The following is a 46,570-nucleotide window of genomic DNA, read 5'->3' as shown; positions in this document are numbered from 1 at the left end:
TTTTTTTGGTATCCATAAAGGAATTATTTTGCTTGTGTAAATTCTAAGTTTACTGATACTTTAACGTCTTTTGCAATTGCTTGTCCTGATGGATCGTAATTTACGTCAAAATCAAAACGATTAATTGTAGTTGTAGCTTGGAATCCTAACTTACTGTTTCCTTGTCCATCATCTTTTAGTAAACCTCCATAAGTTAAATCAAATGTTACTGGTTTAGTAATATCTCTAATTGTTAAGTTACCTGTAAGTTTATATTGATCTTTTCCAGTTTTCTTAATTGATGTACTTTCAAATTTCATAGAAGGATATTTCTCTGCATTAAAGAAATCATCTGTTTTTAAATGATTATCTCTCATTTCTACTCCTGTATTGATACTATTGATATCTACAGTGAAATTAAAAGTTCCTTTTGTTATATCATCTGCTGTTCCATCGAAAGTGCCTTCATATTTGTCAAAACGACCATCTACAAAAGAAATTCCTAAATGTTTTACAGAGAAGTTAACAAAAGAGTGCATATTATCAACATTCCATTTTGTCTGACCAAATGTAGCTACAGAGATTAAAGTTGCTACAAATAATAAAGCTATTTTTTTCATGATATAAAAATTTTATTGTTTTGTTATTTGATTACAAACCTAATATTAAACTAAGAGATAAGCACTTAATCTACATTAAGAAAGTAAATTACAAAAAAATATTTAATTTTTAAAGGATTGAATATGACTTGATTATTTGTTTGAAAACAAAAGGGTTGCCTCATAGACAACCCTTTTACATATTTATATTTTCAATTAATGACTATAACATTTTCTTTAGCCAATTTTTCATTGAAACTTCATTTTCAATGATTGATTTAAGATCTGCAATCGCAACGCGGTCTTGTTTCATTGTATCACGATGACGAATAGTTACAGTTTTATCTTCTAATGATTGGTGATCAACTGTAATACAGAATGGAGTACCTAATGCATCTGCACGACGATAACGACGACCTACAGCATCTTTTTCATCATATGCTACATTAAAGTCCCATTTAAGATCTTCTATAATCTCTTGTGCTAATTCTGGAAGACCATCTTTTTTAACTAATGGTAATACGGCTGCCTTAGTCGGAGCTAGTACTGATGGTAATCTTAATACTGTACGTGTAGATCCATCTTCTAAAGTCTCTTCTACTAAAGATTTCGAGAATACAGATAAAAACATACGGTCTAGACCTACAGAGGTCTCTACTACGTATGGTACGTAAGAAGAGTTTGTCTCATTATCAAAAAATTGTAGCTTTTTGCCTGAGAATTTCTCATGTGCTTTAAGGTCAAAATCTGTACGAGAGTGAATACCTTCTAATTCTTTAAATCCGAATGGGAAGTTAAACTCAATATCAGTAGCTGCATTAGCGTAATGTGCTAATTTCTCATGGTCATGGAAACGATAATTTTCAGCTCCCATTCCTAAAGATAAGTGCCATTTATAACGAGTGTCTTTCCAGTACTCGTAATATTTCATTTCTTCTCCTGGCTTAACAAAGAATTGCATTTCCATTTGTTCAAATTCGCGCATACGGAAGATAAATTGGCGAGCAACAATCTCGTTACGGAAAGCTTTACCAGTCTGAGCAATTCCAAAAGGAATTTTCATGCGACCTGTTTTTTGAACGTTAAGGAAGTTTACAAAAATACCTTGTGCAGTTTCAGGACGTAAATATAAATCCATTGCTGAATCAGCAGAAGCACCTAGCTTAGTACCAAACATCAAATTAAATTGACGTACTTCAGTCCAATTTTTAGAGCCAGTATCTGGATCAGCAATTTCTAATTCTTCAATTAATGCTTTCACGTCAGCTAAATCGCCAGTATCAAGACCTTTAGCCATGCGCTCAAGAATTGCTTTTTTCTTTGCAAGATATTCTACCACACGAGGGTTGGTAGTTATAAATTCTTGCTCATCAAAAGCTTCTCCAAAGCGTTTTTTTGCTTTTTCGATTTCTTTTTGAGCTTTTTGGTATAATTTTTCACAGTAATCTTCTATAAGAACATCTGCTCTATATCTCTTTTTACTGTCTTTATTATCTATTAATGGGTCATTAAACGCATCTACGTGACCAGAAGCTTTCCAAGTAGTAGGATGCATAAAAATTGAGGCATCTATTCCTACAATATTTTCGTGCATTTGTACCATAGATTTCCACCAGTACTCGCGAATGTTTCTCTTTAACTCAACACCATTCTGAGCGTAGTCATATACTGCGCTTAGACCATCGTATATTTCGCTAGATGGAAAGATATAACCATACTCTTTAGCGTGCGAAATAACGTTCTTAAAAATATCATCTTGTTTTGCCATACTGCAAAAGTAATAAAAGACTTTAATAATAGAAACTTCAAAAACAGCATTTTGATGTTATTAGTACTAAGATTATTGTCTTTTTTGTATTAAATAAATAGTTACTGTTAGTATTCTAATCAAAGTTAGAAAATATTCACGTTTTTCCTATTTCTAACTAGGAATAAGTAGGTTGGTTTTTTTATTAAGAAGATGTGTTTCTTGAATGTTTTGGAGCTAGATGACTTGCAAATTTTGAGATGAGTGATATCGATTGTATTGACAACAATTCAAAACCTCTAAAAGACCACTTCAATAAAGAGAACATTTTTCAGGGTAGTGTTGGAAAACTATAGTTTTATTTAAAGGCCTGGTTATAGTAGTTGCAATACAAAAAATTCCTCTCATCCCTTTTTGTAAAATTAAGTATTCACAAAAGAAAAGAGGAGAGGAATTTAGTTGTAATAAAGTGCTGTCTGAACTATCTAGTAATTGATTGTATTAGATCCAATCTTTTGATCTGAAGTTTTTTAATGTCTCTATGTATTGGGTCATCTCTTGGGGCGTACCTAGTGTAATACGCGTCCATTCTGTTAATGGTGGGAATGGGCGGCCTACTATAATACCCGCATCTTTCATACGATCTATATACTCTTGTGGATCTCCTTTTATGCGATGAAAAATGAAGTTCCCATGACTAGGTAAGTATTCAAGCCCTAAACCATCTAGTGCATCTGTGGTGATCTTCATAGAGTCCTGATTCATTTTTAAACTTTTAGATATAAAGTCTGTATCTTGAATAGAAGCTATACCAGCTACTGCTGTAAGCGTATTTACATTTAAAATTGACATATAAGGGACTAATTCTTTTGCCAATTTAGGAGTAGATATACCATATCCTAAGCGTAGTCCTGCCATTGCAAATATTTTAGAAAATGTTCGTAACACGATGACATTATCTCTTTCTTCTTTCACAAAAGACAGTCCACTAACAAAGTTTTTGTCAGTAATATATTCAGCGTATGCCTCATCAATCATAAAAAACTGCTTAGCCATATTGGCTTGTTTTACCCAGTCCTCAATAGTCACAGAGGAGGTCAATGTACCAGTTGGATTATTAGGATTGCATAAATAACAGATTGATATTCCATTAAAGTTATCAGCAATGGCTTTCATTTTTTTGATATCCATCTGGTAGTTTTCATTAAGTGGTACATAGACTACGTTAATGCCAATAGCTTTTGCGTGTTCAGCAGCTAAAAAAAAGGAAGGGTCTGGAGTTATTAACTGTATCTTTTTTCTTTGTTGCAGTGCATCTATTCCTAATTTATTGATGACAGCACGTATAATGTCTGATGAGCCAACACCTAATGTTATTTCATCTGCTGTTACATGATAGGTAGATGCGATCGTTTCTTTTAATTCAATGATATAGTCATCAGGATATCTATTGACTTTTTGAATATGATCTGCAATCTCTTTCTGTGCTTTAGGAGATAAACCTAGACTATTTTCATTGTAATGTAAATACAATGGTTCATCATTTGTAGAAAATGAAGTAGGCACTTCACTTATTTCTTTTAGAACATTTCTTGCTGCAAGTCCCTGAGTAATAATTGTTCCAGCAAATAAAGTTCCTGATAGTTTTAGAATGTCTCTTCTATTCATAGTAGTATTTTTAACGGTTAACAGTTTTTGATTATTAAGGTAATCATAAAAATAACACAATATCACCTAATAATAGTTGATAGAACAAAAGTTTTTACTCTTATTTATGCGAAAAATATAATTATTACTTTTTTATAGGAGTTGTTTTTTTACATTTATCTCTTAAAATAGAAACTCTTATTTTAAGAGATAAATGAATAGTTATCTATAAGATAACTATTCATTTTCTTTTATTTATTCATCTTCTTCTGTATTCTTTAATTTCATTAAAAGTGTATAAGCACCTTTATCAACAATTTTTTTACCATCTAATTCTGGACTATTTTTTATTTGAATAAACCCATCTTCTTTTGCTCCTATTTTTACGGGAATCATTTGATATGTTTGTTTTTCTACTTCTACAAAGACAAAGTTTTTACCCTCGTAATACACCACACTTTCTTCTGGCAATGCTTTTGTTAATACGGAGTGCGTATCAATATCAGCATTCATGTACATTCCAGGAAGCAGTTTTTTATCGAATTGATGGAAATGGCAATGAACTTCTGTTATTCCTTCATTGTTAACATCCATGCTGATAATAATTATCTCTCCTTCATATTTTTTAGAAGGGTCATTGTTTGTATAGCTTACCACGCGTTGACCTATTTCTAGTTTGTCAACATCTTTCTCATATACTTTTAGATTTAGATGAATATCAGATGGATTAATAAGGTCAAACATAATATCTGAAGGGGTAACATATTTACCTATGTTTACATAGGTATTGCTTACAAAACCAGTTATAGGACTATAGATCGATATTGATTTACTTATATTATCGTGTGTAAGTTTTTCAGGATTAATATTGATTAAACTTAGCTGTTGGGCAAGTGCATTCATAGTGATATGCTGTGTGTTCATTTCATTAAGTGCTTGTTGTAACACTTTGTCGCTACTAGCTTTATTGACATTAAGCTCTTTTTGGCGATCATAATCTAGTTTAGCTATTTCATATTTACCTTTAGCAATTAGGTAATTTTGTTGCAATAAGATATATTGTGGATCTTCCATTGTGGCAATAAGTTGCCCTTTGGTTACCTGCATACCAGGCAATAGTTTAGTGTGCTTTAGATACCCACCAAGTGGGTTTGTAATAGAAACTAAGTTTTGTGGTGGTACATCTATTTTACCATTTAGTTTTAATGTTGTGGCTATTTGACGTTCTGTTAGTGTAGTCGTTACTATTTCTACATTTTTAAATTGAGCATCTGTTAATTGAACTATAGAATTTTCTTCTTTTATATTTTCGATTTGCTCAGTTTCTGTTTCCCCTTTTTTGCATTGGGAGAAAAAGAAAATACTGCATATTGAAGTAATAAGATAGAAGATTTTAATATTGATATATTTTGATTGCATGGCTCTAATTATTAGGTGTTAAGTAGTTGATTTTAATTATATTGTCATTGTACATTTTTAAGGCTTCCAAATAGTTATTTAAAAACGTTAGCGCTTGATTTGTTAACATGACATATTCGAGATAATTAATTTCTCCATTTATATATTGCAATTCAGCTGTTGTAAGGAATGCCGCAGTGTTTTTCAGAGTGATTATTTCATAGTTTTCTAAAATGACTTGGTTGTTATTATGAGAAGTTAATAGTTGTTGATAGTAATTAGCCATATTGTCTTTAGTAACTTCTAATTCGGCTTCGGCAACTGATACCGCTTTTTTTGCTGCTTTAATTTTTGAATGCTGTCCAATAGAAAATAGAGGTAATGATATACCAACTTGGAAAGAATTAAATCGATCGCTTCTGTCGTAATAAACATCATTAGAAGCTAATCCCATAAAGCTACTGTTGGAATAATTTAGTTGTAAATTAGGAAGCTGTTTTGCTTTCTCCACTTTTGTTTGTTCCTCTGCAATCTCATGATTTTGTTTTAAAAGTTGAAGATTTGGATTTTGTTCTAAATCTTCTGGTACTAATGTGAGTATTGCTTTTTTGTCAGTTATTTCAGGAATGATATTATCCTCTGTATTGACTAAATATTTTAGTTGAAGTAATAGTAATTCAATTGATTTATTCACTTCTGCTAACTGCGTTTGGATATTGATTAATTGATTTTGTGCAGTTAGTTTTTCCATAATATTACTTTCTCCTTTTTCTAATCTTAGAGCTGCTTTTTCATAGAAATTAGTATACATGCTATCCGCTCTTAATAGTAGTTGCTTTTTCTCTAGCCAATAAGAGTAGTCATAATAAGTTTGAGTAATTTCTTTTTTGAGTTCGTATACTTTTAAATCTAGATTATATATACTTTTTTGCCATTCCGCTTTATGTACATTTTTTTGTTTTTTGTAAATAGTAGGAAAGGCTAGTTCTTGTGAAATAGAAAATTTGTTGTCTGTATATGGACCATTTATTTGACCAAACTCAGTAGAAAGAACAGTTTGATTAATATCTATTGCAGAGTTTACAAATGCCTCAGCGTATTCTGTTTTTAATTTTTCTGTTCGTATTGTTTTATTATTATCTATTGCCTTTGTAATTGCCTGCTCTAAAGTAACAGAGGTTTGTGCCTGAGTACTCAGTCCTATTAAGAGGAAGCTTGCTATTATTACTGCTTTCTTCTTTCTCAGGAAGTTGAATTTTAGACGTTGTTCAAAAGTGATATACAATAAAGGGAGTACAAATAAAGTTAGAAAAGTAGCAAGTAATAATCCTCCTATAACAACGGTAGCTAATGGGCGCTGTACTTCAGCTCCTGCACCTTTACTTAATGCCATAGGTAAGAAACCAAAAGAAGCTACACAAGCAGTCATTAATACTGGTCGAAGTCTTGTTTTTGCTCCTCGAATGACTACAAAGACTATATTGTTAATACCGGATTTATGTAATCTATTAAATTCCGCAATTAATACAATTCCATTCAATACTGCTACACCAAATAATGCAATAAAACCTACGCCAGCACTAATACTAAATGGCATTCCTCTAAGGGCGAGTAAGAATACCCCACCAATAATTGACAATGGAATAGCTGTAAAGATCATTAAACATTCTCTTACATCTCTAAAGGCAAAAAATAGTAAAACAAATATTAAAACTAAGGCAAGTGGAACCGCAATAGCCAAGCGAGACTTCGCTTCGTTGAGGTTTTCGAATTGTCCTCCATACGTGATTTGATATCCTGATGGTAATGTGATTTGTGATTCCACTTTATTCTGCAATTCTTCTACAATGCTTTGTACATCACGTCCTTTAATATTAAATCCTACAAATATTCGTCGTTGCGCATTTTCTCTTTGAATTTGATTAGGACCTTCTTTTATATCTACTGAAGCGAGTTGATTTAGTGGGATTTGCCCTCCAGAAGGGATAGGAATTAGTATGTTTCTAATGTCTTCAATACTTTTTCTGTTTTTTTCATCCATGCGCACCACCATATCGAAACATTTTTCTCCTTCGTAGACCATACCTGTACTTTGTCCTGCTAATGAAGCGTTAACTACTTTGTTAATTTCATTGATTGACAATCGATATCTAGCTATAGCTTGTCTATTATAATCTATTAGTAATTGAGGCATTCCTGTTATAGGTTCTACATATAAATTAGTTGCACCTTGAACAGTATTAATTATTGAAGCAAGTTTATTTGCTGTAGAAGCTAATGTGTCTAAGTTTTCACCAAATACTTTTACTACTACATCTTGTCGTGCTCCTGTCATTAATTCATTAAAACGCATTTGAACAGGAAATTGAAAGCCTACCGTTATACCCGGTACTTCCTCTAATGCTTTCCCCATCTTCTCTGCTAATTCAGGAAAAGAAGAGGCTGAAGTCCATTCGCTTTTATCTTTTAAAATGACCATCATATCGCTAGCATCCATAGGCATTGGGTCAGTTGGGATTTCAGAGTTACCGATTTTTGTAACTACTTTTTCTACTTCTGGGAAGCGAGTTGTTAATATATGGACTGCCTTTTGTGTACTCTCTATAGTTGTAGTCAGATTACTGCCATTTAATACTTTTGTGTCAACGGCAAAGTCTCCTTCTTCTAAAGAAGGAATAAACTCTCCTCCTAAATTAGTTAATATATAGATTGCACTAATAAATAGTATAGTTACAATAGCATACACTACTTTGGATAACTCCATTACCTTTACTAATGCACGTTCATATATTTTCTCTAGTTTGTTTAATAGACGTTCAGAAAGATTAGGTTTATGTGCTACTTTTCTGCTCATTATAAGTGAACTCATCATTGGGATATAAGTAAGCGAAAGGATAAAAGCTCCTAATAATGCAAATGCTACAGTCTGAGCCATTGGCTTAAACATTTTACCTTCAATACCTTGTAAAGTTAGAATAGGAATATAGACAATTAGAATAATGATTTGCCCAAATACAGCACTATTCATCATTTTTGAAGCTGAATGAACAACTGTCTTATTCATATCTTCTTTTGTTAGATTGACCATTTTCTTGAACCTAGCATTATGAGAGAACTGATGTAATACTGCCTCAACGATAATAACTGCTCCATCGATAATTAGCCCAAAATCTAATGCTCCTAAACTCATTAAGTTTCCACTTACTCCAAATAAGTTCATCATACATATAGCAAACAACATTGCTAAAGGTATTACTGAAGCAACAAGTAGACCTGCTCTAAAATTTCCTAGAAAAAGAACTAAAACTAAGACAACAATTAATGCTCCTTCTGCTAGATTTTTTTCTACTGTTCCGATAGCATTATTTACCATTTTAGTACGATCTAAAAAAGGCTCAATGACAACTCCTTCAGGTAATGTTTTTTGTATTTCAGCAACTTTTGCTTTTACATCTTTGATGACATCGTTGCTATTAGATCCCTTTAACATCATGACTATTGCACCTGATACTTCACCTTGATCATTATAAGTCATCGCTCCATATCGAGTAGCATGACCTATATTTACTGTAGCGACATCTCTTATTAGTAGAGGTAATTCATTTTGGTTTGAAGTAATTGCAATATTCTCAATATCTTCAATTGTAGAAACTAATCCTTCAGTTCTTATATAAAGTACAGTAGGTCCTTTCTCTATATAAGCACCCCCAGTATTTTCATTATTATTCTCTAGAGCTTCGAAAACATCATTAATTGTTATTCCATAAGCATCTAATTTATTAGGGTTTATAGCAATTTCATATTGTTTTAGTTTTCCTCCAAAGCTACTGACTTCAGCTACCCCTTTTACGGATAACAATTGTCGACGCACTACCCAATCCTGGATTGTACGAAGTTCTGTTAAGTCAAATTTATCTTCATATCCTTTTTCAGGACGAACTACATATTGATAGATTTCACCCAGTCCAGTAGATATTGGTCCCAATTCAGGTTGTCCAATTCCTTGTGGTATATCATCTTTGACCTGTTGAAGTCTTTCGGTAACTTGCTGTCTAGCCCAATATACATCAACGTCTTCTTCAAATACAATAGTAACTAGTGAAAGCCCAAAACGTGAAAAGCTACGAATACTCTTCATGCCTGGAATATTACTATTTGCTTGTTCTATTGGGAAAGTCACAAGCCTTTCTATATCTGTAGCACCATAGGAAGGGGCAACAGTAATAATTTGTACTTGATTATCTGTAATATCTGGGACTGCGTCTATAGGAAGTTTTGTGGTCTGGTAAATACCAATACCAACTAGGGCCAATACAAATAGGCCAATGATGAGTTTATTCTTTACAGAAAACTCAATTATTTTATGTAACATAATTAATGTTTGTTAATACATTATAGAAATACACTACGCATATACAAGTGTTTGTGAAACATCTTGTTATGAATAGTTGTTTGTAAAAAAAATGATATGTATTAACAAGTTTTAGGCGGTTGCCAAATGGAAGATAGATAAGTACTCTCTACTTCATCTTCATTGAAAGCATGAATCTTTGTATGGGTTGTATTTATCTTTATACGGTTTATTTTGATTGTGGGAGCAGGGGTTACAATACCAACAAAAGTAATAATGTGTGCATGAGATACAAAAGGTAGCTTTTCATCAATTGGATCTCCTTCTTCTTTGTGACTTTCGCTATAATGTATTTGTAAAAATCCCCAGATACTCAACTCAGGATTATGTGATTTGTGTTCAACATAGTGCTCCACCAATAATGGAAATTTCAACAACTGACCGAACTCAGTAGTTGAAACTAAAAAAATCAGCATAAATAATATGGCTATTTTTCTTCTCACTTTGATGGGTTAAACTTATATAATAGTTATTATGTTCTTTGAACGCTGCAAGTTAATAAATTGATGTTAGTTATAAGGCTAATTATTATTTTTTAATATTATTCTAATATTTTCTAAAGGACAGAATTTATTAATCATTGCTTATATAAAAAGTAATAGGCTATTTATATAAGCAATGTCGTTTTAGGAATTCTTACTATTAAAAGGTTCGAAATTTCGCTCAGTAAAAGCCTCGGTTAGAATATTTGAAGAGCATAACCATTTAATCGCTTCGTTTAAATTATTGCCAATGGAGTATATCATTTCTTCATATCGAGGAAGGATATAATATTTGTTTTTATAATAAATCAACTCATCACCATCAAATGTATCACCTATGCATATTGAATTTAAAACTTCTTCTTTTGTAAGTATATCTTTACCTTCTTCCCAAAAGTAGTATTCATTAATACGGTCTAACCATTGCTGCTGATTAGATTGAATAATATGTGGTAGATAAATTCGAATATATGTACCTCCTAATATCCCACTGCCATAAGTAGTGACATATTCTTTGTAGTCTTCTTCAAAATTACAATGAAGTATATTCTCACAATTTAAAATATCTTCTTTTTCTGCAAGTATTAGTGAAGTACTATTGGTTTGATAATTTGGTATTATTGTAAAACAATCTAATGGCATAAGTTTTTTAGATATAATTATTTTCTATGTTATTTAGCCCTTGTCTTAATTCTAGATTTAGTAAAAACTGTTCATCTGCAGGGATTAAGCGTATGGTACTTTCATCTAAGTTTTTTCCTTCAGCTGTCCATAGAGGAGGGGCAAAATTAAAAACTTCATCTGCACTTATCTCTCTTAAATCTTGTTCTTCGTTTTTCCAATGAAAGCCTTCATAAAACTGCTCAATATTTCCAGAAAAGAAAAAATTGATTAATTGCGAATAATTGACGTCTAAGGGTTCAAAGTCTAATGTATCTGGTGCAAAATAGTAGATATTTCCGACATCCTTACCTAGTATTCCACCATTAATACAGAAATACCCACCTAGTACATCATCAGCAACTAAAAGAAAGCCTGCTTGATCAACAAGTTCATGAGTTGATTTGTTTTTATTCCATTCAGGTAGTGAGCGTTTTAACTTTGTAGATCCACTGCCAAGAATACGTATCCAGCCATTGTTGACAAGTATACCTCCTGTTTCATAAATAATTGCTCCCATTGGAGAATGAGTGGTAACCTGAGTGTTATATAAAGCTAATTCTGCCTGTTCTTTTGAAATTACAGGTAATACTTCTATTGGTCTCGTAGCTTCATTTATCCACTGTTGAACAAGTTCCCAACTGGATTCTTCGCTGTTAATTAATTCGCTAATTGGTCGCATAAATATCTTTTGTGTGTTGTTAAAAGATAAAGATAATAATTATTATATAGCGAGGTAAAACATACAGGAAAAATATAGATTACAAATATTTGTAGTAATAAGGCTAGCCTTATAGTTAATAAATATCGGCTATTATATTAGTCGGTTCTATAAAGTATATAGATAGAATAGATTTTAATGATAAAATAACTAAAACACTTAAAATTGCAATGCTAGCAATAGCTATCTTTCTTGATGACAATGTAAGAGATACGATGCTTAAGGTTAAAGCAATCAAAAATGTTATTCCAATAATAGCCGTTGCATATTGTGTTACTGACGGATATAAGAATAATAATAAACAACAAGAAGAAATTATAAAACTCCCTATACTTAGAAAAGGTCTGTTTTTTGTTTCACGATAAAATGAATTATTCATAGCAAAAATATTTTGAGTGGCTATGTTTGTTTTTTTATAGTGTTTTGTTCAATTGCTTTGCAAAGTTATAATTTATAATTAAATAAAATCAAATAATTTAACTAATGTTTTATTGTAGTGTTGTTTGTTTTGGTAAAAATATAAGTTTAGTATTCTCTTTAGTTGAATTTTTTAAATAAGAAATACGACACAAAGCGAATATTTGTGTCGTATTTCTTATTTACATGCACATTATAAAGGAATATTTCCATGCTTACGTTTGGGTGCTTTTGTTTTTTTATTTTCTAACATAGCAAAAGATTTTAATAATTTTCGTCTCGTCTCATTTGGTAAAATGATTTCATCAATAAAACCTCTTTGAGCAGCTTGATAAGGAGTTGCAAACTTACTTGCATATTCTGCTTCTTTTTCTGCAAGTTTTTCTTTAGGATTATCTGCCTCGCTAATTTCCTTTTTAAATATAATTTCACTAGCTCCTTTTGCTCCCATCACGGCTATTTCAGCATTTGGCCATGCAAAGTTCATATCGGCTCCTATGTGTTTTGAATTCATCACGTCATATGCACCACCATAAGCTTTTCTTGTAATTACAGTCACTTTAGGGACAGTAGCTTCACTTAAAGCATATAGTAATTTTGCACCATGCACAATAATACCATTCCATTCTTGATCCGTTCCTGGTAAAAAGCCAGGGACATCTACAAGGACTAATAATGGAATATTAAAAGCATCACAGAAACGCGTAAATCTCGCTGCTTTAATAGAACTATTAACATCTAAACAACCAGCTAAAAACATCGGGTTATTTGCAACTATGCCAATACTTTTTCCTCCGAGTCTTCCAAAGCCAACTACAATATTTTCTGCGAAATTTTTATGTATTTCAAAGAAAGAGTCTTCATCTATTATATTTAGAATTACTTCTTTCATATCATACGGTTTATTCGAACTTTCAGGAATAATATTATCTAAAGTATATCTTAGTTCATCAGTAATAGTATAAGTTGTACTTGGTGTTTTCGACTTATTGTTTTGAGGTAGGTAAGACAGCAGAGTCTTTATATCCTCTAAACACGCCACATCATTTGATGAGGTGGTATGGGCTACTCCTGATTTTGTAGAATGGGTAATAGCTCCTCCTAATTCTTCTGAGGTTACTTCTTCGTTAGTTACTGTTTTTACAACGCTAGGCCCAGTTACAAACATATAACTTGATCCCTCTACCATCATTGTAAAATCGGTCATAGCTGGTGAATAAACCGCTCCTCCTGCGCAAGGTCCCATAATGGCAGATATTTGTGGAATAACACCTGATGACATTACATTTCTATGAAAGATATCAGCATAGCCAGCTAATGAACGGACTCCCTCTTGAATGCGGGCGCCTCCAGAATCATTTAATCCAATCATAGGTGCCCCATTTTTTAATGCCATATCCATTATTTTGCAGATTTTTTCAGCATGTGTTTCTGATAATGCTCCTCCAAACACTGTAAAGTCTTGTGCAAAAATATAGACTAAACGCCCATTTATAGTTCCATAGCCTGTTATTACACCATCTCCATAAAACACTTCATTTTGCATATTAAAATCTGTTGTACGATGTGTAACGAACATTCCTATTTCTTCAAAGGAGCCTCCATCCATAAGATATTCTATACGTTCACGAGCAGTTAACTTACCTTTTTTATGTTGTGTATCTATTCTGTGCTTTCCACCACCTAATCGCGCTTCAGCTTGCAGTTCTTGTAATTTTTTATTATTTGCATTCATAATTTTTTGTGTGGTTAGTTTGGTAATTTTAGTTGTTTTTGATCTTCAAGATATTTCTGAAGTGCGATATAAGCAGCTATTTCTGCTTCTTCTTGATGTTGTTTTTTCAAGAGTTCACTATTGTAATACTTTTTCACAAAGTTGGTATCATATCGTCCTTCTTTAAAGGCATTATGTTCCATTACAAACTTACCAAAGGAGAGGGTTGTGCTTATTCCTTTTACTTTGTAGTTATGAATTGCATTAATCATTAATTGTATTGCTTCTTCACGAGTATTGGCATAAGTTATTAATTTAGCTAACATAGGGTCATAGTAAATAGGGACGTCCATTCCTTCATCTATTCCATTGTCAACTCTAATGCCTTTTCCATTAGGAAGCTTATATTCTTCTAGAAATCCTATACTAGGAAGAAAATCATTTAGCGGATCTTCCGCATATATACGCAATTCAATGGCGTGCCCTTTAATTTTTAAATCACTTTGTTGAAAGGGAAGCTTTTCACCACGTGCAATACATATTTGCATTTCTACTAAGTCTAATCCTGTAATGGATTCTGTAACAGGATGTTCTACTTGTAGTCTTGTGTTCATTTCAAGAAAGTAATAGTTGAGGTTTTCATCTAAAAGAAATTCAACAGTACCAGCGCCAACATAATTACAGGAAGCAGCTACTTTTATTGCAGCTTCTCCCATTTGTTTTCTAATAGTATCACTTAAAACAGAGGAAGGGGCTTCTTCTATTACTTTTTGATGGCGTCTTTGTATGCTACATTCTCTTTCAAATAGATGGACTATATTACCAAATTGATCTGCTAGTATCTGTATTTCAATGTGACGAGGAGAAGCAATATATTTTTCTATAAAGACAGAACCATCACCAAAAGCATTAGTCGCTTCTGAAATAGCTCTATTCATTTGTGATTCGAATTCACTTTCATCTTCTACTATACGCATTCCTTTTCCCCCTCCTCCAGCAGATGCTTTGATCAAAACAGGAAAGCCTATTGTATTAGCTACTTTTTTGGCTTTTGCAATATCAGTAATTGCTTCGTCTAATCCTGGAACCATTGGAATATTATAAGCTTTCACGGTTTCTTTGGCAGCAAGCTTTGATCCCATAATTTCAATAGCATGTGAATTAGGACCAATAAAAGTAATTGAGTTTGCTTCGCAAGCTATCGCGAAGTCAACATTTTCACTTAAGAAACCATATCCCGGATGTATTGCATCAACTTGAAGTTTTTTGGCAATTTCAATAATCTTATCTGCTAATAAATAAGATTGATTGGATGGGCCTTCACCTATACAAACTGCTTCATCAGCCATTTTTACGTGTGGGGAATTGCGATCAATAGTTGAGTAGATAGCGACAGTTTTAAGTCCCATCTTTTTTGCTGTAGACATAATGCGTACAGCAATTTCGCCACGATTGGCAACTAATATTTTTTTCATAATTACTCGAATTCAATTAAAACTAATCCTTTATCGACGGCATCTCCTTTAGAAATATTGATAGATTTAATCTTCCCTGCTCTAGGCGATACAAGGTTGTTTTCCATCTTCATTGCTTCTAAAATTAGGAGGTTGTCATTTTCTAAAACCTCTTGTCCTTCTACCACATTTATGTCTAATATTAGCCCGGGCATAGGAGCTTTTATAGAGTTTACTTGTTTAGAAGAATTTACTGAGAAGCCTAATTGATTGATTAGTTTATCAAGCTCTGTTTGAATTGCAACGGAGTATAAGTTGCCATTTACAGAAATCAAGTAATTTTTTTGATTGAATTGTTGAGATAGGATTTCCGCCTCATACGATTTGCAATTTTTAAGCACATGGTATGAGGAGGAGCCTACGTTAGCTGTATTAATGTCAGTACGTAATAAATCATCACTCTGAAAAACAGCATCTCCATTTACTTTTAGTAGATACTTTTTATTCATTTTATTTAATAGTTTTTGGTATTAGTAAATATAAATAAATGTGTGAGATATAAAAAGGATATGGTTTTTTTGATAACTTTTTTACGTTTTTATAAATAATTTTATAGTGAAGGCGTCTTGACTTTTGCAAAATAAAGAAGGGTAATAGAAATTTATGCCGCTAACCAGACAAAACTTATAATCCTGGATACCATATACTCCTCGCAGATAGTATAGAATTAGTTATAGTTTCACACTATCCTCCTCCAAAAAGGGATTTAAATCATAAGTCTACTTCATGAGGTAATTAAGGCTATATGCTATAAATTAAAAAGGCATGATAACTTCATCTTTCTATCGGTTCTCCAATTTATTACAGCTGTTTTCTTTTTAAAAATTAATTATTGAAGTACTAAAATGATTCGTGGAATTAAATATTCCACATATGCCTTTATGACTATAGAGGGTATGATTTTTTCAACAATGCTTCAACGCTTCTTCAAGATTCCTTCAACAAATAGTCTTCTATATGGAGCAATCATGGGGAAGTGTTGAAGAAGTGTTAAAGGAATTAGCTCTAATGCTTATGAACACTGGCTTTAGCAAGCATTGAAAATTTTACCCAATATATTACTTTTTAGGTAATGTATTGTAATTTAGGCAGATATGTTTTTTTGGGTTAAAAAAAAGTGAGGTGTTTTTTTGTTCGGTAAGCGATAGATCAGATGGCACATGATCGAGTTGGACGGTATGAAATTTTATGGATTTTATCTTTATAGAACTAAAGGAATTTCAGATAACTAAAAAGTCAAGATAAGTTCAGTACAATGATAGGATTGTTAGTAAATAAGTAGGAGGTAAGGTTTCGTCTATATTCTAATAATAGAGAAGCTTTTTTAAAATCGGAATATTTGAAAATAAAAAATCCAGAGAGAAATCCCTCTGGATAATTATATATATTTTTTAATGAAGTGGTTATTCTGGAATTACTCGTTTTCAGTATCTCCTTCTAGTGGATTCCAGCCTCTTGCTTTTAATGGTATTTTGGTATTTGCTCTTGTAATTAGATGCGTTCCTTCACTTTCTTGAGTAGTATGACCAATTATAGTTAAGTTTGGATTTCCTTTTATTTTTTCAAAGTCATCCATTTTAATAGTAAACAATAATTCATAATCTTCTCCTCCATTAATAGCCATGGTTGTAGAATCAATATTGAATTCTTCACATGTGTTGATAAATTGAGGATCTAAAGGAAGTTTGTCTTCATAAATATTGCACCCCACTTTAGATTGTTTACATAAATGCATTACTTCAGAAGATAAACCATCTGAAATATCTATCATAGAGGTTGGTTTTATATCTAAATCCTTTAGCAATTGTTTAATATCAGTTCTTGCTTCTGGTTTTAGTTGTCTTTCTATAATGTAGTCATATTGTGTAAGGTCTGGTTGATTATTAGGGTTCACAAGAAATACTTGTTTTTCTCTTTCTAATATTTGTAAGCCCATGTAAGCAGATCCTATATCTCCAGAAACTACTATCAAGTCATTATCATTAGCACCACTTCTATAAATAATATCTTCTTCTTTTGCTTTCCCAATAGCTGTTACACTAATGATTAAACCTTTTTGAGATGAAGTTGTATCACCACCGATTAAGTCAACTTTGTAATGTTTACAAGCAAGTGCAATTCCAGCATATAATTCATCCAATGCTTCTAGTGGAAAGCGATTAGAAACAGCAATTGATACAGTCACTTGTGTAGGGACTGCATTCATGGCAGCAATATCCGATAAGTTTACAACTATAGATTTATAGCCAAGGTGTTTTAGTGGAGTGTATGATAAATCAAAATGAACACCTTCAATTAGTAAGTCAGTAGAAACAATAATTTTTTCATCATCAGGTGAAAGTACTGCTCCGTCATCACCAATACCTTTAATTGTTGTTGGTTGTTCAATTGTAAAGTCTTTAGTCAAATGGTCAATAAGTCCAAATTCCCCAAGCTGCTCTAAGCTTGTTCTAGATTGGTTTTTATTTTCGATCATTATTATTTCTTTTTATGTTACAAAGGTAAAAAGAAAAGGTGATAGTTTTGGCTATCACCTTTTCTAACTTAATCTAACTTAGGTCTATTAAACTTCGGAAAGTAACCGTTTACAGTATTAAAATCATCTTTTAAAGAAGCATAAAGAGTTGGGTCATTTTCTTGAGTAATCTCTATTAACTGTCTCCAGATTTCTATTTGCTCTACGATGTCATTCATATAATAAACTTGGTCTTCAAGATTTAATCCAGCGTAATACATAAGTTGTTGCTTATGTTTATTACCTACTTGTTTTGCCAAATCGCGTGCTTTTTCTTTATCACCAACTACATAATATCCTTCTACGAATGGTTGTAATAGCTGGTAATATCCATAATATTCTAAAGGCATATTCTCCATCGCTATATTGATCACATCTTTAGCCTTTTCATATTTTTCTTCCACCAAAAGCTGCTCCATTAAGCGAGCTAGATTTATTCTATAGCTTAGAGCGTTTCTTCTTGTTTGAGGATCGTGATAAATATTATCGCTTCCCATATTACCCCAATACCAAGACTTAACAGTATTATACATTCTGTCACTATCTATACTTCCAAGATCTATTGGGTGCCCAGATTGTGATGATTGTTTTAAAGGTACTAATTTGTAGATTAATCCATTTAATTGTAGATAATCTTTCATCCAAATGAAGTCATCATTGTTAAAGCTACCTCCAGAGAAGTAGATAGGTCTTTCCCAATTATTATTAGCAATGATATCTAACATTATTAAACGATGTTTATAAATCGCTTGGTCAGTAATGTCTACATTTAGAGTATCTAATACTTGGTCTCTTAAATAAGGAGAAACAATATTGTATTTTGCTATATTCTCTTTATTAACAGGAATACTTATTTTATTAGTTGGTGCTATATACAATGTTGTTCCTGCTTCTGTCTTAGTTTTTAAACGTGGGTCTTCAGAGCGAATAAAGTCCATAAATAATTTAATATCTATTCGCTCTTCAATCATTGTATTGATGAATACAGCATCACGTTTATTTCCAACATACTGATCATGTGTAAAACTAATAGGTAGAGGTTCAGATTTATAAGCTTTCGCTTTCATCTGATCGATATACCAATCTAAAGGCAATAGACTAGTACAAACGACTCTAACATCTGTTCTATAACCTTCTATTTCTTGTAGATACCATAATGGGAAAGTGTCATTATCTCCGATGGTAAATAAAATAGCATTTTCATCACATGAATCTAGATATGCTTTAGCATTAGCTAATGCAGTGTATCTATTAGAGCGATTGTGATCATCCCAGTTCTGTTGTGCCATTAATATTGGCGCAGCAAGTAATGAAATACCTACTACAGCTGGACCTACAATTTTTGGAGAAGCAAATCTGCGCAATCCATCATATATTGCAAATACACCAAATCCAATCCACATTGCAAAAACATAAAATGCTGGAACTACTGCGTAATCACGTTCACGTGGTTCAAAAGGACGCTCATTCAAGAATATTTTTAATGCAAAACTTGTAAATAAAAATAGAACCAAGAGTACCCAAAACATTTTTGGGTCTTTTCTATAATGAAATACAATACCAATTACTCCCAGTATAAAAGGTAAGAAAAAGTACATATTTCTACCTTTGTTGTTTAATGCATCATCTGGGAGATTTTGTTGTGATCCTAAGCGTATTTCATCTAAAAATGTAATTCCACTTATCCAGTTACCATGTGATAAATCACCTTGACCTTGAATGTCATCTTGGCGACCAACGAAGTTCCACATCAAATAACGCCAAAACATATATCCAAATTGGTAGTCAAACATAAATGACATATTACTAGAGAATGAAGGAACTTCAATATCTAAGTATTGTCCATATTGATCAAAGAATTTATCTAGTCCTTCAAGTCCAATTTCTCCTTTTGCAAAACCTTCTTTTACCCCTTTTGTTAGTTCAACGATTTGAGCTAATTGAGGATATTCTTTTGCTTTTAATTTATATTCATATTTAACATCAAAATCTAGAGGCTTAGTATATCGCATATAATTTATACGATGACTTTTATCCGTACTCCAAAGTCTAGGTAAGAATCCTTTGTGTACTTGACTATAATTCTGACCAGCATTTTCCCATTCATTAACGATTACATATTTACCTGTTTTGTAATCTCTTTCATAATTGGGTTTTTCGTCTTTCCAAGGATTGTTCTCGTCTAAACCAACATATTTTTTTGTAAAGTAAGAATCGTAATAAATACTTTCCTCACCATATTGTTCACGTTGATAGTAAGCTAATAATTCTGCAGCATCAGAGGGAGTGTTCTCATTTATTGTTACATTAGCATTAGCACGTATTGGCAACATCACCCAAGAAGTTAATCCTACACATACAAATAGTAATGCTAATATTACTGTATTTGCAGTTTTGTAATTTTTTTTCTTAGTAACCTTTAAAGTTATAACGAAAAAAGCTACAATTAGTAAAAATGCAAATATAGTTCCACTGTTAAATGGTAAACCTATAGTGTTAACCATAAAAATCTCTGATTTACCGAATAAAGCTAGAAGCTTAGGAAATAAGAAGGCAAATAAGAAAAATAGAACAGCTACAGCTGCTATATTGGCAATTATAAAGTTCTTAATGGTTACTTTTTCATATTTTTTAAAGAAGTATAACAATACTATTGAAGGTATAGTTAGTAATGCCATTAAGTGTACGCCAAAAGAACATCCTGCAACTAATGCAATTAATAATAACCATTTGTCTCCTCTAGGTTGATCTAAATCGTCTACCCATCGTAAACCTAAATAAAGCAAAAGGGAAATAAGAAACATAGCTGAAGCATATACTTCGGCCTCAACTGCATTAAACCAGAAGCTGTCTGAAAAAGTAAAAGCTAGTGAACCTACAGCAGCACTTCCTAATACTACAAATGCATTTGCGTTGTCAAATTGTGATGCTTTGGTAACTATCTTTTTTAATAAATTAGTAATACTCCAGTACATAAATAAAATAGTAAATGCACTTGAGAGAACAGCTACCATATTTACCATTAAAGCTATTTTTTCAGGTGAGGAAGCAAACATTGAAAAGAATGCACCTAACATCTGATAAAAAGGTGCCCCAGGTGGGTGCCCTACTTGTAATTTAGCAGAGGTCGCAATATATTCTCCTGGATCCCAAAAACTAACAGTTGGTTCGACAGTTAAAGTATAAGTGATTAAAGCGATAAGGAAGCATATCCAACCTCCTATAATGTTCCACTTTTTGTAATTGAATGTTAACATAAGTGTAATTGCTTGATTTTTTTAGATTTTACAAATACAAAGAAAAGGTTTTTTTTTGAGTTGGAATAGAAAATTAGAAATATTTAATTTTTTTGACCGCTAAAATTTGGAGAATATAAAAATAGTATTACTTTTGCATCCGCAATACAGAAACAATTACGTTTAATATTGTTAAGGTATTGGCCTATGGTGTAATGGTAACACAGCTGATTTTGGTTCAGTCGTTCTAGGTTCGAGTCCTAGTAGGCCAACAAAGCTTTCTTTAAAAAAGGGAGCTTTTTTTATGAGGACTCTGTTAAAGTTGAAATATTGAAGATTGATAATGAATTAATTAAGAAATAGTGATGCAAAATTGCATTTTTATTTTTGGTTTATTCGTAAAATATACTAGCTTTGCAACCGCAATACAGAAGTATTCTTGCTTAGTGATTGCTTAGGTAATGGCCTATGGTGTAATGGTAACACAGCTGATTTTGGTTCAGTCGTTCTAGGTTCGAGTCCTAGTAGGCCAACAAGAAACCTCTTTTAACGAAGGGGTTTTTTTATTACAAAAAATATCCATTTTTATTTAATAAATAAAAAGGTCGAAGCTTGTAAGCTTTCGACCTTTTTATGTTTATGACCTTTCTTAATTGTGATCTTTAAAATTAGGTTTTCTCTTTTCTAAGAAGGCTGTAGTACCTTCTTTGAAATCTTCTGTTTCGAAGCATTCTCCAAAGAATTTAATTTCTTCGTGGTAACCATTAACGTTTTCTTTGAAGTTTGCATTAATGGCTTTAATTGCTCTCATAATTGCACTTGCAGAGTTGTTTGCTATCTTAGACGCTAGTTTTTTTGTAAAAGGTAGTAATTCTGCTTGTTCAACTACATGATTAACTAAACCGTAAGCTAATGCAGTTTCAGCCGTAATCATTTCAGCACTCATAATCATTTCCATCGCTCTACCTTTTCCTACAAGCTGAGTAAGACGTTGTGTACCTCCATACCCGGGTATTAATCCTAGAGTAACTTCTGGTAAACCCATTTTTGCATTAGTAGAGGCTGTTCTAAAATGTGAAGCCATTGCTAGTTCCAATCCTCCACCAAGAGCAAATCCATTTACTGCAGCAATAACAGGTTTGTTATAATTTTGTATGTAGTCAAATAGTAATTCTTGACCTTTAGCTGCTAATGTAGCTCCTTCTTTTAGGTTAAAATCTGAAAATTCTTTTATATCAGCTCCAGCTACAAAGGCTTTTTCCCCACTACCAGTGATGATTACTACACGGATGTCGTGATCTTCTTCTAGTTCAACTAATGCTTTGTGAAGTTCTTTAATAGTTGGTTTGTTTAATGCATTAAGCTTTGTTGGTCTATTAATCGTAATGACGGCAAGCTTTTCTTCTTTTTCAATTAAAATATTTTCAAATTCCATAATATATTGATGTTTTTTATGTGTTTATTATTGGTAATGTTACAATAAACGTTGTTCCTACGTTTTGTTCTGTTATAAACGTAATTGTACCATTATAATTTTCTACTATATTTTTTATAATACCTAAACCAAGTCCCATACCACTAGTTTTAGTTGTGAATTTTGGCTCAAATATTTTTTCTTTATCGGCATCAGTTATTCCAGAGCCATTATCAGAAACCTCTATGATTACTTTATCTCCTTTTTTCAGGATAGTAACATCTACTTGTGGAGATTCTTGTGTTTCTGGAATAGCTTGTATGGCATTTTTGACTAAGTTAGTAATTATCCTTATTAGTTGGGTACGATCTATCTTAGATGTGATTTCTTTATGAGGACAATTAAATTGAATAAAAGGCTCATTAAAGATATCTACAGCCAGTCTTACAGTCTGAACCACATCTATTGTTTCGTCTTTTTGTGCAGGCATTGAAGCAAAGCTTGAGAAAGCTGTAGCTACTGCCGTCATTGTGTCTATTTGTTGAATAAGTACTAATGAAAATTCTTTTAGTTTTTCTCTTATATTGGGATCACTAGGGTCAAAACGTCTTTCAAAACTCTGAACAGTTAGTCGCATTGGAGTTAAAGGGTTTTTAATTTCATGTGCAACCTGTTTTGCCATCTCTCTCCAGGCTCTCTCTCTTTCTGTCTGTGCTAGTTTTTCATAACTTTCATGAAGTTTATCGACCATGCTATTATAAGCTTCTATTAGCGCAGTAATTTCCTTACTCGTAGATGTGTTTTCTATTTTCTCATTTTTTTGTCCAAATTGAGTACTTGTTATTTTTATACTAATATCTCTTAGATTTTGAATGATATAGTTAGAAAGAAAGTAAGAAATAGCAATAGACATAATTAGCATTATGATATACACTTGCCCAAATTTAATCATGAAGTTTTGAATTTCACTCTCGTAGAATTCTGTATTTTCTTCATAAGGAATCTTTATAATACCTAAAGGCTTAAAGCGAGCACCTCTTAAATACATATAAGATACTCTTACTTTTTTATTGCCTATTTGTTGTATATCTACAAAACGTTTGTTTTGAGAGGACTGTATTGTTTTTAATATTATTGGGGAAATACTAGTGGGAAGACTATCTATTGAAAAAGTTCCTTTTGATGAAATAAGGAGATGACCTTTTAAGTCGTGAATATTAATCTCAGTATCATGTATTGCTGCTAATTCGTGTATTTTATCTTTAAAGATTAAAGGGATATTGGCAGTAGAGAGGGGATAGGTAGTAGTTTTTAATATATAATTTATATTTTCATTAATTGCTGTTTCTTTTCGTTCCAGCCTATATTGATGATAGATGCGAGCTTCTTCCCTGAATTGATATACTGACACAGCAGATATCAATACAGAGGAAATGATGCTCAAGAATATTAGTGAGAAGAATATTCTATTTCGCAAGGAGAAATTCTTCAATAAAAATTCATCTTTCATTATTATCTGTTGCGTTCTCTTACTTTTTTATAGTATTTGATACCTATCATTAGTAATATAGACAAGCCAACTAAGCCGACTACACCATAAATCCAATTTAAAGCACTCTTTAAAATTACTAAAAATACGACAGAAAATAAAATAAGTGTAGCTCCTTCATTCCATAATCTGAAATAAGAGGAACTTTTAGTCATTGTATTAGCATTGATTTGATTGACATATTGCTGACATTTTAAATGATAAGCAATCAGTAATACAACAAAAAGTAATTTGACATGCATCCAAGGAATACTTAGTAAGGCTGGATTATAGATAAGCATACCAACTCCAAATCCTGTTGCTAAAATGGCAGCAGGCCATGTAATAATATTCCATAGCCTGTTTGTCATTATAGTGTATTGTTTTGTCAATATATCTTTTTCTAATTTACTTTTATTTGCTGCTTCTGCATAGTAAACAAATAGCCTAACAATATAAAATAGCCCTGCAAACCAGCAGACTATAAAAATAATATGTAATGCTTTTAGATATAGGTATAACATATGTTATTTATTTTGCCATTCTTTAATCCAAGTAACTAATGCGTCTATCCACATTTCATCTTCATTTAAGCATGGAATTGTTCTGAATTCTTGTCCACCTCTTTGTAGGAATTCATCATGAGCTTGCATCCCTATTTCCTCTAATGTTTCGAGACAGTCAGCTACGAAAGCAGGGGTTGCAACTGCTATTTTTTTCATTCCTTTTTCTGCTAATGAATTTACTGTAGCATCTGTAGGTGGCTGAAGCCATTTGTCCATTCCAAGTCTTGATTGAAAGGAGATAGTATATTTATCCTTAGGGATATTTAGTTTTTCTACTACCTGGCGTGTTGTTTCAAAACATTGATGTCTGTAGCAGAAATCGTGAGCTTTAGAGGGAGTTGAACAACATGAACCGTCAATCGTACAATGACTTTTTGTTACATCTGATTTTCTGATATGACGTTCAGGAACTCCGTGATATGAGAATACAAGTTGGTCGTAATCAAATCCTTCCAAGTGTGTTTTGATGGAATGAGCTAAAGCATCGACGTATTCTTTTCTATTGTAGAAAGCTGGGAAACTAGTAACTTTCATTGATGGAAAGTTTTTTTGTCTTACCTGTTCAGCTAGTACATCGATAGTTTCAGTAGTAGCCATTGCAAATTGTGGATATAGAGGTATCATTAAGACATCGTCTACTCCTTTTGCATGTAATTCTGCTAATCCTGTTTTTATAGATGGTTCTCCATAGCGCATTGCTAGGGCTACTGGGATATCTAATTTTTCTTGTACTTTTTTATGTTGCCTTTGAGAGATTACGATTAATGGCGAACCTTCTGGCCACCATACTTTTTCGTAAGCCTCTGCTGATTTTTTAGGTCTAGTATTTAAAATTATTCCTTTTACAAGTAAAGCTCTTAAGATATAAGGCATATCGATTACTCTACTGTCCATTAAGAATTCACCTAGATAAGGTTTTACGTCTTTTGCTGTAGGTGATTTAGGAGACCCTAAGTTTACTAATAAAATACCTTGCATTGTTTTTAACTATTTGAGTTGATAGACATTAAATATTTTTTTGGTGTTGTTCCAAATTTCTTTTTGAAAGCTGAGATAAAGTGGCTGGCAGAACTATATCCTATTTTTAGTCCTACTTCATTTACGTTATAGCTTCCGTTATCAAGTAATTTGCGTGCGTATTCCATTTTATAGTCAAATAAGAAACTGAAAACGGAATCACCATAAATTTGTTTAAAGCCTAGTTTTAATTTTTTAATATTAATTCCCACCATATCTGCTAATTCTTGCAATGTTGGTGGTTCTGTCATTCTGCTAATAATAATGTCTTTAGCCTTCTTGATTTTTACAACTTCTTCTTCATCTGATAAGAAAGGGCAATTTTCAATATTCTGCTCATCATTTTGATTGAATAAAAGACTAAGTAGTTCATACGTCTTACCAGTGTAGTATAAATTCTTAATCGATTGGTTCATGTAAAAATTGAACATTTGATTAAGGACAATAGCCATTGAAGGAGTTATTGATTCTTCTTGGTAATACTTTTTATCAATATTCTCTCCTGCTAAGAAACCGATAAACTCAGCCTCTGATGAAAAAAGAGAGTGAAACTTCTTAATTGAAATTAAGATGCAGATAATCCATGTATTTGGTGTTACCTCTAGGTGTACGGGTAATTGTTTTTGTGGATTATATAGTAATAACGATTTCTCTTCATTTAAGGGAAGGGCATATGCACCTTGGTTAAATATAAATTTACCAGTTCCTTTTAAACAAAAGTAAAATTGTATTATGTCGGTACCCATTTCTCTTTCAAAGCGAATAGGTTCTATAGAATTATTTTCTATTCGAAGAACTGAAAAATGAGAGTCAATTATTATTTCCTCGATTGGACTCATAGCGATATTTTTTAGATAACCAAAAAAACTTATTGTTGTATTTTTTATTTAGAATGATTCTATATAGAGTCTTTCTAAACCCTTGCTATTGCTACAAATGTACTGTATTATAATTAAATATGATGTTTTTTTTAACTTTTCCTTTGGCGATATAAATAGTCCCTCTAGCGTTATTTTTGTCGATTCTTTAGAGTTAAATTTGTATACTTTTTTGAAATAATAGTGTAATATGGAAAAAATGGATACGGTTAAGTCTTCTACATTTTATGCAGTAGGTTTAAGTTATAAGAAAGCGGATGCTGAGATGCGTGGTAAATTTAGCTTAACAGACGAGGCCAAAGAGAATCTATTAGATCAAGCAAAACGCGATGGGATTGCTAGCTTAATCGTTATATCTACTTGTAATCGTACTGAGATATATGGTTTTGCACAACATCCATTTGAATTAATACAATTATTATGTGACAATAGTAATGGTACTGTTGATGATTTTCGCAATGTAGCTTATGTTTATAAAAATAATGAGGCTATTAATCATCTTTTCCGAGTAGGAACTGGATTAGATAGTCAAATTCTTGGTGACTTTGAGATTATCAGTCAAATTAAAAATGGCTTCTATCTTTCTAAAGAAAAAGGATTAACCACTAATTATTTTGAGCGATTAGTCAATGCTGTAATCCAAGCTAGTAAACGTATTAAAAACGAAACAGAGTTAAGCTCTGGTGCTACTTCTGTATCATTTGCTTCAGTACAATATATTATGGATAACGTAAAAGATATCTCTAATAAGAATATTCTTTTATTCGGTACAGGTAAGATAGGTAGAAATACTTGTGAAAACCTTGTGAAGCATACCCAAAATGACCATATCACACTTATTAATAGAACAAAAGAAAAAGCATTAGAAGTTGCAGGTAAGTTTAATCTTATTGTAAAGGATTATGCTGACTTACAAACAGAGATTCGCAAAGCAGACGTTTTAATTGTTGCTACAGGTGCTCATAATCCTACTGTTGATAAGCAATTACTTAGCTTGAGTAAACCGTTAGTTATTCTAGATTTGTCTATTCCAAAAAATGTAAATGAAGATGTTACTACATTAGAAGGTGTAGAATTAATACATTTGGATTATTTATCTCAAATGACGGATAAGACATTAGAAAGACGTAAAGAGTTCATTCCTCAAGCAGAAGAAATTATCGAAGAAATCATGTCTGAGTTTTTAGCTTGGACAAAAATGAGAAAATTTGCTCCAACAATTCATGCTTTAAAATCAAAGTTAGAACAAATTAAAGATGGGGAACTTGATTACCATCGTAAAAAATGTGATAACTTCGACAGAGAGCAAGCTGAATTAATCAGCATGCGTATTATTCAAAAAATCACTACTCACTTTGCTAATCATTTACGACATGAAGAGACTGTTGTAGATCAAAGTATAGAGTGGATAGAGAAAGTATTTCAATTAGAATCCAATCATAATGAATAAAGTAATCAGAATCGGTACACGTGATAGTGAACTAGCTTTATGGCAAGCAAAAAAGGTAGAACAAGAACTACAAAAATTAGGTTATAAAACACAGTTAGTTCCTGTTAAATCTACAGGTGATCTTGTCTTAGACAAGCCTTTATATGAAATGGGGATAACAGGTATTTTTACTAAAACACTGGATGTGGCGATGATCAAAAAAGAAATTGATATTGCAGTACATTCAATGAAAGATGTACCTACTATGTTACCTGATGGAATTGTGCAAGGAGCTGTTTTGAAACGTGCTAATTCTATAGATATTTTATTACATAAAGGTAATACAGACTTTTTGGATGAAAACAAAGAAGCAGTAATAGCTACTGGAAGTTTAAGAAGAAAAGCTCAATGGCTTAATCGCTACCCAAAACATACAATCGTAGACCTGAGAGGAAATGTAAATACGCGTATGCAAAAGTTAGCGGATAACGATTGGCAAGGAGCAGTTTTTGCTTCAGCTGGTTTAGATAGGATTAACAAGAAACCTTCTGAATATATTAACCTAGATTGGATGATTCCTGCACCTGCACAAGGGGCAATGGTAATTGCAGTAAATGCTGATGATAACTTTTCATTAGATGCAGTTTCTCAATTAAACGATTACGAAACAGAAATGGCTACTCATATCGAACGTCAATTCTTACGCACTTTAGAAGGAGGATGTACTGCTCCAATAGGTGCACACGCTATGTATAATGAGCACGATGATACTATCCATTTTAAAGGGGTGTTATTCTCATTAGACGGAAAAGAAAAATATGAAGTAAACAAAGTTGTTCCTATCGAAGAATGGAAGAAGTTAGGCTTTTTTGCTGCAAAAGAGATTCTTGAGAATGGCGGAAGTGAATTAATGAAAAAATTGCGTGAGCAGTTAAATAAATAAAATGTCTTTTATTCCTTTAGTTTTATCGACACGTACTATTAATGAGCAATTAATAAATAACTTAGAGAATTCAGGTTGTACATTTTTACAGTCTGATTTTATATTGACCGAACCTATAGCTTTTGATGTAGCAGAGGTGAATGAATATCTGTTATTTACTAGTCAGAATGCTGTACGTAGTGTCCTTAAATTAGGAGATAAGGAACGTTTAATATCTAGACCTGCTATCTGTGTAGGGATAAAAACAAAAGAATTATTAGAAGCTAATGGATGGAATGTTGTCGCATGGGCGCATTACGCTAAGGAATTAGCTCCTATTATAGTTGAGAATTTTAAAAACAACTCTATAACATTTTTTAGTGGCAGTATCCGCAGAGATCTTTTGCCTGATGTTTTTAGAGAAAATAATATAATGTTTAATGAACATGTGGTGTATCAAACGATATTAAATCCACATCTATTTGGACAAAAGGTAGATGCTATATGTTTTTATAGTCCTTCTGCCATTAGTAGTTATCTTCAAATGAATGCTATTACTGATGAGGTATGTTTTTGTATTGGAGATACAACAGCGGAAGCATTAAAAGGAATTACACAAAATATTGTATTAGCGAAACAGCCTACTGTTGAATCTACACTACAAGCTTGTGTTGAATATTATCAATAAAAGTCAGCTAAAAATTGACGTATTAAAATCTAGAGAAAATGGTTAAAAATGATTTATTTTTAAGAGCGTTAAAGGGTGAAACTGTTGAAAGACCACCTGTATGGATGATGCGCCAAGCAGGGAGATATTTACCTGAATTTCGTGCTTTACGAGATAAATATGATTTTTTTACACGTTGTAGAATGCCCGAAATTGCGGCTGAAATCACAGTACAACCTATACGTATTGTAAAACCAGATGCTGCTATTTTATTCTCAGATATTTTAGTCGTACCGCAAGCAATGAATATTGATGTAGAGATGAAACCAGGAGTAGGTCCTTGGGTGCCTAATCCTATTCGTTCTGCTAAAGATGTTGAGCAAGTTATCGTTCCTAATATTGAAGAAACATTAGGATATGTTATGGATGCAATTAAAGTAACAAAAGAAATGTTGAACGATGAGGTGCCATTGATTGGATTTGCTGGTTCTCCATGGACAATATTTTGTTATGCAGTTGAAGGAAAAGGATCTAAAAGCTTTGATTTAGCTAAAGGATTTTGTTTTTCAGACCCTATTGCAGCACATTCATTATTGCAAAAAATAACAGATACTACCATTTTATATTTAAAAGAGAAAGTAAAGGCAGGAGTAAATGCTGTACAGATATTTGACTCATGGGGAGGAATGTTATCTCCAGTTGATTATCAAGAATTCTCTTGGAAATACATTAATCAGATTGTTGAAGCTCTTGCAGATATTACACCTGTTATTGTTTTCGGAAAAGGATGTTGGTTTGCATTACCAGAAATGGCAAAATCAAAAGCATCAGCGTTAGGTGTTGATTGGACATGTAGTGCACAAAATGCTCGTTTGTTTACTGGTGGTGATATTACACTACAAGGTAATTTTGATCCAAGTCGCTTAATGTCTCCAATTCCTACTATTAAAAAAATGGTACACGAGATGATTGATGCATTTGGTAAAGATAAATATATTGTGAATCTAGGACATGGTATCTTACCACATATTCCAGTTGATCATGCAAAAGCATTTATCGAAGCTGTAAAAGAATACGAACACAAATAAAAAAAATACTTACCGAAAAGTTTACCATCAACGTAAGCTTTTCGGTTTTTTATACCCTATTGCGTATGTTAAATAAAGGAGTAAAAAGTGAAGAAGATAGACGTATAGAGTCTATTGTTTTAAAATTGTCATCTATAGGCTTTGTCCCAAAGGATAAAGAACTAGTTGAAAATATTGATCAAGAGTTGAAAAAAGTTGGTCTTAGTTATGAACATATGTTGACACTTGATGGAAAGGCTTTAGCTGAACATTTACATCGCTTTAATTTTAATTGGGAATACATGGAGCAATTTGGTGATCTATTATCTCAATGGGGAAGTAAAGAAGCAGAATTAAAAGCTAAGGCAAAAGCTATTTATCAATATATTCAAGATGAGAGCAAAGCTTTCTCTTTTAATTTAATGACTAAAATAAGTCAGTTATAGCAGTGATAAGATAGGTAGAATATACTACTTGTCTGCTTTATTCTAATAGAAGTGATTATGTTGATTACAGTATAAATAGTAAGCATTTTTTTGTTTAGGATAAACTATAAATAATAGGAAGCGTTCTTTTCGTTTTCTATTACGCTCTAAAGTTTTAATCGTTTTTACTAATGTTTGAGCATTGTTACAACGATTTTAAAATCATTATTATGAAAGAAAAATTTTATCAATATATACAACAACTTCAAGATCAGATTACCAAAGGTTTAGAAGAAGTTGATGGACAAGCAAAATTCCAAGAAGATTTATGGGAACGCCCAGGTGGTGGAGGTGGACGTACACGTGTTATTGAAAATGGTAGTGTATTTGAGAAAGGTGGCGTGAATATTTCTGCAGTGCATGGAAAATTACCAGAGACAATGCAAAAGTATTTCAATGTGGGTGATGTTGATTTTTATGCTTGTGGTTTATCATTAGTAATCCACCCAAAAAGTCCTATGGTACCTACAGTTCATGCTAATTGGCGTTATTTCGAAATGTATGACAAGGATGGAACAGTAGTGCGTTCATGGTTTGGTGGAGGACAAGATTTAACTCCTTACTATTTGTTTGAGGAAGATGCTACTCATTTTCACAGTGTTTGTAAAACTGCCTGTGATAAACACAATAGCAACTTCTATCCATTGTATAAAAAACAATGTGACGAATACTTTTGGAATGCTCATAGAGATGAGGCGCGTGGAATTGGTGGATTGTTTTTTGATCGACTAGAAGCTACTGAAGAAATGACAATGGATCAGTGGTATGCTTTTGTTACGGAAGTAGGGAATAGCTTCTTAGAAGCTTATGTGCCGATTGTTGAACGTCGCAAGAATCTTCCTTATGGTGAAGCACAACGCAACTGGCAAGAAGTTAGAAGAGGTAGATATGTAGAATTTAATCTAGTGCATGATAAAGGAACTTTATTTGGATTGAAGACAAATGGTCGTATTGAATCAATTCTAATGAGTTTGCCACCACATGTTCAGTGGATTTATGATCATCAACCTGAGAAGGGTAGTGATGAAGAAAAGTTGATAAAAGTATTAGCTAATCCAAGAGAATGGATTTAAGTCTATAAATAATCATAGAATATAAATAATAGATTGAATAACGATGTATAGGTTATCTAGTATAGATATATGATAGATCGTTGTTTATAAACTGAATAAAAACCTTGGTTAACATGCTACAAGTGATTTTTAAATATCACTTTAAGTTATTAAGAGTTAACCGCAAATAAAAAAGATATGTTTCCATTACAAAGAGGTAGAAGATTAAGAACAAATGAGTCTATTCGTAGTTTGGTTAGAGAAACTATTGTGACTCCACAAGATTTTATGTTTCCGATGTTTATTGCTGAAGGAACAAATGTACAAGAAGCAATTCCATCTATGCCAGGTATGTTCAGACGTTCTGTGGACTTGACAGTAAAGGAAGTAAAAGAATTATACGCATTAGGTATTCGCGCAGTGAATATCTATGTGAAAGTAAGTGAACACTTAAAAGATAATGCAGGAACTGAGGCATGGAATCCAAATGGATTAATGCAAACAGCAATAAAAGCAATAAAAGATGCTTGCCCAGGTATGATAGTAATGCCAGACGTAGCATTGGATCCATATTCTATTTATGGACATGATGGTATTATTGAAAATGGAGTAGTGGTAAATGATGCTACAGTAGATGCATTGACTAAAATGAGTGTTTCTCATGCTGAGGCGGGAGCTGATTTTGTGGCACCGAGTGATATGATGGATGGACGTATCTTGCGTATGAGAGAAGCTTTAGATCAATCTGGATTTACTAATGTTGGTATTATGAGCTATTCTGCGAAATATGCGTCAGCTTTTTATGGACCATTTCGCGATGCTCTAGACAGTGCTCCAAAGGCTAATGTGGAAATACCAAAAGATAAAAAAACATATCAAATGGATTATGCTAACCGCATTGAAGCTGTAAAAGAGGCATTGTATGATGTGGAAGAAGGGGCTGATATCTTAATGGTAAAACCAGGAATGGCATATTTAGATATTGTAAGAGAAGTAAAAGATGCAGTAAATGTACCAGTAGCAGTATACCAAGTATCAGGAGAATATGCTATGGTAAAAGCTGCATCAGAAAGAGGATGGCTTGACCATGATCAAATAATGATGGAGCAACTAACATGTATTAAACGTGCAGGTGCAAGTATCATCTCTACTTATTTTGCGAGAGAAGCTGCTGAATTATTGAATAAATAAATCATAGTTATAAATAGTGAAATATCGAAAAGCTCGGCAGTACTACTGCTGAGCTTTTTTTGTTTATGTTGCTCACTTCTTTTTTTTTGAAATAATATGGTTGATTAAGAAACTGTTTTGTTGGTATACTTATCTTATTTTTGACATGACAACAATAAATTAATACAATGACGACAACAATAAGAACCACATTACTCTTGCTTATTACTTTATTAATGATTGCCTGTAGTAAAAAAGAGAATAAAGGAGAGAATCAACAAGAATTACTTCAACAACAAGAGTTGAGTCAAACCGATAAAATAGCACTTGGAAAAAAACTGTTTGAAGGTAAAGGGAACTGTAAGGCTTGTCATTTACTTGATAAGAAAGTAGTAGGGCCAAGTGTAAAAGAGATAGTTGCTATATATGATAAGTATGGAGCTGATATAGTAACTTTTTTAAAAGGAGATGGAGAACCAATTGTAGATCCTTCACAGTACATTATTATGCAAGCAAATTTTGCAATTACTAAAAAGATGGCGGACATCGAATTAGAGTCATTAGTACTTTATATGAGAAGTATGTAGGTGAGGATGCTCTATTAATTTTTTTAAATAAATTATTTAAACACAGATCTAAGCAATAAGCGGAGATCTGTGTTTTTTTGTTGTACTCTGTTGTCTTTTTATCAATTATAAGAGATGTGAACTTAGATTATAAATACAGTCTAATTAGGCTACCTGATGATAAAAAAGCTACTAGCTTTTTAGTTTTTTGGGGAGTGATGCCGCAATGATGCCGCTATGATACCGCAATGATGCCGCAATGATGCCGCATTTTGTAGGGAAATAAGCGGCATCACTGTGGTATCATTTTAGTATCATTGCCCAATCATCTCAGTCAGTATAGAAACTGTTTCTTTTAAAAATGGTGCCATTTTGTATTCCACATTATAGATTGTTTAAAATTTTTAGAGTTTGAGTTTTAAGTAAGAATAAAAAGTTTAAATACTTAATTTTTTCGCTTATTTAGAAACATTCAAAATGTCTGTGAACCCTTGTAAATACTAGTTATTTAGAAGCATTCTAAGAATGTTTGATAAGTATATTTAGTAATTTTACTACAACAAAATAAACTAACAATTCAATGGACTTCAGATACCAAGAGCCGTATCCAATAACCAAAGATGACACGGAATACAAAAAGATTTCTTCAGACTATGTAAAAGTAGAAAAACTAGGAGATCGAGAGATTTTAGTAGTAGATCCTAAGGGGATTGAATTATTGGCTGAAACGGCTATGAATGACGTTTCTTTTATGTTGAGAACATCACACCTTGAAAAGTTAAAAGCTATTTTGGACGATCCGGAAGCGACAGATAACGATCGTTTTGTAGCTTACAATCTATTGCAAAATGCGGCAGTAGCAATAGAAGGACAATTGCCATCTTGTCAAGATACAGGGACAGCAATTGTCGTAGCAAAAAAAGGTGAAAATGTATATACAGGTTCTAATGATGCTGAGAGTTTATCAAAAGGAATCTTCAATACTTATCAAAAGAAGAATTTGAGATATTCTCAAATCGTTCCGATAAGTATGTTTGAAGAGAAAAACTCAGGATCTAATTTACCTGCTCAAATAGATATTTATGCGACACAAGGGAATAAGTATGAATTCTTATTCTTAGCAAAAGGCGGGGGTTCTGCTAACAAAACATTTTTGTACCAAAAAACTAAGTCTTTGTTGAACGATAAAAATTTGACAGAGTTTATCAAAGAAAAAATAATGGACTTAGGAACTGCAGCTTGTCCTCCTTATCACTTAGCATTAGTGATTGGTGGTACATCAGCTGAGGCGAATTTAGCAGCTGTTAAGAAAGCATCTGCAGGGTACTATGACAACTTACCTACTTCTGGAAATATGGGAGGTCAAGCTTTCCGTGATTTAGAATGGGAAAAAAAATTACAACAAATCTGTCAAGAATCACACATTGGAGCACAGTTTGGTGGTAAATATTTTACACATGATGTACGTGTAATTCGTTTACCTCGTCACGCAGCTTCGTGTCCTGTTGGATTAGGAGTATCTTGTTCTGCGGATAGAAATATCAAAGCAAAAATAACTTCTGAAGGGTTATTTGTAGAACAACTAGAAACCAATCCAGCTAGGTTATTACCAGCGACAGCTCCTCATTTAGAAGAGCCGGTAGTAATTGATCTTGATAAACCAATGAAAGAACAATTGGCTGAATTGACAAAGCATCCAATTAAAACGCGTTTAATGTTAAATGGTACTGTTATCGTGGCGCGCGACATCGCACACGCTAAGATCCAAGAGATGTTAGACAATGGACAAGAGATGCCAGAATATTTTAAAAATCACCCAATTTATTATGCTGGGCCTGCAAAAACTCCTGAAGGAATGCCTTCTGGTAGTTTCGGACCGACAACAGCTGGGCGTATGGATCCGTATGTGGATTCTTTCCAAGCTGCAGGTGGTAGTATGATTATGCTTGCTAAAGGTAACCGTTCACAAGCGGTGACAGATGCTTGTAAAAAACATGGTGGTTTTTATTTAGGTTCTATTGGTGGACCAGCTGCTATTCTTGCTAAAGAGAATATCTTAAGCGTAGAGGTAGTAGATTTTCCTGAATTAGGAATGGAAGCAGTGCGCAAGATTACAGTAAAAGATTTCCCTGCATTCATTATTACGGATGATAAAGGAAATGACTTCTTCCAAAATTTATAAGAATAAACTAACAATTTAATAATCACTAAAGGCTGATACTTGCGAGAGTATCAGCTTTTTTTGTTTTCAGTAGTAAAGTACTTTTTTGTGTTACTTATTAAAAATGAATTAGTGTAATTATCATTGTTTTCATTAAGATAACTACTGTTTTGTGGTAATACCATTTTTGTCTAGATAATAGGAGTTCTTTTTATTGCGTAACTTTAGTATTAACTAAAAACAATTATAACATGAAAGTATTAGAAAACAAAGTAGCAATTGTAACAGGTGCTGCTTCTGGGATAGGAAAATGTATTGCTGAATTATTTGTAAAAGAAGGGGCAAAAGTAGTAGTTTCTGACTGGAATGAAACAGAGGGACAAAAAGTTGCTGATGCATTAGGAGCTAATGCTATTTTTATAAAGGCTGACGCAAGTAATGCACAAGATAATGAAAGATTAGTGCAGCAGACTGTTGATAAGTTTGGAAAACTAGATATCGCTATTAATAATGCTGGAATCGTTGGAGCTTTTGCAGTAACTGGAGAATATGGAGTAGAAGATTGGGATAAGGTTATTAATGTAAATCTAAATGGTGTATTTTATGGAATGCGTTATCAATTGCCCGCAATGCTTAAAAATGGAGGAGGAAGCATTGTTAATATTTCTTCTATTCTAGCGGAAGTAGGTGTGGCAAATTCTGCGGCATATTGCGCTGCAAAACATGGGGTAAATGGATTAACTAAAACGGCAGCTTGGGAATATGGAACAAAAGGAATAAGAATTAATGCTGTAGGACCAGGATATATCGGTACGCCTCTAGTTACTGAAAGTTATAGTGATGAGGTTATTAAAGAATTAGGTTCTCGACATGCTATGAATCGACTTGGAAAACCTGAGGAAATTGCAGAAATGGTAGTTTGGTTAGCTTCTGATAAAGCTTCATTCTGTACTGGAGCTTACTATCCAGTGGATGGTGGGTATTTAGCTAAGTAATAAAGATTTGTTAATCTATTAAAGAAAACTATTTTTTAAAATATAATCCTTTAGTTTCACATCAATAATAATGATACTAAGTAAAGGGATATTAACACTTCTTTCTTAGTGAAATAAATAAACATTTTTCATTATATTTTTTTAAGCCGACTTTATTTTTAAGGTCGGCTTTTTTATTAAAAAATTTGTTTAGGATTTAAAACCCAATCGGTTAAAAATTTAAATAATTCAATAGAAATAAATTAACTTTGCACCATGCAAGCGGATAAAAAAGATATTAGAAGTTTATCAAAAGAGGAGTTGAGAGATTTTTTTGTTTCTCAAGGGGATAAATCATTTAGAGGGAACCAAGTTTACGAATGGTTATGGAATAAAGGCGCTCATAGTTTTGAAGACATGAGTAATTTGTCATTGGCTACACGTGAGATGTTAGAAGCTAATTTTGTAATTAACCATATTAAAGTGGATAGTATGCAGGTTAGTACTGATGGAACTATTAAAAATGGTGTAAAATTACATGATGGGCTTATCGTAGAGTCAGTTTTAATACCTACTGAAACTCGTACTACAGCATGTGTTTCTTCTCAGGTAGGATGTAGCTTGGATTGTGAGTTTTGTGCTACTGCACGTCTTAAACGTATGCGTAACCTTAATCCTGATGAGATCTATGATCAAGTATTGACAATTGATCAACAAAGTAGAAAGAATCATGGACACCCTTTGTCTAATATTGTATTTATGGGAATGGGGGAGCCATTAATGAATTATAATAATGTTCAGGCAGCAATCGATAAGATTACTTCTGAAGAAGGGTTAGGGATGTCTCCAAAACGTATTACTGTATCAACATCAGGTATTCCTAAGATGATTAAAAAATTGGCAGACGATGGTGTTAAGTATAAATTAGCAGTGTCATTACACTCTGCAATTGAAGAGATACGTAATAAGATTATGCCTTTTACGAAAAGTTTTCCTTTAACAGATTTACGTGAAGCATTGCAATATTGGTATAGTAAAACGAAAAGTCGTGTTACTTATGAGTATGTTATATGGGGAGGAATTAATGATGATAAGGCTTCGATTAACGCTTTAGTGAAGTTTTGTAAATACGTTCCTTGTAAGGTTAATTTAATTGAATATAATCCTATTGACGATGGAGAGTTCCAACAGGCAAGTGAAGAGGCTACAAATGCGTATATAAAAGCATTGGAAGCTAATGATATTACTGTTGTTGTTCGTCGCAGTAGAGGAAAAGATATTGATGCGGCTTGTGGACAATTAGCAAATAAATCTTAATTTTGAGATAATGATTTGTTTTTGTGTAAAATAGGTCTGATGATCAGTTCATCAGGCAAGAAAACTATTTGCACATAAAAAAGTCGTATTTTTGAGTGCAATGAATATAGTACAGCAAATACAAAGTCCGATATTAAAGGAAATGGAACTCTTTGAAAAGAAGTTTCATAAGTCTATGGCTACTAAAGTAGCATTGTTAAATCGAATCACTTATTATATTGTTAATAGAAAGGGAAAACAGATGCGTCCAATGTTTGTTTTTCTTGTTGCAAAAATGGTAGGTGATGGAGAAGTTAATGAAAGAACTTATCGTGGTGCTTCCGTTATTGAACTTATTCATACAGCAACTTTAGTACACGATGATGTAGTAGACGATAGTAATAAGCGTAGAGGTTTCTTTTCTCTCAATGCCTTGTGGAAAAATAAAATAGCTGTTTTAGTAGGGGATTATTTATTAGCAAAAGGTTTATTGTTGTCTATCGATAATGGGGATTTTGATTTATTACGCATTATCTCAGTTGCTGTACGAGAGATGAGTGAGGGAGAATTACTTCAAATCGAAAAGGCACGACGTCTAGATATCACAGAGGAGATATATTATGAAATTATCCGACAAAAAACAGCTACCCTGATTGCTGCTTGTTGTTCATTAGGTGCAGCGTCTGTAAAACCAGATGATACTGTATTAATAGAAAAAATGAGAAAGTTCGGTGAAGTAATTGGGATGGCTTTTCAGATAAAAGATGATTTATTTGATTATACAGATGGTCCTATTGGAAAACCTACTGGAATTGATATCAAAGAGAAAAAAATGACTTTGCCATTGATTTATGCTTTAAATACTTCTGATGCTAAAGAGCGTAAATGGTTAATCAATTCAGTTAAAAACCATAATGAAGATAAGAGAAGAGTAAAAGAGGTTATTGCTTTTGTAAAAGAAAAAGGAGGACTTGAATACGCCTCTAAAGTAATGGTGGAATATCAGCAAGAAGCTTTGGAGATATTAATGGAGTTTCCAGAATCACCATATAAAGAAGCTTTAATCACTATGGTAAATTACGTGATCGAAAGAAAAAAATAAAGATATTTAATAATAATACTTCATATAGAGAGGTTGTCTAATAATATTAGGTGACCTCTTTTTTTTTGTCATATTTTTAAAAAAAAATAAAAACATCACAACCTTTTCTAAAGTATTTGCGTCTATATATATAAAGGGCCAAAATAAAGAAATTATGAGTGGAGTTTTTTTAATGATTATTAAGATTTTAGAACAAATACTTAGTATGATTATTTAGTAGAAGTTAGCATTGAGAAATTAGCGATTATAATTCATAATAGATGAAGTTAATAAAGTTACATAAAAAGAAATTAGATGAATACATCGATGATCTTAAGGAGCAAAAACGATCTGCTCAGCAAGAGGTGTATCAATTAACTTCTCCAAAGATGTTAAGCGTTTGCAGGCAATATATAAAAGATATTCATTATGCGGAAGACGTTTTAATAGCAGGTTTTATGAAAGTATTTACTAATGTTTCACAGTACGATAGTAAGGGAAGTTTTGAAGGGTGGATACGAAGAATAATGGTAAACGAAGCTATCTCATTTCTAAGAGGACAAAAGTATTTTGACTACTTAGAAGATATACAGTATCAAGAGCGCGTATCAGAAGAAGCGTATGATTTATCTACAGAAGATATTCAGTTACTCATAGATCAATTGCCAAACGGATGCAAAGCAGTGTTTAATCTTTATGTTATAGAAGGATATAAGCATCATGAAATTGCGGAGTTGCTTAATATACATGAAGGAACTTCTAAATCGCAATTAGCCCAGGCAAGAAAATTATTACAGATAGAATTAGAAAAATTAAAAAATAGAGGGATATGGAATGGAATAAAATAGAAAAACAGTGGAAACATCGTTTAGACAAGCGTGAGATTGCTCCTTCTAATGAGATGTGGGTGAAGTTGTCAAGTCAACTGGATCAGCAACAAATATCTCGTAAAAAGTCATTTTTAAAGTATTGGATTGCTATTGCAGCTAGTTTGTTAGTAGTAGCTAGTTTTTTTCTCAATTATGATAAATCAATCGAATATGAAGAAGGGCTTCCAGCTATTGACTCTTTAGATGCTAAGAGTAAACCACAAGATCACAAGGTTGTAGATACAGAAAAAAGAGATTTAATAGAAGAGAAAAAAGATAGTGAAGTAAAAGAAGCAAATGCTGTTACAAAAAAACAGATGAATATAATTACAGCAAAAAATGTGGGGGTAGTAGAAGTGACTCATGAAATTAAAGAAGATACTATAGAAAATATTGCTAAAGAAACTCTTGAAACTCCTGTTATTCAAAAGTCTAATAGACGAATAGTTGTGAATAGTGATGATTTATTGAATCAAGTGGAAAAAGAGATTGAAGTCGAATACAGAGAGTCAGTTATTAAAAAAATATATGATAAAACTAAAAAAGTAATTGTAGAACGATAAAAAATATAGGAGATATGAAATTAAATCATGTTATAGCCATCAGTACATTTCTGCTGTTTTCAATTGGTGTGAATGGTCAAGTTTATAAATTTAATAGAGAGGTAAAGGACATAGCTGTACAAATACAGAATGAGACGCTTAAAGAAAAAGAAGATTTGAAAATAAAAATAGATTCGTTAAGTGTACTAGAGGAAACAAATAAACTTTCTAAAGATCAAGCACAAGCTCTTAAAAATAGTTTTGCGGAAGCTTCGTCAATGAGGTTAGAAAATATAATCAATAATTTGAATGATAGTATTTCGATTGCTGTTCAGAATCATGTAGAATATTCTATTAAATCAGGAGAGTTATACGATGCTGAAGAAGATATGTATGGGACTGCTATCAATATAGGGAGAAGAAATTATATACAGAATGGTAAAAAAATAAGGGGAGATAAGCGTAATCAGTTTCAAGTGTTATTTGCTTATGGGATGAGTAATTTAGCTACTGAGGGAGCTTTTGCTAATTCTGATTTGCGCTATATTCCTTCCAATTTTATACAGTGGGGTTTTACAATTAATACACGATTATTAAAAGATCATAACCTATTGCATTTAAGATATGGTGTGGCATTAGAATATAATAATTTAAAGTCAACTGGACATCGTTATTTTAGTGAGTTAGAGAATGGAGATGTAGTGTTGATTCCTCATGAAAAAGACTTGCGCAAGTCTAGATTAGCCATTCGCTCTTTACAAATCCCAGTATATTTAGAGTTTGATCTCTCAAAAAATATAGTAGATGAAAAAACAGGAAGAGTTCATTTTAAAAGTCATCAGACTTGGAGATTTGGAGTAGGAGGGTTTGTGAACTTCAATAGACGAACTCCTGCTCAAGTCTATCGTTATACAGACAATGGAAGTGAATATAGAGTTAGAGAAAATAGTGATTTAACTATTAACAAAGTTAGATATGGTTTAGGAGCTTATGTTGGAAATGGAGATTGGAGTTTATTTACGCAATATGAACTTACTCCTATGTTTAAAGATAGCACTACAAAACAAAATATGTGGTCATTGGGATTGCGACTAGATATATAAGAAGTTTACTTTGTTTAAGAATCGTTACCTATAAAGAAGTTGTTTAATAACCACCATTAAGCAACTTCTTTTTTTATCTTTGTCAGATTCAAGAGAGAACCACACTTATATGATTTCTAAAAGTACAATAGACGCTGTGTTTGACGCAGCTCGTGTAGAAGAGGTGATAGGGGACTTTGTAAATCTGAAAAAATCAGGTACTAATTACAAAGGACTTAGCCCTTTCGTAAACGAGAAGACTCCTTCGTTTATGGTATCACCTGTTAAGCAGATTTGGAAGGATTTCAGCTCAGGAAAGGGGGGAAATGCAATTACTTTTTTAATGGAACATGAACATTTTTCTTATCCAGAGGCAATTCGCTTCTTAGCTAAGAAATATGGAATAGAAATTGAAGAAACGCAGCAAACTGACGAGGAAAAAGAGCAGTTGAATGAAAAGGAGAGTATGTATATTGTTTCTGAATATGCAAAGAAGTACTTTCAAGAAACGTTATTAGAATCTCAGGAAGGACAGGCAATTGGTTTGAGTTACTTCAAAGAACGTGGTTTTACTCCAGAAACAATAAAAGAATTTGGACTTGGATATTCGCCTGATAAATGGGAGGCATTTACTTCTGACGCTTTGGCAAAAGGTTATTCGTTAGAATATCTTGAAAAAACGGGACTTACTATAGTTAAAGAAGATAAGCGATTTGATCGTTTTAAGGGAAGAGTTATGTTTCCTATTATGAGTATGTCAGGTAGGGTACTTGGTTTTGGAGGACGTATTCTAACTAATGATAAGAAAGCTGCAAAATATCTAAATTCACCAGAAAGTGATATTTACCACAAGAGTAAAATTCTATATGGAATCTCTCATGCTAAACAAGAGATAGCTAAGAAAGACAACTGTTTTTTAGTAGAAGGATATACTGATGTAATTCAAATGCATCAAACGGGAATTAAAAATGTTGTTGCTTCTTCAGGAACTGCTTTGACGCCTGATCAAATCCGTTTAATCAATCGATTGACAAAGAATATTACCATGTTATTTGATGGTGATGCAGCTGGTATTAGAGCGTCTTTTCGTGGTGTGGATTTAATTTTGGAAGCAGGGATGAATGTAAGAGTTTGCCCTTTGCCTGATGGAGAAGATCCAGATAGCTTTGCTCGTAAACACACCTTAGAACAATTAGAACGCTATTTTGAGGAGAATGCGACTGACTTTATCCGTTTTAAGGCAAATATGCTAATGGATGATGCGAAGAATGATCCTATAAAAAAGGCAGACTTAATTCGAGATATGGTTTTGAGTATTTCAAAAATACCAGATCAAATTCAAAAAGAAATCTACGTACAAGAGTGTTCACGAATAATGGATATTTCGGAAGATGTATTGTTTAACTCTTTAGCACAACAAAGCAGAAAAGAGTTAGTCGAGAGCAATAAAAAATATACGCAAGAAAAAAAGAACCTTGAGGTAGTACACCGCGCTGCTGAAAATGGGGAGAAAAGACATATTGATACACTTTTTGTTCTTGAGAAAAAGATAATAGAGATTTTATTGCTTTATGGAAATGAGGAGGAGGTATTTATCGAATTAGTTTATGAAACCAATGAGGATAATGACATTATAGAAGTAGAACAAAAGGTTACACAAAAAGTCTATGAGCGTATTTATTTGAGCTTGCAGGAGGATGAGGTACAGTTGACTAATCCAATGTTTAAAACTATATATCAAGATTTGATGGATTATTTTCATCAGAATACATGGGATTTAGAAGCTTATTTGAAAAGGTTAGACCCTGAGTTATCTGAAGTTGTAACTACAATTATAATGGAAGATGAAAAAGAATCTTTACACAAGTGGGAATCACAAAACATCTTTGTAAAGCAAAAGACAGAGGGAATCGCACAATATGTTTCAGAAACGATTCTAACTTTGCGTATGTATCTTGTAAATACTATTATAGAGAAATATAAGAATAAATTGAGAGAAGCTGATCAAAAGAGATCTAATGAAATGCTCTCTACAATTATGGATTATACAGGTCTAGTCAATATGTTTTCAAAACGATTAGGACAAGTTACTTCACGATTTAAAACATTAGATTAATCATATAGAAAAAGGAAGCTATTAGCTTCCTTTTTTAATAATTTACGGTTGTAATTACCTCTATACTTGGGGTATATAACTTAGGTACTATTGCATGATAGGTTACGTATTCCCTGTAATAGCCTGGGGTAACGTAGAAATTAACATCTAATCGACCTCCCCTATTATAATCACAAAATTCTTTAAACATTACGGTTATATTCGGGATAGTCCTAAAATCTCTTAAATAGAGTTGTCCTATAATTAAATCATGTTGATTGAAATCAATGAAATTTTGATAATAAATTGAGCCATCCACAAGTCTTCTAAATTCGTTTTCTGACCTTATAACGATAAAACTATCACCGTTAAGAGAACGTACTTTAAAATTATATGGGTCAAAGCCATTTCTAGGATCTAATTGATAAGTAGGAATATATCCTCTATCGCAATAGTCATCTGTATTTGAACATGCTGATAGTCCAAAAATAATTAGAAGGAGAGCAATGTATTTTTTCATAAGCAATTTATTATAATTTGATTTTTCAAATTAATTAGAATGTAACTCCTTAGGTATTGTGCATACAGGGATAGGGTTTATTTTATGTTGATTAATACGATTTAATCTACTGTATATTTTAAATACTTCTAGTTCTCTTCCAGAAAAGTCTTCTTCTTTAGCACCATTTTCATAAGCAACCATAGCTACCTCTAATTCGTCATAAGAAGCACCTAATTGATCTTCGTCAGATCGGTCATCTCCAAATAGTCCATCAGTAGGCTTTGCTTTTATAATGCTATTAGGAACTTTTAAATATTCCCCAATTAAACGGACCTCTGATTTCATTAAGTCTGCAATTGGACTAATATCCACTCCACCATCACCATATTTTGTAAAGAAACCAACTCCAAAGTCTTCTACTTTATTTCCAGTACCGGCCACTAAGGCTCTATTTATACCTGCAAAGTAATACAAGGTAGTCATTCTTATACGAGCTCTAGTATTGGCTAAAGTTAGATTTTGTAATGCTTGATCTTGAGAAGCAGGTAATGAAGAAATTAATGTATCAAATGTTTGTGTTAGATCAGCTTCAATAGATTGAACGTTACTAAAATTTTCTTTTAAGAAAGTGATATGTTCTTTAGCTCGACTTACTTGACTTGATGCTTGATGAATAGGCATTTCCACACAAAGTAAAGGAAGACCTGTCATTGCACATAGAGTAGAAGTAACTGCAGAGTCAATACCTCCAGAAATGCCTATTACATATCCATTTACTCCTGCTTGTGTTGCGTACTCTTTTAACCAATTGACGATATATGTTGTTACAGCTGCAGTATTAAAGTTTTTGCTATTCATAGTTTTAAAATTTTAGACAAATCAGTTGTATCTTTTTATCTTTGTATGCTTTATAAAAGAAAATACAATGAACCTGTTCAAAAATAATAAATTAACTACGGTATTATTTCTAATTAGTTCACTTTTTTTAATTAATTGCTCTGATAAGCAAACTGCATTAGAAAAAGAGATTAGTCAAATACCTATGAATACAGAGGTTGTTCGCTTTGATTCAATTTTTTATAATTCGAAAGAAGATGAGCTAGAAATAGTTAAGCATCGTTTTCCTTATTTGTTTCCAAAGGAAATGGATAATCAATTCTGGATTAATAAGAAAAGGGATACTTTATTTAAAGAGCTTAATAGCGAAGTAGCAAAAAACTACACATCATTAGATCCACTTGCTAAAGAATTAAATACGTTTTTTAAGCATGTAAAATATTATTTTCCTGAGGAAAGTGAAGATAAAAAGATATTAACATTAGTTTCTGAAGTTGATGTTGCGGCCAAAGCTGTATATGCTGATACTTTAGTTTTAATTTCTTTAGACACTTATTTAGGAAAAGATCATCGTTTTTATGGAGGTTTTCCTGTGTATTTGAGAACCTCATTTGAGCAAGATCAAATACTTCCAGATTTAGCAGCTAATTTTATAATGCAACAGATGAATGCCCCTACTGATCGTACTTTTTTAGGAGGTATGATTCATAATGGACTTATATTATATGGGCAAAAGGAGTTACTTCCATCATTAGATGATGCTGTAATCATGGGGTATAGTAAGGAACAGTTAGATTGGGCAAAGGCAAATGAGAGTGAGATATGGCGTTATTTTATAGATAATAATCTTCTATATAGCACGGATTCTAAATTATCTACTCGCTTTCTAGAACCTGCACCATTTTCAAAGTTTTATTTAGAAATAGATGAAGAGGCGCCTGGTAGAGTAGGAGCTTGGGTAGGTTGGCAGATTGTTAACTCTTATATGAAAAATAATAATGTAACTTTGCAAGAGCTTTTAAGGAAAAATGCTAGAGAAATTTTTGAACAATCAAAATACAAACCGAAAAAGTAATGAGTAAAAAGAAATTTGTCTCTGATATTAATATTAGAGTAGAGTTAGATGAAAATAGAGTTCCAGATAAAATATTATGGAATGCTAAAGATGGAGGTGTAGAGGCAGCTCGTTCAAAGGCAATGTTATTATCTATATGGGACCATAAGGTACAAGAAACGTTGCGAATCGATTTATGGACTAAAGATATGCCTGTAGATGAAATGAAGAAATTCTTCCATCAAACATTTGTTAGCTATGGCAGATACTACGTGT

At 32.6% G+C, this 46,570-nt stretch carries 39 protein-coding genes and 2 tRNA genes; 21 read left to right on the top strand and 20 right to left on the bottom strand.

Features of this window, described 5'->3' with window-relative positions:
• Positions 1 to 23: 23 nt before the first annotated feature.
• The 8 genes from RH98_RS04330 to RH98_RS04295 all read right to left on the bottom strand — a co-directional run bounded on the left by RH98_RS04330 (position 24) and on the right by RH98_RS04295 (position 11,605).
• The gene (locus RH98_RS04330; protein WP_010250902.1) at positions 24 to 599 is read right to left on the bottom strand and encodes a YceI family protein; all 576 of its coding nucleotides are present in this window, start codon (positions 597 to 599) and stop codon (positions 24 to 26) included.
• A gap of 202 nt (positions 600 to 801) precedes the next feature.
• On the bottom strand, positions 802 to 2,346 hold the full coding sequence (locus tag RH98_RS04325) for a glycine--tRNA ligase (protein ID WP_010250899.1): 1,545 nt from the start codon (positions 2,344 to 2,346) through the stop codon (positions 802 to 804).
• Between the two features lie 480 nt (positions 2,347 to 2,826).
• Positions 2,827 to 3,993: a pyridoxal phosphate-dependent aminotransferase gene (locus RH98_RS04320; RefSeq protein WP_010250897.1), complete on the bottom strand. Its 1,167-nt coding sequence runs from the start codon at positions 3,991 to 3,993 to the stop codon at positions 2,827 to 2,829.
• A 234-nt stretch (positions 3,994 to 4,227) separates the two neighbouring features.
• Complete coding sequence (locus RH98_RS04315) at positions 4,228 to 5,391, bottom strand: efflux RND transporter periplasmic adaptor subunit (protein ID WP_010250895.1); 1,164 nt, start codon at positions 5,389 to 5,391, stop codon at positions 4,228 to 4,230.
• A 4-nt stretch (positions 5,392 to 5,395) separates the two neighbouring features.
• The gene (locus RH98_RS04310; RefSeq protein WP_010250892.1) at positions 5,396 to 9,742 is read right to left on the bottom strand and encodes a CusA/CzcA family heavy metal efflux RND transporter; all 4,347 of its coding nucleotides are present in this window, start codon (positions 9,740 to 9,742) and stop codon (positions 5,396 to 5,398) included.
• Between the two features lie 101 nt (positions 9,743 to 9,843).
• Entirely contained in the window at positions 9,844 to 10,197 is a 354-nt protein-coding gene (locus RH98_RS04305) for a hypothetical protein (protein WP_010250890.1), read from the bottom strand.
• Between the two features lie 210 nt (positions 10,198 to 10,407).
• On the bottom strand, positions 10,408 to 10,905 hold the full coding sequence (locus RH98_RS04300; RefSeq protein ID WP_010250888.1) for an SMI1/KNR4 family protein: 498 nt from the start codon (positions 10,903 to 10,905) through the stop codon (positions 10,408 to 10,410).
• 7 nt (positions 10,906 to 10,912) lie between these two features.
• Positions 10,913 to 11,605, bottom strand: coding sequence for a DUF2625 domain-containing protein (locus RH98_RS04295; RefSeq protein WP_010250886.1), 693 nt, complete (start codon positions 11,603 to 11,605; stop codon positions 10,913 to 10,915).
• A 209-nt stretch (positions 11,606 to 11,814) separates the two neighbouring features.
• Between RH98_RS04295 and RH98_RS04290 the strand changes: the two genes are divergently transcribed.
• Positions 11,815 to 12,009 (top strand): hypothetical protein, encoded by a 195-nt coding sequence (locus RH98_RS04290; RefSeq protein WP_010250883.1) that lies wholly within the window; start codon positions 11,815 to 11,817, stop codon positions 12,007 to 12,009.
• 245 nt (positions 12,010 to 12,254) lie between these two features.
• On the opposite strand, the gene RH98_RS04285 is transcribed toward RH98_RS04290, so the two are convergent.
• The 5 genes from RH98_RS04285 to RH98_RS04265 form a co-directional block, all read right to left on the bottom strand.
• A complete protein-coding gene (locus RH98_RS04285) occupies positions 12,255 to 13,796 on the bottom strand; it encodes an acyl-CoA carboxylase subunit beta (RefSeq protein ID WP_010250881.1) in 1,542 nt (513 codons plus the stop codon).
• Between the two features lie 14 nt (positions 13,797 to 13,810).
• Positions 13,811 to 15,250 carry an acetyl-CoA carboxylase biotin carboxylase subunit gene (locus RH98_RS04280; RefSeq protein ID WP_010250879.1) on the bottom strand — a complete coding sequence of 480 codons (1,440 nt, stop codon included), beginning with the start codon at positions 15,248 to 15,250 and terminating at the stop codon, positions 13,811 to 13,813.
• Between the two features lie 2 nt (positions 15,251 to 15,252).
• A complete protein-coding gene (locus RH98_RS04275) occupies positions 15,253 to 15,738 on the bottom strand; it encodes an acyl-CoA carboxylase biotin carboxyl carrier protein subunit (protein WP_010250878.1) in 486 nt (161 codons plus the stop codon).
• 965 nt (positions 15,739 to 16,703) lie between these two features.
• Positions 16,704 to 17,765, bottom strand: a complete 1,062-nt coding sequence (gene thiL / locus RH98_RS04270) for a thiamine-phosphate kinase (RefSeq protein WP_010250876.1) — start codon at positions 17,763 to 17,765, stop codon at positions 16,704 to 16,706.
• A gap of 68 nt (positions 17,766 to 17,833) precedes the next feature.
• Positions 17,834 to 21,061 (bottom strand): glycosyltransferase family 117 protein, encoded by a 3,228-nt coding sequence (locus RH98_RS04265; protein ID WP_010250873.1) that lies wholly within the window; start codon positions 21,059 to 21,061, stop codon positions 17,834 to 17,836.
• A gap of 180 nt (positions 21,062 to 21,241) precedes the next feature.
• Here RH98_RS04265 and RH98_RS04260 point away from each other — a divergent pair.
• Together RH98_RS04260 and RH98_RS04255 are read left to right on the top strand one after the other, a co-directional pair.
• Positions 21,242 to 21,312 (top strand) — tRNA-Gln (locus tag RH98_RS04260).
• 190 nt (positions 21,313 to 21,502) lie between these two features.
• Positions 21,503 to 21,573, top strand: a tRNA-Gln gene (locus RH98_RS04255).
• A gap of 116 nt (positions 21,574 to 21,689) precedes the next feature.
• Here the strand turns inward: RH98_RS04255 and RH98_RS04250 are convergent.
• From RH98_RS04250 to RH98_RS04230, 5 genes are read right to left on the bottom strand one after another with little or no spacing between them, the layout of a single operon-like run.
• A complete protein-coding gene (locus RH98_RS04250) occupies positions 21,690 to 22,475 on the bottom strand; it encodes an enoyl-CoA hydratase/isomerase family protein (RefSeq protein ID WP_010250872.1) in 786 nt (261 codons plus the stop codon).
• A 16-nt stretch (positions 22,476 to 22,491) separates the two neighbouring features.
• The gene (locus RH98_RS04245) at positions 22,492 to 23,964 is read right to left on the bottom strand and encodes a sensor histidine kinase (RefSeq protein WP_010250870.1); all 1,473 of its coding nucleotides are present in this window, start codon (positions 23,962 to 23,964) and stop codon (positions 22,492 to 22,494) included.
• Between the two features lie 2 nt (positions 23,965 to 23,966).
• Positions 23,967 to 24,506, bottom strand: coding sequence for a CopD family protein (locus RH98_RS04240; protein ID WP_010250868.1), 540 nt, complete (start codon positions 24,504 to 24,506; stop codon positions 23,967 to 23,969).
• A gap of 3 nt (positions 24,507 to 24,509) precedes the next feature.
• On the bottom strand, positions 24,510 to 25,526 hold the full coding sequence (gene hemH, locus RH98_RS04235) for a ferrochelatase (protein ID WP_010250866.1): 1,017 nt from the start codon (positions 25,524 to 25,526) through the stop codon (positions 24,510 to 24,512).
• 5 nt (positions 25,527 to 25,531) lie between these two features.
• Entirely contained in the window at positions 25,532 to 26,404 is an 873-nt protein-coding gene (locus tag RH98_RS04230) for a helix-turn-helix transcriptional regulator (protein ID WP_010250864.1), read from the bottom strand.
• A gap of 229 nt (positions 26,405 to 26,633) precedes the next feature.
• On the opposite strand from RH98_RS04230, the gene hemA reads away from it, so the two are divergent.
• The 16 genes from hemA to dnaG all read left to right on the top strand — a co-directional run bounded on the left by hemA (position 26,634) and on the right by dnaG (position 43,922).
• Positions 26,634 to 27,893 carry a glutamyl-tRNA reductase gene (gene hemA / locus RH98_RS04225; protein ID WP_010250862.1) on the top strand — a complete coding sequence of 420 codons (1,260 nt, stop codon included), beginning with the start codon at positions 26,634 to 26,636 and terminating at the stop codon, positions 27,891 to 27,893.
• A complete protein-coding gene (hemC, locus tag RH98_RS04220; protein WP_010250860.1) occupies positions 27,886 to 28,815 on the top strand; it encodes a hydroxymethylbilane synthase in 930 nt (309 codons plus the stop codon). The genes hemA and hemC overlap by 8 nt, the downstream gene beginning before the upstream one ends.
• A gap of 1 nt (position 28,816) precedes the next feature.
• Positions 28,817 to 29,482, top strand: coding sequence for a uroporphyrinogen-III synthase (locus RH98_RS04215; RefSeq protein WP_010250858.1), 666 nt, complete (start codon positions 28,817 to 28,819; stop codon positions 29,480 to 29,482).
• Positions 29,483 to 29,520: 38 nt separating this feature from the next.
• Positions 29,521 to 30,549, top strand: a complete 1,029-nt coding sequence (gene hemE / locus RH98_RS04210) for a uroporphyrinogen decarboxylase (RefSeq protein WP_010250856.1) — start codon at positions 29,521 to 29,523, stop codon at positions 30,547 to 30,549.
• A 65-nt stretch (positions 30,550 to 30,614) separates the two neighbouring features.
• Positions 30,615 to 30,974, top strand: coding sequence for a hypothetical protein (locus RH98_RS04205; protein ID WP_010250854.1), 360 nt, complete (start codon positions 30,615 to 30,617; stop codon positions 30,972 to 30,974).
• A 209-nt stretch (positions 30,975 to 31,183) separates the two neighbouring features.
• Positions 31,184 to 32,086: an oxygen-dependent coproporphyrinogen oxidase gene (hemF, locus tag RH98_RS04200; protein ID WP_010250853.1), complete on the top strand. Its 903-nt coding sequence runs from the start codon at positions 31,184 to 31,186 to the stop codon at positions 32,084 to 32,086.
• A gap of 177 nt (positions 32,087 to 32,263) precedes the next feature.
• Positions 32,264 to 33,256, top strand: coding sequence for a porphobilinogen synthase (gene hemB / locus RH98_RS04195; protein ID WP_010250851.1), 993 nt, complete (start codon positions 32,264 to 32,266; stop codon positions 33,254 to 33,256).
• Between the two features lie 167 nt (positions 33,257 to 33,423).
• On the top strand, positions 33,424 to 33,822 hold the full coding sequence (locus RH98_RS04190) for a c-type cytochrome (protein ID WP_010250849.1): 399 nt from the start codon (positions 33,424 to 33,426) through the stop codon (positions 33,820 to 33,822).
• Positions 33,823 to 34,381: 559 nt separating this feature from the next.
• A complete protein-coding gene (locus tag RH98_RS04185) occupies positions 34,382 to 35,983 on the top strand; it encodes a fumarate hydratase (protein WP_010250847.1) in 1,602 nt (533 codons plus the stop codon).
• 230 nt (positions 35,984 to 36,213) lie between these two features.
• A complete protein-coding gene (locus RH98_RS04180) occupies positions 36,214 to 36,957 on the top strand; it encodes an SDR family NAD(P)-dependent oxidoreductase (RefSeq protein WP_010250845.1) in 744 nt (247 codons plus the stop codon).
• A 255-nt stretch (positions 36,958 to 37,212) separates the two neighbouring features.
• Entirely contained in the window at positions 37,213 to 38,253 is a 1,041-nt protein-coding gene (gene rlmN / locus RH98_RS04175; protein WP_010250843.1) for a dual-specificity RNA methyltransferase RlmN, read from the top strand.
• A gap of 100 nt (positions 38,254 to 38,353) precedes the next feature.
• Positions 38,354 to 39,334: a polyprenyl synthetase family protein gene (locus RH98_RS04170; RefSeq protein ID WP_010250841.1), complete on the top strand. Its 981-nt coding sequence runs from the start codon at positions 38,354 to 38,356 to the stop codon at positions 39,332 to 39,334.
• Between the two features lie 260 nt (positions 39,335 to 39,594).
• On the top strand, positions 39,595 to 40,161 hold the full coding sequence (locus RH98_RS04165; protein ID WP_010250839.1) for an RNA polymerase sigma factor: 567 nt from the start codon (positions 39,595 to 39,597) through the stop codon (positions 40,159 to 40,161).
• Positions 40,143 to 40,745 carry a hypothetical protein gene (locus RH98_RS04160; RefSeq protein WP_010250837.1) on the top strand — a complete coding sequence of 201 codons (603 nt, stop codon included), beginning with the start codon at positions 40,143 to 40,145 and terminating at the stop codon, positions 40,743 to 40,745. The genes RH98_RS04165 and RH98_RS04160 overlap by 19 nt, the downstream gene beginning before the upstream one ends.
• Before the next feature lie 14 nt (positions 40,746 to 40,759).
• Positions 40,760 to 41,827 carry a hypothetical protein gene (locus RH98_RS04155; RefSeq protein WP_010250835.1) on the top strand — a complete coding sequence of 356 codons (1,068 nt, stop codon included), beginning with the start codon at positions 40,760 to 40,762 and terminating at the stop codon, positions 41,825 to 41,827.
• A 109-nt stretch (positions 41,828 to 41,936) separates the two neighbouring features.
• The gene (gene dnaG / locus RH98_RS04150) at positions 41,937 to 43,922 is read left to right on the top strand and encodes a DNA primase (protein WP_010250834.1); all 1,986 of its coding nucleotides are present in this window, start codon (positions 41,937 to 41,939) and stop codon (positions 43,920 to 43,922) included.
• A 34-nt stretch (positions 43,923 to 43,956) separates the two neighbouring features.
• Here the strand turns inward: dnaG and RH98_RS04145 are convergent, their stop codons facing one another.
• Entirely contained in the window at positions 43,957 to 44,421 is a 465-nt protein-coding gene (locus tag RH98_RS04145) for a lipoprotein (RefSeq protein WP_010250831.1), read from the bottom strand.
• Positions 44,422 to 44,451: 30 nt separating this feature from the next.
• Positions 44,452 to 45,261, bottom strand: a complete 810-nt coding sequence (gene nadE, locus RH98_RS04140; protein ID WP_010250830.1) for an NAD(+) synthase — start codon at positions 45,259 to 45,261, stop codon at positions 44,452 to 44,454.
• A 67-nt stretch (positions 45,262 to 45,328) separates the two neighbouring features.
• Between nadE and gldB the strand changes: the two genes are divergently transcribed.
• Positions 45,329 to 46,315 (top strand): gliding motility lipoprotein GldB, encoded by a 987-nt coding sequence (gldB, locus tag RH98_RS04135; protein WP_010250828.1) that lies wholly within the window; start codon positions 45,329 to 45,331, stop codon positions 46,313 to 46,315.
• On the top strand, positions 46,315 to 46,570 hold a 256-nt coding region (gene gldC, locus RH98_RS04130), incomplete at its 3' end, for a gliding motility protein GldC (protein ID WP_010250825.1). The genes gldB and gldC, both read left to right, overlap by 1 nt.

This window comes from Myroides injenensis M09-0166, from assembly GCF_000246945.1.
Classification (GTDB): domain Bacteria; phylum Bacteroidota; class Bacteroidia; order Flavobacteriales; family Flavobacteriaceae; genus Flavobacterium; species Flavobacterium injenense.
Note: the sequence above shows the minus strand (reverse complement) of the source record. Positions and strands in the feature narration are given on the sequence as shown.

Coding starts and splice junctions, on each gene's coding strand:
- RH98_RS04155 (WP_010250835.1), top strand. CDS start 40,760: ATGAAATTAAATCATGTTATAGCCATCAGTACATTTCTGCTGTTTTCA.
- RH98_RS04300 (WP_010250888.1), bottom strand. CDS start 10,905: ATGCCATTAGATTGTTTTACAATAATACCAAATTATCAAACCAATAGT.
- RH98_RS04310 (WP_010250892.1), bottom strand. CDS start 9,742: ATGTTACATAAAATAATTGAGTTTTCTGTAAAGAATAAACTCATCATT.
- hemE (WP_010250856.1), top strand. CDS start 29,521: ATGGTTAAAAATGATTTATTTTTAAGAGCGTTAAAGGGTGAAACTGTT.
- RH98_RS04170 (WP_010250841.1), top strand. CDS start 38,354: ATGAATATAGTACAGCAAATACAAAGTCCGATATTAAAGGAAATGGAA.
- thiL (WP_010250876.1), bottom strand. CDS start 17,765: ATGATCGAAAATAAAAACCAATCTAGAACAAGCTTAGAGCAGCTTGGG.
- RH98_RS04320 (WP_010250897.1), bottom strand. CDS start 3,993: ATGAATAGAAGAGACATTCTAAAACTATCAGGAACTTTATTTGCTGGA.
- gldB (WP_010250828.1), top strand. CDS start 45,329: ATGAACCTGTTCAAAAATAATAAATTAACTACGGTATTATTTCTAATT.
- RH98_RS04180 (WP_010250845.1), top strand. CDS start 36,214: ATGAAAGTATTAGAAAACAAAGTAGCAATTGTAACAGGTGCTGCTTCT.
- RH98_RS04325 (WP_010250899.1), bottom strand. CDS start 2,346: ATGGCAAAACAAGATGATATTTTTAAGAACGTTATTTCGCACGCTAAA.
- RH98_RS04295 (WP_010250886.1), bottom strand. CDS start 11,605: ATGCGACCAATTAGCGAATTAATTAACAGCGAAGAATCCAGTTGGGAA.
- RH98_RS04190 (WP_010250849.1), top strand. CDS start 33,424: ATGACGACAACAATAAGAACCACATTACTCTTGCTTATTACTTTATTA.
- RH98_RS04265 (WP_010250873.1), bottom strand. CDS start 21,061: ATGTTAACATTCAATTACAAAAAGTGGAACATTATAGGAGGTTGGATA.
- hemC (WP_010250860.1), top strand. CDS start 27,886: ATGAATAAAGTAATCAGAATCGGTACACGTGATAGTGAACTAGCTTTA.
- dnaG (WP_010250834.1), top strand. CDS start 41,937: ATGATTTCTAAAAGTACAATAGACGCTGTGTTTGACGCAGCTCGTGTA.
- RH98_RS04315 (WP_010250895.1), bottom strand. CDS start 5,391: ATGCAATCAAAATATATCAATATTAAAATCTTCTATCTTATTACTTCA.
- RH98_RS04165 (WP_010250839.1), top strand. CDS start 39,595: ATGAAGTTAATAAAGTTACATAAAAAGAAATTAGATGAATACATCGAT.
- RH98_RS04245 (WP_010250870.1), bottom strand. CDS start 23,964: ATGAAAGATGAATTTTTATTGAAGAATTTCTCCTTGCGAAATAGAATA.
- RH98_RS04230 (WP_010250864.1), bottom strand. CDS start 26,404: ATGAGTCCAATCGAGGAAATAATAATTGACTCTCATTTTTCAGTTCTT.
- RH98_RS04205 (WP_010250854.1), top strand. CDS start 30,615: ATGTTAAATAAAGGAGTAAAAAGTGAAGAAGATAGACGTATAGAGTCT.
- RH98_RS04305 (WP_010250890.1), bottom strand. CDS start 10,197: ATGCTGATTTTTTTAGTTTCAACTACTGAGTTCGGTCAGTTGTTGAAA.
- RH98_RS04240 (WP_010250868.1), bottom strand. CDS start 24,506: ATGTTATACCTATATCTAAAAGCATTACATATTATTTTTATAGTCTGC.
- hemF (WP_010250853.1), top strand. CDS start 31,184: ATGAAAGAAAAATTTTATCAATATATACAACAACTTCAAGATCAGATT.
- RH98_RS04145 (WP_010250831.1), bottom strand. CDS start 44,421: ATGAAAAAATACATTGCTCTCCTTCTAATTATTTTTGGACTATCAGCA.
- hemA (WP_010250862.1), top strand. CDS start 26,634: ATGGAAAAAATGGATACGGTTAAGTCTTCTACATTTTATGCAGTAGGT.
- RH98_RS04275 (WP_010250878.1), bottom strand. CDS start 15,738: ATGAATAAAAAGTATCTACTAAAAGTAAATGGAGATGCTGTTTTTCAG.
- RH98_RS04290 (WP_010250883.1), top strand. CDS start 11,815: ATGCTAGCAATAGCTATCTTTCTTGATGACAATGTAAGAGATACGATG.
- RH98_RS04185 (WP_010250847.1), top strand. CDS start 34,382: ATGGACTTCAGATACCAAGAGCCGTATCCAATAACCAAAGATGACACG.
- RH98_RS04285 (WP_010250881.1), bottom strand. CDS start 13,796: ATGAATGCAAATAATAAAAAATTACAAGAACTGCAAGCTGAAGCGCGA.
- RH98_RS04160 (WP_010250837.1), top strand. CDS start 40,143: ATGGAATGGAATAAAATAGAAAAACAGTGGAAACATCGTTTAGACAAG.
- RH98_RS04215 (WP_010250858.1), top strand. CDS start 28,817: ATGTCTTTTATTCCTTTAGTTTTATCGACACGTACTATTAATGAGCAA.
- RH98_RS04280 (WP_010250879.1), bottom strand. CDS start 15,250: ATGAAAAAAATATTAGTTGCCAATCGTGGCGAAATTGCTGTACGCATT.
- RH98_RS04250 (WP_010250872.1), bottom strand. CDS start 22,475: ATGGAATTTGAAAATATTTTAATTGAAAAAGAAGAAAAGCTTGCCGTC.
- rlmN (WP_010250843.1), top strand. CDS start 37,213: ATGCAAGCGGATAAAAAAGATATTAGAAGTTTATCAAAAGAGGAGTTG.
- nadE (WP_010250830.1), bottom strand. CDS start 45,261: ATGAATAGCAAAAACTTTAATACTGCAGCTGTAACAACATATATCGTC.
- RH98_RS04330 (WP_010250902.1), bottom strand. CDS start 599: ATGAAAAAAATAGCTTTATTATTTGTAGCAACTTTAATCTCTGTAGCT.
- hemH (WP_010250866.1), bottom strand. CDS start 25,526: ATGCAAGGTATTTTATTAGTAAACTTAGGGTCTCCTAAATCACCTACA.
- hemB (WP_010250851.1), top strand. CDS start 32,264: ATGTTTCCATTACAAAGAGGTAGAAGATTAAGAACAAATGAGTCTATT.